The 57,671-nt window shown below is 44.4% G+C and carries 51 protein-coding genes and 1 pseudogene (1 of these 52 running past the window's edge); 16 read left to right on the top strand and 36 right to left on the bottom strand.

Going from position 1 to position 57,671, the window contains the following annotated elements; all coding sequences use genetic code 11:
- From R7127_RS13415 to R7127_RS13385, 7 genes are all read right to left on the bottom strand, one after another.
- Positions 1 to 151, bottom strand: the beginning of a protein-coding gene (locus R7127_RS13415; RefSeq protein ID WP_005376917.1) for an HD domain-containing protein. Its footprint begins 437 nt before the window's first position; only the first 151 of its 588 coding nucleotides appear in the window; the start codon lies at positions 149 to 151; its stop codon lies off the left edge, out of view.
- A gap of 1 nt (position 152) precedes the next feature.
- Positions 153 to 737 (bottom strand): ribosomal protein S5-alanine N-acetyltransferase, encoded by a 585-nt coding sequence (gene rimJ / locus R7127_RS13410; RefSeq protein ID WP_005376916.1) that lies wholly within the window; start codon positions 735 to 737, stop codon positions 153 to 155.
- 36 nt (positions 738 to 773) lie between these two features.
- Positions 774 to 2,318: a transcriptional regulator TyrR gene (gene tyrR, locus R7127_RS13405; protein WP_017820442.1), complete on the bottom strand. Its 1,545-nt coding sequence runs from the start codon at positions 2,316 to 2,318 to the stop codon at positions 774 to 776.
- A 100-nt stretch (positions 2,319 to 2,418) separates the two neighbouring features.
- Positions 2,419 to 3,459: a YcjF family protein gene (locus tag R7127_RS13400; protein WP_005388274.1), complete on the bottom strand. Its 1,041-nt coding sequence runs from the start codon at positions 3,457 to 3,459 to the stop codon at positions 2,419 to 2,421.
- On the bottom strand, positions 3,456 to 4,832 hold the full coding sequence (locus R7127_RS13395) for a YcjX family protein (protein WP_033905625.1): 1,377 nt from the start codon (positions 4,830 to 4,832) through the stop codon (positions 3,456 to 3,458). The genes R7127_RS13400 and R7127_RS13395 overlap by 4 nt, the downstream gene beginning before the upstream one ends.
- A gap of 255 nt (positions 4,833 to 5,087) precedes the next feature.
- The gene (locus tag R7127_RS13390; RefSeq protein ID WP_005376906.1) at positions 5,088 to 5,273 is read right to left on the bottom strand and encodes a hypothetical protein; all 186 of its coding nucleotides are present in this window, start codon (positions 5,271 to 5,273) and stop codon (positions 5,088 to 5,090) included.
- Between the two features lie 174 nt (positions 5,274 to 5,447).
- Positions 5,448 to 6,965 carry a fumarate hydratase gene (locus R7127_RS13385; protein ID WP_005376905.1) on the bottom strand — a complete coding sequence of 506 codons (1,518 nt, stop codon included), beginning with the start codon at positions 6,963 to 6,965 and terminating at the stop codon, positions 5,448 to 5,450.
- 270 nt (positions 6,966 to 7,235) lie between these two features.
- On the opposite strand from R7127_RS13385, the gene pabB reads away from it, so the two are divergent.
- Positions 7,236 to 8,600, top strand: coding sequence for an aminodeoxychorismate synthase component 1 (pabB, locus tag R7127_RS13380; RefSeq protein WP_033905626.1), 1,365 nt, complete (start codon positions 7,236 to 7,238; stop codon positions 8,598 to 8,600).
- Positions 8,601 to 8,964: 364 nt separating this feature from the next.
- Here pabB and R7127_RS13375 read toward each other — a convergent pair whose 3' ends face one another.
- Together R7127_RS13375 and R7127_RS13370 are read right to left on the bottom strand one after the other, a co-directional pair.
- On the bottom strand, positions 8,965 to 10,665 hold the full coding sequence (locus R7127_RS13375) for an ATP-binding protein (RefSeq protein WP_017820446.1): 1,701 nt from the start codon (positions 10,663 to 10,665) through the stop codon (positions 8,965 to 8,967).
- 7 nt (positions 10,666 to 10,672) lie between these two features.
- On the bottom strand, positions 10,673 to 11,212 hold the full coding sequence (locus tag R7127_RS13370) for a heme NO-binding domain-containing protein (RefSeq protein ID WP_005388282.1): 540 nt from the start codon (positions 11,210 to 11,212) through the stop codon (positions 10,673 to 10,675).
- A 231-nt stretch (positions 11,213 to 11,443) separates the two neighbouring features.
- Here R7127_RS13370 and R7127_RS13365 point away from each other — a divergent pair, with 231 nt between their 5' ends.
- From R7127_RS13365 to R7127_RS13345, 5 genes are all read left to right on the top strand, one after another.
- On the top strand, positions 11,444 to 12,043 hold the full coding sequence (locus tag R7127_RS13365; RefSeq protein WP_005376901.1) for a CoA pyrophosphatase: 600 nt from the start codon (positions 11,444 to 11,446) through the stop codon (positions 12,041 to 12,043).
- Between the two features lie 345 nt (positions 12,044 to 12,388).
- On the top strand, positions 12,389 to 13,642 hold the full coding sequence (locus R7127_RS13360) for an aromatic amino acid transport family protein (RefSeq protein WP_005388284.1): 1,254 nt from the start codon (positions 12,389 to 12,391) through the stop codon (positions 13,640 to 13,642).
- A gap of 97 nt (positions 13,643 to 13,739) precedes the next feature.
- Positions 13,740 to 15,101 carry an L-serine ammonia-lyase gene (locus R7127_RS13355; protein WP_005376899.1) on the top strand — a complete coding sequence of 454 codons (1,362 nt, stop codon included), beginning with the start codon at positions 13,740 to 13,742 and terminating at the stop codon, positions 15,099 to 15,101.
- A gap of 211 nt (positions 15,102 to 15,312) precedes the next feature.
- Entirely contained in the window at positions 15,313 to 17,028 is a 1,716-nt protein-coding gene (locus R7127_RS13350) for an EAL domain-containing protein (protein ID WP_031778938.1), read from the top strand.
- Between the two features lie 94 nt (positions 17,029 to 17,122).
- Positions 17,123 to 17,590, top strand: coding sequence for a GNAT family N-acetyltransferase (locus tag R7127_RS13345; protein ID WP_025767296.1), 468 nt, complete (start codon positions 17,123 to 17,125; stop codon positions 17,588 to 17,590).
- An 89-nt stretch (positions 17,591 to 17,679) separates the two neighbouring features.
- Here R7127_RS13345 and queD read toward each other — a convergent pair whose 3' ends face one another.
- Entirely contained in the window at positions 17,680 to 18,042 is a 363-nt protein-coding gene (queD, locus tag R7127_RS13340; RefSeq protein ID WP_005376896.1) for a 6-carboxytetrahydropterin synthase QueD, read from the bottom strand.
- 293 nt (positions 18,043 to 18,335) lie between these two features.
- On the opposite strand from queD, the gene R7127_RS13335 reads away from it, so the two are divergent.
- Positions 18,336 to 19,940: a methyl-accepting chemotaxis protein gene (locus R7127_RS13335; protein ID WP_318142052.1), complete on the top strand. Its 1,605-nt coding sequence runs from the start codon at positions 18,336 to 18,338 to the stop codon at positions 19,938 to 19,940.
- Between the two features lie 210 nt (positions 19,941 to 20,150).
- Complete coding sequence (asnS, locus tag R7127_RS13330) at positions 20,151 to 21,551, top strand: asparagine--tRNA ligase (protein ID WP_017636101.1); 1,401 nt, start codon at positions 20,151 to 20,153, stop codon at positions 21,549 to 21,551.
- A gap of 91 nt (positions 21,552 to 21,642) precedes the next feature.
- Here asnS and R7127_RS13325 read toward each other — a convergent pair whose 3' ends face one another.
- Both R7127_RS13325 and R7127_RS13320 read right to left on the bottom strand, forming a co-directional pair.
- A complete protein-coding gene (locus tag R7127_RS13325; protein ID WP_033905633.1) occupies positions 21,643 to 21,867 on the bottom strand; it encodes a hypothetical protein in 225 nt (74 codons plus the stop codon).
- 98 nt (positions 21,868 to 21,965) lie between these two features.
- A complete protein-coding gene (locus R7127_RS13320) occupies positions 21,966 to 23,357 on the bottom strand; it encodes a PLP-dependent aminotransferase family protein (protein WP_033905636.1) in 1,392 nt (463 codons plus the stop codon).
- 258 nt (positions 23,358 to 23,615) lie between these two features.
- On the opposite strand from R7127_RS13320, the pseudogene R7127_RS13315 reads away from it, so the two are divergent.
- From R7127_RS13315 to R7127_RS13305, 3 genes and pseudogenes are all read left to right on the top strand, one after another.
- A pseudogene (locus R7127_RS13315) lies at positions 23,616 to 23,846 on the top strand (hypothetical protein).
- Positions 23,847 to 24,091: 245 nt separating this feature from the next.
- A complete protein-coding gene (locus R7127_RS13310; RefSeq protein ID WP_005376885.1) occupies positions 24,092 to 24,391 on the top strand; it encodes a hypothetical protein in 300 nt (99 codons plus the stop codon).
- A gap of 332 nt (positions 24,392 to 24,723) precedes the next feature.
- Positions 24,724 to 25,914, top strand: a complete 1,191-nt coding sequence (locus tag R7127_RS13305; RefSeq protein ID WP_042522780.1) for an amino acid aminotransferase — start codon at positions 24,724 to 24,726, stop codon at positions 25,912 to 25,914.
- Between the two features lie 89 nt (positions 25,915 to 26,003).
- On the opposite strand, the gene R7127_RS13300 is transcribed toward R7127_RS13305, so the two are convergent.
- Positions 26,004 to 26,645 (bottom strand): outer membrane beta-barrel protein, encoded by a 642-nt coding sequence (locus R7127_RS13300; RefSeq protein WP_172563566.1) that lies wholly within the window; start codon positions 26,643 to 26,645, stop codon positions 26,004 to 26,006.
- A 314-nt stretch (positions 26,646 to 26,959) separates the two neighbouring features.
- Between R7127_RS13300 and R7127_RS13295 the strand changes: the two genes are divergently transcribed.
- Together R7127_RS13295 and R7127_RS13290 are read left to right on the top strand one after the other, a co-directional pair.
- Positions 26,960 to 28,849, top strand: a complete 1,890-nt coding sequence (locus R7127_RS13295) for a DUF294 nucleotidyltransferase-like domain-containing protein (RefSeq protein ID WP_033905640.1) — start codon at positions 26,960 to 26,962, stop codon at positions 28,847 to 28,849.
- A gap of 8 nt (positions 28,850 to 28,857) precedes the next feature.
- Complete coding sequence (locus R7127_RS13290; protein WP_081107483.1) at positions 28,858 to 29,577, top strand: 3'-5' exonuclease; 720 nt, start codon at positions 28,858 to 28,860, stop codon at positions 29,575 to 29,577.
- A gap of 72 nt (positions 29,578 to 29,649) precedes the next feature.
- Here the strand turns inward: R7127_RS13290 and R7127_RS13285 are convergent, their stop codons facing one another.
- Positions 29,650 to 31,533 (bottom strand): methyl-accepting chemotaxis protein, encoded by a 1,884-nt coding sequence (locus R7127_RS13285; protein ID WP_005376880.1) that lies wholly within the window; start codon positions 31,531 to 31,533, stop codon positions 29,650 to 29,652.
- Positions 31,534 to 31,764: 231 nt separating this feature from the next.
- Complete coding sequence (locus R7127_RS13280; RefSeq protein WP_005376879.1) at positions 31,765 to 33,336, bottom strand: BCCT family transporter; 1,572 nt, start codon at positions 33,334 to 33,336, stop codon at positions 31,765 to 31,767.
- Positions 33,337 to 33,723: 387 nt separating this feature from the next.
- On the opposite strand from R7127_RS13280, the gene R7127_RS13275 reads away from it, so the two are divergent.
- Positions 33,724 to 34,200, top strand: a complete 477-nt coding sequence (locus R7127_RS13275) for a MarR family winged helix-turn-helix transcriptional regulator (RefSeq protein WP_005376877.1) — start codon at positions 33,724 to 33,726, stop codon at positions 34,198 to 34,200.
- 40 nt (positions 34,201 to 34,240) lie between these two features.
- Here the strand turns inward: R7127_RS13275 and R7127_RS13270 are convergent, their stop codons facing one another.
- The 6 genes from R7127_RS13270 to R7127_RS13245 all read right to left on the bottom strand — a co-directional run bounded on the left by R7127_RS13270 (position 34,241) and on the right by R7127_RS13245 (position 40,243).
- Positions 34,241 to 34,879, bottom strand: a complete 639-nt coding sequence (locus R7127_RS13270) for a response regulator (protein ID WP_005376875.1) — start codon at positions 34,877 to 34,879, stop codon at positions 34,241 to 34,243.
- Positions 34,872 to 36,227: a cache domain-containing protein gene (locus R7127_RS13265; RefSeq protein ID WP_005386831.1), complete on the bottom strand. Its 1,356-nt coding sequence runs from the start codon at positions 36,225 to 36,227 to the stop codon at positions 34,872 to 34,874. The genes R7127_RS13270 and R7127_RS13265 overlap by 8 nt, the downstream gene beginning before the upstream one ends.
- 151 nt (positions 36,228 to 36,378) lie before the next feature.
- Positions 36,379 to 37,665, bottom strand: coding sequence for a TRAP transporter large permease (locus R7127_RS13260; RefSeq protein WP_005376871.1), 1,287 nt, complete (start codon positions 37,663 to 37,665; stop codon positions 36,379 to 36,381).
- 12 nt (positions 37,666 to 37,677) lie between these two features.
- Complete coding sequence (locus R7127_RS13255; RefSeq protein WP_005376869.1) at positions 37,678 to 38,217, bottom strand: TRAP transporter small permease subunit; 540 nt, start codon at positions 38,215 to 38,217, stop codon at positions 37,678 to 37,680.
- Positions 38,218 to 38,332: 115 nt separating this feature from the next.
- Positions 38,333 to 39,424, bottom strand: coding sequence for a TRAP transporter substrate-binding protein (locus R7127_RS13250; RefSeq protein ID WP_033905641.1), 1,092 nt, complete (start codon positions 39,422 to 39,424; stop codon positions 38,333 to 38,335).
- 414 nt (positions 39,425 to 39,838) lie between these two features.
- Complete coding sequence (locus tag R7127_RS13245; protein WP_005376863.1) at positions 39,839 to 40,243, bottom strand: hypothetical protein; 405 nt, start codon at positions 40,241 to 40,243, stop codon at positions 39,839 to 39,841.
- Between the two features lie 273 nt (positions 40,244 to 40,516).
- On the opposite strand from R7127_RS13245, the gene R7127_RS13240 reads away from it, so the two are divergent.
- Positions 40,517 to 41,182 carry a DUF2982 domain-containing protein gene (locus tag R7127_RS13240; RefSeq protein ID WP_005386825.1) on the top strand — a complete coding sequence of 222 codons (666 nt, stop codon included), beginning with the start codon at positions 40,517 to 40,519 and terminating at the stop codon, positions 41,180 to 41,182.
- Positions 41,183 to 41,200: 18 nt separating this feature from the next.
- On the opposite strand, the gene R7127_RS13235 is transcribed toward R7127_RS13240, so the two are convergent.
- From R7127_RS13235 to nrfB, 15 genes are all read right to left on the bottom strand, one after another.
- Positions 41,201 to 41,857: an MBL fold metallo-hydrolase gene (locus R7127_RS13235; RefSeq protein ID WP_005376855.1), complete on the bottom strand. Its 657-nt coding sequence runs from the start codon at positions 41,855 to 41,857 to the stop codon at positions 41,201 to 41,203.
- Positions 41,858 to 41,986: 129 nt separating this feature from the next.
- The gene (locus tag R7127_RS13230) at positions 41,987 to 42,535 is read right to left on the bottom strand and encodes a DUF882 domain-containing protein (protein ID WP_033905642.1); all 549 of its coding nucleotides are present in this window, start codon (positions 42,533 to 42,535) and stop codon (positions 41,987 to 41,989) included.
- Positions 42,536 to 42,701: 166 nt separating this feature from the next.
- Positions 42,702 to 44,243, bottom strand: a complete 1,542-nt coding sequence (locus tag R7127_RS13225) for a L,D-transpeptidase family protein (RefSeq protein WP_033905643.1) — start codon at positions 44,241 to 44,243, stop codon at positions 42,702 to 42,704.
- Positions 44,244 to 44,396: 153 nt separating this feature from the next.
- Positions 44,397 to 45,479 (bottom strand): DUF1513 domain-containing protein, encoded by a 1,083-nt coding sequence (locus tag R7127_RS13220; protein ID WP_033905646.1) that lies wholly within the window; start codon positions 45,477 to 45,479, stop codon positions 44,397 to 44,399.
- On the bottom strand, positions 45,460 to 46,497 hold the full coding sequence (locus tag R7127_RS13215) for an imelysin family protein (RefSeq protein ID WP_033905647.1): 1,038 nt from the start codon (positions 46,495 to 46,497) through the stop codon (positions 45,460 to 45,462). The genes R7127_RS13220 and R7127_RS13215 overlap by 20 nt, the downstream gene beginning before the upstream one ends.
- A 10-nt stretch (positions 46,498 to 46,507) precedes the next feature.
- Positions 46,508 to 47,890, bottom strand: a complete 1,383-nt coding sequence (locus tag R7127_RS13210) for a di-heme oxidoredictase family protein (RefSeq protein ID WP_033905648.1) — start codon at positions 47,888 to 47,890, stop codon at positions 46,508 to 46,510.
- 92 nt (positions 47,891 to 47,982) lie between these two features.
- A complete protein-coding gene (locus R7127_RS13205; protein ID WP_172563565.1) occupies positions 47,983 to 49,245 on the bottom strand; it encodes an imelysin family protein in 1,263 nt (420 codons plus the stop codon).
- 174 nt (positions 49,246 to 49,419) lie between these two features.
- On the bottom strand, positions 49,420 to 50,016 hold the full coding sequence (locus tag R7127_RS13200; protein ID WP_025767283.1) for a GTP cyclohydrolase II: 597 nt from the start codon (positions 50,014 to 50,016) through the stop codon (positions 49,420 to 49,422).
- A 271-nt stretch (positions 50,017 to 50,287) separates the two neighbouring features.
- A complete protein-coding gene (locus tag R7127_RS13195; RefSeq protein ID WP_020480909.1) occupies positions 50,288 to 50,464 on the bottom strand; it encodes a hypothetical protein in 177 nt (58 codons plus the stop codon).
- 146 nt (positions 50,465 to 50,610) lie between these two features.
- Positions 50,611 to 51,021 carry a heme lyase NrfEFG subunit NrfF gene (nrfF, locus tag R7127_RS13190; protein WP_025767282.1) on the bottom strand — a complete coding sequence of 137 codons (411 nt, stop codon included), beginning with the start codon at positions 51,019 to 51,021 and terminating at the stop codon, positions 50,611 to 50,613.
- Entirely contained in the window at positions 51,008 to 51,541 is a 534-nt protein-coding gene (locus tag R7127_RS13185; protein ID WP_172563564.1) for a DsbE family thiol:disulfide interchange protein, read from the bottom strand. Before R7127_RS13185 ends, nrfF begins: the two co-directional genes overlap by 14 nt.
- Entirely contained in the window at positions 51,519 to 53,426 is a 1,908-nt protein-coding gene (locus tag R7127_RS13180; protein WP_172563563.1) for a heme lyase CcmF/NrfE family subunit, read from the bottom strand. Before R7127_RS13180 ends, R7127_RS13185 begins: the two co-directional genes overlap by 23 nt.
- 9 nt (positions 53,427 to 53,435) lie before the next feature.
- The gene (nrfD, locus tag R7127_RS13175) at positions 53,436 to 54,407 is read right to left on the bottom strand and encodes a cytochrome c nitrite reductase subunit NrfD (RefSeq protein WP_203345913.1); all 972 of its coding nucleotides are present in this window, start codon (positions 54,405 to 54,407) and stop codon (positions 53,436 to 53,438) included.
- Positions 54,404 to 55,090: a cytochrome c nitrite reductase Fe-S protein gene (gene nrfC / locus R7127_RS13170; protein WP_033905654.1), complete on the bottom strand. Its 687-nt coding sequence runs from the start codon at positions 55,088 to 55,090 to the stop codon at positions 54,404 to 54,406. Before nrfC ends, nrfD begins: the two co-directional genes overlap by 4 nt.
- Position 55,091: 1 nt before the next feature.
- On the bottom strand, positions 55,092 to 55,694 hold the full coding sequence (gene nrfB, locus R7127_RS13165) for a cytochrome c nitrite reductase pentaheme subunit (protein ID WP_047103261.1): 603 nt from the start codon (positions 55,692 to 55,694) through the stop codon (positions 55,092 to 55,094).
- Between the two features lie 450 nt (positions 55,695 to 56,144).
- Here nrfB and nrfA point away from each other — a divergent pair, with 450 nt between their 5' ends.
- Positions 56,145 to 57,572: an ammonia-forming nitrite reductase cytochrome c552 subunit gene (gene nrfA / locus R7127_RS13160; protein WP_206971310.1), complete on the top strand. Its 1,428-nt coding sequence runs from the start codon at positions 56,145 to 56,147 to the stop codon at positions 57,570 to 57,572.
- Positions 57,573 to 57,671: the final 99 nt, after the last annotated feature.

The raw sequence follows: 57,671 nt of genomic DNA, 5'->3' as shown, positions 1-57,671 counted from the left end.
CCATCAATATTGCCATCAGTGCGACATGCCAACTATGCTCACCACTATTTTCGAGGCGCCCTTCAGCACTTTTAACTCGAGTTCGGCGCAAAATGCTTTTGAGTTTATCGAGCTCGATTACAAGTGCTAACTGCTTTTCCAATCGTTCCATACTATCGCCCTTCTGGCTGCCAATTCGGATTAATAAGCGACGTTAGAACGTGGTCTTGCCACTCACCATTAATCAAAAGGTAATCTTTTGCATACCCTTCTCGGTTGAAACCTACATGCTCTAGCACAGCTTCACTGCGTTTATTGTGAGGCATGTAGCCAGCTTGAATACGATGCAGTTTCTGAACGTTAAACATGTAGTCGCAAGCCATGGTTAATCCACGACGCATATAACCATGCCCTTGCGCTTTTTCAGCGAGAGAATATCCGACGTTACAAGAATAAAAAGGAAAACGACTCAAACTACTAAAGGATATCGTACCTAGCATTTCACCCGAAGAGGCTCTGACTAAAAGGCAATAATACCCCAATCCCATTCGATGCAGCTCATTGAGCTTGATAAGCTTTTGCAACCAACCGTTCACTGAGAAAAAAGCCTCTTCACGTTTCGGTTCAAACGGTTTCAGGTATTCTCGGTTGGCTTGAAAATATTCGGCAATCATATCTGCGTCACCGATTTCAGCGGTACGAAGAAGCAAGTCACCGTCCAACTTATGAACGGCGATAGATGAGCTGTTATCTTCCATTACAAATGATTAATTCCGTCTTTTCGTTCAATTCGATTAATTCTTACGTATACCGTAATCACGCAGTTTATTAGCGATTGAGGTATGCGATACATTCAAGCGCTTAGCAAGCTTGCGGCTTGATGGGAATGACTGATACAAACGTTCCAGAACTTGAGATTCATAATCACGCATGATCTCATCCAAAGAACCGTCGATGTTAAGCGTTGCACTACCAGCGCCGACTGACTGAGGCTGAGGTAAATTGAAGTGATCCGCGTTTAGTATATCACCATCCATTTCCGTGAGCGCTCGAAGAACCATGTTATCCAGCTGGCGCATGTTTCCTGGCCACTGATAATTTGCAAGGGCATCAACTAGACCATCATCAAACTCTGGCTTATCAATCCCAAGCTGTTGAGCATGTTTCGCCACAAACAACTCAAGCAATGGTGCAACGTCGTTTGAGCGCTTACGTAACGGAGGAATGCTGAGCGTAAGTACGTTGAGACGATAATACAAATCTTCACGGAACATTCCTGCTTCAGAAAGCTCGGCAAGGTTATGTTTTGTTGAAGCGATGATACGAACATCGACATGCATCTCATCTTCTGCACCGACACGACGGAAATTACCATCCTGTAGAAAACGTAACAGCTTGATTTGAAGGTGCGAACTCATTTCACCGATTTCATCAAGAAATACCGTGCCGCCATTTGCTTGCTCAAAGATGCCTTTGTGGCCTTGTTCATGATTGAATGAACCCGGCGCATGACCAAAAAGTTCGGTTTCTGCTACATCGTCAGGCATAGAAGCACAACTCAAAACTAGGAATGGCTTGCTCGCGCGGCTAGAACGGCTGTGGCAAGCTTTAGCAAGCATTTCTTTACCAGTCCCCGTTTCGCCCTCAATCAACAATGGTTGGTCAAGCACAGACAGCTTCTTAGCTTGGTTCATTAGTGCTTTATGACGGTTCGATATACCAACAAAGTGCTCAAAACCCAGAGGATTATGCAGCGGTAGTGCTTCTTCAATTCTGGCAACTTGCTGACTAGAGCGAATCGTCATTAGAGTACTCGCTAGAGTCGAGTTTTGCGCTTCGTCTCGGATATAAACGGGCATCAACTCTAGAACATAGTCCAAGCCATCAATCACAAGGTTTTCCCGCGTTCGACCATTAACACCTTCAGACCAACGAGAGAAACGAACACTTGGTAACAAAGCACCGATTTGAGTACCAATCACTTCTTGCTTGTGAAGGCCAAGCAATGAAAGTGCAGACATGTTTGCCATGTCTACGGCACCTTTAAGATCAATGGCAAAAACCGGATCGGGCAAGTTATCAACTAACGAGAGCAGCTCCGTATTGTGGCGCTCCATCGGCATAAACTGGATTTTACGTACGTCTTTCACCCCCGGAATACGGCGGATTTCAGCCATCAGCTCACTAAACGTATCAAAATCAATATCCGGGCAATTCAAATAGATAATACCGCTAATATCGATTTCGATACCACGCAAGTCGATGCTTTTAGACGCTAAAATATCGAGCAGTTCTCGGGTCAAGCCGAGTCGATCTTCACATAAGACTTCAAGACGCACTTAAAATATCCCAATTCACAACTGTCAGGAAAAGTTGACAGTAGTTTCTATCATGCTTGGAATGGCGTCAAGCAATCCTATCCATCAAAGTTGATATTCGTTACGGTTTCATCGTAATTGATGCAACTTTCGCCGCCACTGCCTTGCGTATGGTGCCCAACTTAACCTGACGGTCAGGATACCAGGGTAGTGGACGCAATAAGGTCATCGCTTTCAAGCCCAAACGTGCCGTTAGAATACCAACACCTAGTCCCTGCCCTGCACGAGCAGAAACTTTGCCAGCAAGATCCATCGACATCAAATCCATACTGGCATCAATAGCGAGCTCACTGGCTCCAGCCGCCGCCATATTGACAAATACCGCTCTTAGTAACTTGATGCGAGAGGCATAACCTAGCTCTACCCCATATACTTTGGAGAGGTTGTCGATCATTTTGAAATTTCGCCAAGCCACCAGCAACATATCAGCGGCAGCCAGAGGGCTCACGGCGACTAGGGCCGCACACTCGGTTGCGTGCTGTGATACGATTTTCGTTGCCAACTTGTCTTGTTGGCTCACCACCATCGAGTCATACATATCAAGAATTTCAGCGTCACTATGAGCAGGGTTAATACTGTTCTGCCAACGATCAAAGCCCGGATTCTCTGCCATCACACCACTTTGTTCTGCTACGGTTTCGCAAAAGGCTTTCCCTTTCCCAACGCTCTCACTATTAACAAGTGCTTCTGCTTCTTCTTGAACACTAAAATGATTTCGTAGTTTTCGCAGTTTCCAAAGCTCTTTACCCATAGCTCCTAAACCAAGCGAAGCGATCGCAGCAATAAACCCCGTCCAGCTTAAGGCTAGCCAATCAGAAGCCTGAATTGCGGTTATAACCGAGTCCACCGCTTGCCAGCCAACCAGACCAGCAAAAGTTGCAAATGCGCCAGTCGCGAGCCATTTTCTGCCCGATTTTGGACGAATGACATGCTCGAGTTGCAATTCCTGTTCGGTCTCCTGGTGCGCTTCTTTAACTTCAACAGGTACAAATGTTTCTTTTTCGCCGAATGTTTGCTGCGCCGTCAATTCCGGTTGATTCGATTGCTGCTCTTTTTCCATTACCTTTTCAGAGAAAACTTGTTTTTGCTTCAACTCACTCATTTCAATTTATCTCCAATCAGGTAATCCAATGCTTTGTCTAAGCGTATGTGCTTCACTGGCTCATCATTCGGTAAGGGCATCGGACGAAACGACGTAAAATCAAACCCGTTGTTTTGCCAATACGCTGCATTTGGTAGCTTTTTCGGCACCTCTCCGGGAAACATAGTCATCGGCTCACCACCCAATGTTGTTCCTTGTAACGCCGGGATGGTCTTATCTCCAGAGGAAATAAACCCCGTCGTGGTTGCTTGGATGGAAGCGATACTCATGCAGCTCATCTCAATATTCTCGTAGGCTGCCGTTTGCCATGCTGGATGCACCATTTGTTGGAGCAGAGACACCAAATTTGGGTGCTGATCGGGCGTGATATGATCCGCTTTTGTAGCAGCAAACAACACTTTGTCGATTTTTGGTGAGAACAAACGACGCAAAAAGCTACTACGACCATAGCGGAAGCTATGCATGATCTGTTCTAGCGCTTGGCGCATGTCGTAAAACGCTTCATCACCGGCATTGAGAGGCTGCAAACAATCCACCAGTACAATCTGGCGATCGAAGGTCGCAAAATGATGCTTATAAAACGCTTTCACGACTTTCTGTTGGTATTCCTGAAAACGGGCTTCTAACATCGCTAAGTTACTGCCCTTGGACGCTTTGCTTTCCGAATCAACACGACACGGAAAAAACTGTAGCACCGGCGCGCCTGCTAGCTCACCAGGTAATACAAAGCGGCCAGGCTGAACCCAATGAAGGCCAGCGTCTTTACAGGCATGAAGGTACTCGGTGTATGTGTGTGCAACTTTCTCAAGTAGTTTCTCATTCACTTCTGCAAAGAGATCCACTTTCTCCAGTTCAGAAAGCCAAGCTTTGGCTAAATCGCCACGCTGGCCTTTAAGTGCATCAAACTGAGTTTGCGACCACGTTGCAAAGTCCATGTCCAATAAAGGCAGGTCGAGCAACCACTCTCCTGGATAGTCGATAATATCAACATTTAAAATTGCGGTTTTACTCAACAGCTTTTTCGTAGTTTTATTTGGTTTGTACTTGAGCGCTAAGCGAATCTCACTCACATCACGTGTCGGTACTGGCCACTGAGGTGGAGTGGCATGAATTTGGCTCATCGCCTCATCGTAAGCAAAGCGTGGCACCATCATATTCGATTGAGGCTCACGCTTCGCCCCAATAAGGCGCTTATCTCTAGCCGCAGTCAAAAGAGGCAAATTGTCATGGGTTGCAGTATGAAGAAGCTGATTCACTAATGACGTGATGAATGCCGTCTTACCGGCACGAGAAAGTCCGGTGACAGCAATTCGAACATTAGAGTCCATACCTCTGTTGATAAAGTCATTAACTTCTTTCTTTATTCTCTTCATTACGCTTCTTTATCTTACTCCACTTTAAAACAACGTTGTCAGCGACTTCGAATTTCGATCTATGAATACTGTTCTATCCCGAATTCTATGAGTTTAACTTTATATACCTTAATAAAAGATGAACAAAACATCCGGCTTAATGCTGTGTTAAAAAAGAAAAGCCCCTGAGTGGTTCAGAGGCTTACTTAATCTACAGCATTAGTAACTCTATATGCGCTGATTACTATGTTAAACAGGAACCCGCTTTCTTTAAGCCTAGTCGTCTTCGATTAACTTATAGATAACAAATAGAGCGATTTCCAAAATCAACCACAACACACATGTGATGGTCACGTACTTTTCATCAAAGATGCTGATACCGTGAAGAATCAAGTCATAGCCAACAAAGCCACCTATCACTACAGCAAGAATAATTTGTAGAATCTGAATAAAACGAGGCATGCCGTCTCCTAATTATTGTTCGCATAACGTTTGATTGCTATGCCTAAAGGTTTATATCCTTAATTATATAGACAAAAAGTGCAGGTTTCGCTGCACTTTTGTCAATTGTTTGCTAGGTAAATCAGCACCTTGTCACATTCTCTCTACTGAGACGCAGCAAGATTGCCCTTTGCCTTATGCTTCCATCTCTTGAATTTTCACTTTCCAAGTGTCTGGACCAATTTGGTGCGCGTTAACACCATTTGAGTCGACGGCCACTGTTACTGGCATATCTTCAACTTCAAATTCGTAAATCGCTTCCATACCTAAATCTTCAAATGCGACAACGCGAGCTTTCTTGATTGCTTTCGCCACCAAGTACGCAGCGCCACCTACAGCCATTAGGTAAACCGCTTTGTGATTCTTGATAGATTCAACCGTTGCAGGGCCACGCTCAGCTTTACCGATCATGCCCATGATGCCGGTCTTTTCTAGCATCATGTCGGTGAATTTATCCATACGCGTTGATGTTGTTGGGCCAGCAGGACCAACGACTTCATCACCAACTGCATCGACAGGGCCTACGTAGTAAATGAACTTACCGTTTAGATCTACGCCTTCAGGTAGACCTTCACCGTTATCTAGCATGCCTTGAATACGTTTATGCGCAGCATCACGACCAGTCAGAATTTTACCTGATAAAAGAACCGTTTCGCCTGTCTTCCACTCTTGTACTTCTTCTTTAGTAATTGTGTCTAAGTTTACGCGACGCGTATTTTCGCCCGCTTCCCAAGTGATATCTGGCCAATCTTCTAGTTTAGGTGGTGTTAGCTCTGCTGGGCCGCTACCATCAAGCGTGAAGTGTACGTGACGAGTCGCCGCACAGTTCGGGATCAAACAAACAGGCTTAGAAGCCGCGTGCGTTGGCGCAGTTTTGATTTTAACGTCGACAACAGTCGTCAAACCGCCAAGACCTTGCGCACCGATACCAAGTTTGTTCACGCGATTGAAGATATCCAAACGAAGCTCTTCTTCTGCGTTTTGTGGGCCACGGTCAATAAGCTCTTGAATATCGATGTGTTCCATTAGAGATTCTTTTGCCAATACCGCTGCTTTTTCAGCCGTACCGCCGATACCAATGCCAAGCATGCCAGGAGGACACCAGCCCGCCCCCATTGTTGGTAGCGTTTTTTCTACCCACTCAGCAATATCGTCAGATGGGTTTAGCATCACCATCTTAGTTTTGTTTTCGCTACCGCCGCCCTTCGCAGCGATCTGAATTTCAACTTTATCGCCCGGAACCATGTTGATATGTACGACGGCAGGCGTGTTGTCTTTGGTATTAATACGTTTACCAGCAGGGTCCATAAGTACTGACGCACGCAACGGGTTATCAGGGTTCGTGTACGCTTGTCGAACACCTTCATCTACCATCTGCTGAACCGTCATGTCGGTCGAATCCCATTGCACGCCCATACCGATGTTGACGAAACACGTCACAATACCAGTATCCTGACAAATTGGACGGTGACCTTCTGCGGACATTCGGGAGTTAATTAGGATCTGAGCAATCGCGTCTTTCGCGGCTTGACTCTCTTCGCGGTGATAGGCTTTTTCAAGAGCTTGAACAAAGTCTAGCGGGTGGTAGTAAGAAATATACTGTAGCGCATCAGCGACACTGCTGATCACATCCTGCTTGCGTATTACCGTCATTACATGCCTCGTTATAGTTATGCTTCCATTATTGGCTTGGCTTCAATCGTGTTTGTTGAGCTTATTGCTCTTTTGAGCTTCGTTTTTTATAAACAATTGTCGAACGGCTGATATCGACACACGAAACGCTGAAGTTGCCTACTTGTAAACCATCTCAAAACCCTATGAATAGAGGGAGTTTGGCTATACAGAGGAATATGATACTCTTGCTGCCCATGACATGCCATGCAGTGAACGATCTCTTTGTCACAAATTACACAAATGAACAACATGGACAATCAATTCATTGATTTTAAAGCGCTGGAATACGCACCAGAGTTTGCTCTTCACCTTTTTTCTCGCATTCAACACCTACCTTGGGCGATGTTGCTGCGTTCTGCATCAAAAACGCATATCGATAGCCGCTTCGATGTATTGGTTGCCAACCCAATTGCAACGTTAGAAACCACTGCCGACAACACACAAGTTGAAACACCATCGAATGCCTATTCAACTCAAGATGACCCATTTGCGCTGCTTCATCAGTTGCAAGAACAGTGGCTTCCTCACGTAGAGTTAAATAAAGAATTGGATTTGCCTTTTGTCGGCGGTGCGCTCGGTTACTTCAGTTACGATTTAGGTCGCCGCGTAGAAACGATGCCAGAAGTGGCAGAAAAGGACCTCAACACGCCGGATATGGCGGTAGGTCTGTATGAATGGGCCGTTGTTGTTGACCACCAGCTAAAAAAAGCATGCTTAGTCGGTCAGAACATCGAGCAAGCTTGGCAATGGTTAAACGAGCAAAAAGCAGAACAAACCGTTGACTTCGCTTTGTCTGGTGATTGGCAGTCAAACATGACGAAAGAGAGCTACGCCACTCGCTTTGACCAGGTGCAAGAATACTTGTTGAGCGGTGACTGTTATCAGATCAATTTGGCGCAGCGCTTTAACGCACCGTATCAAGGCAGTGAGTGGCAAGCGTATCTGAAATTGGAGTCCGCAAACCAAGCGCCATTCTCAGCGTTTATCCGTATGCCTGAGTCTTCGATTTTGAGTATCTCTCCAGAGCGCTTTTTAGAGCTCAAAGATCGCGTCATTGAAACGAAACCAATCAAAGGTACTCGACCACGCAGCGAAGATCCAACGAAAGATAACGCTAATGCCTATGACTTGCAGACAGCGGAAAAAGATCAGGCAGAAAACCTGATGATTGTCGATTTGCTGCGTAATGATATTGGTCGAGTTGCATCACCGGGTAGCGTTCACGTTCCAAAGCTGTTCGATATTGAAAGCTTCCCTGCCGTGCATCATTTGGTGAGCACCATTCGTGCAAATTTGGATGAACAATACGCTCCTGCGGATTTGCTGCGAGCGTGTTTTCCAGGCGGTTCAATTACGGGCGCACCTAAAGTTCGCGCAATGCAGATCATTGAAGAACTGGAGCCGCATCGACGCAGCGCGTATTGCGGCAGTATTGGCTACATTTCACGCCATGGTCGTATGGACACCAGCATTACTATCCGAACTCTTGTAGCGGAACAAAACAAACTTTACGCTTGGGCTGGCGGCGGCGTCGTGGCAGATAGCGATTGCGCCTCTGAGTATCAAGAAACGTTGGACAAGCTTTCAAAGATTTTACCAGCGCTGCAATCGTAGATTTCAACCGTGGACAACGTCGCTTTAATGCTATTGACGAAAACAATCTAAAACGCCTCCAGAACGGTAATGCCGCTCATTTAACAGCGAGTGGCATATTTCTGTATCTCATCACCCTGCACAGCGACGAAGGAGCGTGATACAGGTTCTTCTATTCAAGCACTTTGTGGTCAAATTTGTTTCATTACCCGCTCGGCGTGCTGCTACTAGATTCTTAGTCTCGCCAAGGCTCGATAGAATGACCCAAAAAACATCGTTAAATGATCGGCATTATCCAGTGTGGTGCGTTTTTTTGTGTATTTTATTTGCATGTACTTTAGCTTTTAGCCGTTGGCCAACAAACATACTTTTTAAGAGGCAGCGTCTACTGCTCAAGCCACTTACACATAATCTGTTCAATATCGGTTGCGGTGTACGGCTTAGTGAGGATGTCGTCCATGCCTGAATCAATACACTTTTGACGCTCTTCGATGGTAGTGCCAGCGGTTAATGCAATAATAGGATGAGTAAAGCCACGCTCTCTCAGATACATCGTCGCCTCATAACCATCCATTTCAGGCATTCGGCAGTCCATGAATATCAGTTCGTAGTCTTTACTTTTCACCGCTTCTAATGCTTCTTTGCCGTTGGCTTTTAAATCAGGTGTAATGTCGAGTTTTTTCAGCATTTGAGTAACAATGACTTGATTCATTCTGATGTCATCAACCACTAATATTGAGCGTCCTGCTAAATCGCTTCGCTCTATGGTGACCAATTCCCCCTCTGCTGTGCCTTGTGCTTGCCCTTCCTCAAGAGGAATAGCAACTTTAAAAGTTGTCCCTTTGCGCTCTTCACTCTCAAAGCTAATTTGACCTTGCATCAAATCCACGAGGTTTTTACAAATCGCGAGACCTAAACCTGAGCCTTCAAAGCTGCGTTTCGCCGAGCGATCAACTTGGACAAATGGATCAAAGAGTGACGGCTGTGCTTTTATTGGGATGCCAATACCAGTGTCTTCAACCTCAAAATAAGCCGTGCCGTTAAGCCATTCCACCCGTAACACGACGCCACCCAAGTGAGTAAACTTAATCGCGTTTCCCACTAAGTTAACCAAAATTTGTGTAATGCGCTCTAAGTCACCGACTAAAAATTCTGGAATCCCCAGCTTTTTGTCGATAGAGAAATGGATGCGCTTTTCCGCAGCCTTAGCTGCAAATACACCCATGATGGCTTTTTCAAGCTCCTCCCAGGCAAAAACTTTATGTATGATTTCCATCATACCGGCATTCATCTTACTGAAATCAAGAAGATCATTAATGATAACTCTCAATAAGTCCCCTGATTGAGTCAGATTGCTCAAGTATTGACGCTGCTCTTCTTCTAATTGGGTTCGACTCAATAACTCCGCACTACCCAATACGCCATTGAGAGGAGTTCGCAGCTCATGGTTAATCATGGCGACAAACTCCTTCGTCGCTTTCTCTGATTCCTCAGCCCGCTTTCTCAGCTCGACCTCTCGCTCTAAACTTAAGTGTCGACCAATAACACCATGAACTAAGTCAGACACGAGCTCCATCTGTTTGGAAATAAAAGACTGATCGATTTGATCTTGCAACACAGAGAAAATCAACTCCCCAACCGTTTCCCCATCAATGATAACTGGCAAATGCAAATTCTCTCCCTGCCAATTAGGAGTGGTGAAAATCTCGTTGTTATGACGAAGCTGTATGTGACCAAAGTGATGACGACGCAATGAGCTCAGCTTTGTAGCGTCAAGAAACAAGTAAGCCGCAGAAATGATCGAGTTAGAAGTGAGCTGCTCAATAAAGCTCGCTATCATTGCTTCATCGAACGTGCTCGATAAAAAAGTACGACCGAACTTAATCAACGTCGCATCAATTTGCTCTTCAAACTCAAACTTACGAAGATCCTTTTTAGATTTCAGCTCCAGCTTTTTCAATGCAACACTGAGTTGCTGGTTGGATTCATATAACTCTAAGCTTTTCTGTTCCAACAGCTGCTCAGCTGCTTTTCTTGATGCAACTTCTCGTTTGAGTTTCCTTTCTAATGAGGAACTTCCCGTCATATCGTTCTTATTGAGCCTCTAACCAAAAACGTACTTTGCTGCCATCCTCTGACTGGTTTTGATGTTTGATATGAACTACCTCACCAAAATGCGCAGCACAGCCTTTTATCAATCCTAAGCATACGTGAGACATACATCTTGCGCTGTGGTAGTCAAATACCAATTGGGATTGGTTTTCACTAATGAAATCAAATTGCGGAGGGTTAGCATCAGGATAGAGCTTCTTAACTTCGACATGAATAAAGTCTTCAACATGGCGAACAAATTGAAACGTCGTTTCACACTGTTGCAAACTGGCGTGACTAGGAATGGAGCGAAGTAAATTCAAAAAGACGCACTCTCCAAACACTTCTTGCAGTTGCTCGGGGGGAACACCAGATACTTTACTGAGATTCACGATCAACTTAACCAAGTCTTTGTGATCGTAACTACCAACAGCGGTGTAAACACCTTCATCGTTAGAAAGATCGAGAACTTGGTCTAACACATCAAGACCGAATTTCTCTTCTACTAACTCCATGAACTCGGTGAAAATAATCCCTTTCATTGGCCAATACTTGTCCTATAGTGACGTCCTAAAATAAAGAATGGTGTATAACCTTATAAGTTTCAAATTAATATGTTCAAGCAGAGTGAGACACACAACACAAAGAGGGAAAGTGCTGGCGAGTGCTTTAATGCGAATGTTTTATTTGGTAACCAGTAACGATAACGCCATACGCTTTGCCGTCTTTGAGTATAATAAATAATGGTTAGGCACGATAAATAAGGACTCAGTTTGGTTATCGACAAAACTCATTTACTACAGAACTTTCAATTTCGGCTTCCAACGGGCTACCACAAAGAGTCCCTTGCACGACTGAAATGGATGAAAGAAAAGTCCCTGAGAGATGCGGCAGTCTTAATCGGTTTTGTGGAACGCGATGACGGGTTACAAGTCATTCTGACTAAGCGTGCAGCCCACTTACGCCATCATCCGGGACAAATCAGCTTTCCCGGTGGCAAATATGAGCAGGAAGATATTCAGCTCGTGAATACCGCTTTAAGGGAAACCAAAGAAGAAGTTGGGATAGAAGATGAGCATATTCATGTGTTTGGTCAACTGCCTACACTACCAACGATTAGTCAATTTAATGTGACACCTTTTTTGGCTTTTGTTTCTCCGGAATATAAAACGCATATTGACCCAAATGAAGTAGAGTCAGTTTTTGAGGTTCCTGCCAACCATATTCTGAACCCCAAAAAATTGTATAGCACCAAATTTGACCTAAAAAGAAGCAGTCATCGTGTATTTGCTATCCCATATAGACAGCATTTCATCTGGGGCATGACGGCACAAATTATCGAATCAATGCAAAAACATATTATTTCACATTAAACAGTTGTTGATATCGGTGCTTTTATAGGCGCGATCATTATGCGCATCAATATTAATAAAACGTTGCTTCATAAACATTCATTCACATTAGATTAATTTTCCATTTTCACCGCAAACGCTTGCGGTGAAATAAATTTATACAAACAGCCCTATTGATAAGTTTTTCTAATTTTACTCATTAGCAGAAATCACGAGTAGCACATCATTTTCGTGATAAAAAGCAGGTTTTTGACATATCATTCAATAAGCGTAAGCAATAAATGATTTAGATCTAATTTTCCTAGTGTAAAATCTTGCAAAATTACTCCCGACTTATTTCCTGTTCCCAAAATGAGTAACTAAAAAATGAATACAACTACTTCTGCGGTTTCTACCGCACAATCGTCTAGTAAGTTTTCTTACAAAGACTTTACCTGGTGTCTGTCCCTTTTTGGTACGGCAGTAGGTGCAGGTGTACTGTTCCTTCCTATTAAAGCAGGTGCAGGTGGCTTCTGGCCATTAGTAATCCTAGCCCTAATTGCAGCACCAATGACTTGGTTCGCACACAAATCTTTAGCTCGTTTCGTTCTTTCTGCGAAAAACCCTGAAGCGGACATCACCGACACAGTAGAAGAGCACTTTGGTAAGACTGGCGCAAACCTTATTACGTTCGCTTACTTCTTCGCTATCTACCCAATCGTACTTATCTACGGTGTTGGTATCACAAACACAGTTGACTCTTTCCTAGTTAACCAAATGGGCATGGAATCTATTCCTCGCTGGCTACTTTCTGGTGCACTTATTGCTGCAATGACAGCAGGCGTAGTATTCGGTAAAGAGCTTATGCTGAAAGCAACTTCAGCAATGGTTTACCCTCTCGTGTTCATCCTACTAGCACTGTCTGTATACCTAATTCCTGGTTGGAACACTTCAATGATGGAAGTGTCACCTGACTGGGGTGCAATGCCAGCTATCGTTTGGCTAGCAATCCCTGTTATTGTGTTCTCTTTCAACCACAGCCCAATCATTTCTCAGTTCTCTAAAGAGCAACGTCGTGTATATGGTGATGACGCAGTTAAGAAAACTGACGCTATCACTGGTGGCGCAGCAATGATGCTGATGGGCTTTGTTATGTTCTTCGTTTTCTCTGTTGTACTTTCTCTGTCTCCAGAGCAACTAGCAACAGCGCAAGAGCAAAACATCTCTGTTCTTTCTTACCTAGCAAACGTGCATGAATCTCCACTGATCTCTTACATGGGTCCATTGGTTGCTTTCGCAGCGATCACCTCTAGCTACTTTGGCCACTTCTTAGGTGCGCACGAAGGTCTAGTTGGTCTAGTGAAATCTCGTTCAAAATCACCAGTAAGCAAGATCGAGAAGATGTCTCTAATCTTCATTGTAATCACAACTTGGATCGTTGCTATCGTTAACCCAAGCATCCTAGGTATGATTGAAACAATGGGTGCACCGATGATTGCGGCAATCCTATTCTTGATGCCAATCTTCGCAATGCAAAAAGTTCCTGCGATGGCTAAGTACAAAACTTCAGCACCTGTGCAAATTTTCACAGCAATCTGTGGTCTTGCTGCAATTAGTTCTGTAATCTACGGCGCTCTTTAATCATCTCTGCCCAGTGCAGTATGATTAATCCAAAAATATAACGATAAAATTAAGCCTCCCAACTCCCCTTGGGAGGCTTTCTTCTGAGGTAATCGATATGATTAGTGTTTTTGATATCTATAAAATCGGTGTTGGACCTTCAAGCTCACACACTGTAGGCCCAATGAAAGCGGGTAAAGAGTTTATTGATGATCTTCGTGCAATGGGAAAACTGCGCGACATCACTAAAATCACCGTTGACGTTTATGGATCACTATCACTGACAGGGAAAGGTCACCACACAGATATTGCTATCATCATGGGTCTTGCAGGCAACACTCCTGAGAAAGTTGATATCGATTCTATCCCGGGCTTTATTGCTCGTGTAGAAGAAACTGAACGCCTTCCCGTTGGCATGCACTGTCACACAGTATCGTTCCCACGTGAAGGTGGAATGAACTTCCACAAAACAAACCTAGAGCTACACGAAAACGGCATGCAGATCCACGCTTGGATTGATGACGAAAAAGCGTACTCAAAAACTTACTACTCTATCGGCGGTGGTTTCATCGTTGATGAAGAAAATTTCGGTAAAGAAGCTGAGAACCCAGTAAAAGTACCTTACCCGTTTACAACGGCAGAGGAACTGGTTAACCAATGCCACGAAAGTGGATTGTCCATCAGCGCACTAACCATGAAGAATGAGCATGCGCTTCATTCAGATGAAGAAACTCGTACTTATTTCGCGAACATCTGGCGCACAATGCGCGAGTGTATGGATCGCGGTATGAATGAAGAAGGTATTTTGCCTGGTCCACTGCGTGTGCCTCGCCGTGCAGCAGCACTTCGCCAGCAGCTACTTACTTCAGAAAAGACAACAAACGACCCAATGTCTGTTGTTGATTGGGTAAACATGTTTGCTTTCGCAGTAAACGAAGAGAACGCAGCAGGTGGCCGCGTTGTTACAGCACCAACTAACGGTGCGTGTGGCATCATCCCTGCGGTACTGGCTTACTACGATAAGTTCATCCAAACTGTGACTGAAAAAGATTACATCCGTTACTTTGCAGCTTCTGGCGCAATCGGAGGTCTTTACAAGCGTAACGCGTCTATCTCTGGTGCAGAGGTTGGCTGTCAGGGTGAAGTTGGCGTGGCATGTTCTATGGCAGCAGCAGGCCTTGCTGAGCTTATGGGTGGTAGCCCAGAGCAAGTATGTATGGCAGCAGAAATCGCGATGGAGCACAACTTAGGTCTAACGTGTGACCCAGTTGCAGGTCAGGTTCAGGTTCCATGTATTGAGCGTAACGGTATTGCGGCAGTAAAAGCAATCAACTCTACTCGCATGGCACTACGTCGCTCTTCAGCTCCAACTGTTTCTCTAGATAAGGTTATCGAAACCATGCTAGAAACAGGTAAAGACATGAACGCGAAATACCGCGAAACATCTCAAGGTGGTCTAGCAATCAAAGTGATTTGCTAACACGCCTTTCTGAATACCAATCAAAACCCGAGTTTATGCTCGGGTTTTTTTATACCTAAAAAACCCAGGAAAATGCGTTATCAGGACAAGTAAAAAAAAACTAAAACGTTGAATATATCCAAATATTATGGATATCTCAGTAAAAAATCACATCTCTTCCCTAGCTTTATTGATAACGTAGCCAAAAATTAAACTTGGAGCACATCAACACATGATTAGGTTTGAAATTGGAAACCAAATCTGCGTTTGCTTGTCCGAAAACGAAATATCTCTAGAGCTCAATCAGTCACTCCACCACTCCATTCCTGTCAACCCAAATGAGTACGCCATTCTGTCAACTATCGCCACATACGGCAGTTTAAATACGCCGATTAGTCAGCGGTTAATAGAAAGCAAAATCACTCAACAATACAAAATGACACTGCCTGAAAATGGCTTTAAAAACGCGGTGGCCGCTCTAAGAAAGAAATTTCGCAAGCTCACGGAAGAACACTTAACCACTAACAAAAACATTATCGAAAACATTCACCGGACCGGATACTTCATCCCTTTTACTATGCAAAACAACCACCAGAATGGCATCGAACATCAACAGAAGATCAATCAATACACAACCAATAGTCTTCGAAAAGCACTTCGTATTTGCCTGCGTAACAAAAAGATCTATTCAGAAGCGATGTGGGTTGTGTTGATCACTGCGATCATTTTCTTTGCTATCTGTTACTACGCGATAAACAGCATCGTTAAACATAATTATCTGGATAACGCCTTCGAAATTGCAGAGAGCCTTTCCCGCAGGAGTTGCTTTGCTAATGAAAGCGAACTGAAGTCGCTATTTGATAATGTGAAGTTGGTGGAATCGAGCATGATGCTAGATCGTTTCAATATTCGATGCTTAGTCACTCCAGAAACCGTTGTCCCTGTCAGCAAAAAAGCCTTTGAAGAGTGGAGTAACAATAACAATTACACGACCCAATCATTTGACTTAAATAACGCAACTGTTTTGGTTCGTGTTAAAAACATTAACTTATCCGACAATGTTGAAAATCATATTTCACGTTTTTTTCTTTCCGGTATGAAGCTATCAACGAATACCGGAACGTCGTTAGAGATTGGTAACACCAATGAACGCTTTTTCAATTATCACGTAAAGAATAGTGGCTATAAAGAGGTGTATTACATCTCTGGACCGTTTCAAAGTATCATTCTACTGAGCTTACTTTTTCTCATTATACTGCGTCACCGCTCCCTACAAGCCTTTATGGCTTACTTGTGCGCAATTCGACAATTCAAAATAAAACTGGAACCGATTTATAACACTTCGGCACAAAAGATTGTGCACTACGAAGCCCTCTCCCGGTTTAAGGTAAAAAATACGCAACGGTTTATTGAAACACTGATCCGCAATGGATTGCTGCTAACTCATACCTTACTGGTGATTGATTCCATCTACACCAAACAAAAAGCGTTGCCCATCCCTATCAGCATTAACGTTTGTCCTTCTTTGCTGCGAGGGCGTAACTTTTCAATCCTATATAGAGAGCTATCTAATCGGGATTGCCGTTTGCTGACAATCGAAATCACAGAAAATGCATCGATGTATTATACCTCTGAGATTTATGGCAATGTCGCGAAACTAAAAGCACTGGATTGTAAAATCAGTATTGATGACTTTGGCACCGGCAATAATAATGTGGCGCTTATCAGCAAGCTGAATCCTGACTACCTCAAAATCGACCGAGAATTTGTTATTGGCCTAAAATCTGATGATAAAAAGATAGAAACCTTGCGTCAGTTAATTGCTATGGGCAATACGTATCGCTGCACGGTCATTGTTGAAGGCGTAGAAACGGCAGACAGTGCTCACTTACTCACAACATTGGGCGCCTATATTCACCAAGGTTATTATTACCCTCTTCATTGCTAGCTTTTCTTCACTCGGTTAGTTACTTAAAATAGATTTAATACTCTATAAAAACTCGTGGTGGCATAACGGTATGCCGCCAATTTGTGATTGAGCGATGATTGCGATTAAACCCACCAAACTGAAAGATTTTTCAAGTTTGATGCAATTGGATGTGCAAGAAGAGCAAAAAGGATTTTTTACACCGTTTGAAATGGCTTACCAAAAACGCAGTAAGTCAGAGGCGTTCTTTACGATTTATTCTGATGACCTATTAGTAGGCTATCTTGTTATCGATAAAGGTTTCTCCCAACATGCGCCGTTTGCTAAACGATACGAACTGGAGCTTAAATACTTGATGATTGATCAACGTTTCCAACGTCAAAGGGTTGGGAGTGAGGCATTGCGTAAACTGTTCCTTTATGCGTATACCATTAACCCTAAAAGCACCTCTCTTTGCGCCACTGTCCCACAAAGTCAGCAATACGCTATCAGTTTTCTTGATGCGTGCGGATTCATTAATACAGAGGAAACAACATTGGGTGATAATGAAAAAGAATGGATTCTACGACACCCATTAAGCTAGCTGGTGAAGCATAATCAAAATTGGGCCATTCAGACACAACAAAGGCAAGCTTCTCGCTTGCCTTTGTTTAATGCTCAATAGAAAGTGACTTATTCGCCTTTGTAAATACAACCCGCTGTGCACGTTTCTTTGATTTCGACTTTACTTAGCAGTGGTAAGCTTGGCTTAAGCTGCTGCCAAATCCATTTTGCTAACACTTCGCTAGTCGGGTTCTCTAACCCTTCAATGTCGTTTAGGTAGTAATGGTCTAAGCGATTGTAAATTGGTTTAAATGCAGCTTTGATCTCTGCAAAATCCACTACCCAACCTGTATGTGGATCAACTTCACCTTCTACATAAAGACGAACAAGGAAAGAGTGTCCGTGCAAACGACCACACTTGTGACCTTCTGGTACGTGTGGCAAATGGTGTGCTGCTTCGAACATAAACTCTTTGTATAATTCTGTTTTCATCTTGATTCTCAGGCTTTAAAAAGACAGGCAATACTAAGGAATTCGCTGCCAAGAGACAAGCGTTACCCCATACAAGCGTAGCAAAAACTTCCGCTGGTTCCTGGCCTCTTTGCTATCACTCACACCAAAGCGCCGTATTTCTGTCACGCGCCAAACATTTGATTACACAGCACTCACATCACAATTACATATCCCCAACATGTGTGGGGTCACAATCATTCATTTCGTTGTTCGCAGTGCGCATTTGTGCACATTAATATTGTGCAGTTCGTTCCAATTACACTTATAAATTTATGCGCTCAACTATCACTTTTAAGCTCTTACTGGCGTTAATTGCTGTCTTCAGCTGCGTTCTAGCTGCCTCTACGGCTTACCAATACCATCAACAAAAAACCTTAATCAATGATGTTCTTAGTGAACAACTCCATGATAAGGCTAGTAATTATTTCGATAGCCTAAATATGATGATGCTTACGGGCACCATGTCGCAAAAAGAAACCTTACGTCAAAAGGCCCTGGCCCAAGAAGGCATTGAAGCAGTTCGCGTGTTGCGAGCTGATACTGTGACCAAACTTTACGGACCTGGGCAACAAAACCAGCAGCCTGTCGATGATATTGATCAACGAGCGTTGAATGGTGAACTGGTGATTGAACCAATCTCAGCCGATTGGGGCAAAGGGTTAGTAGTCGCACTACCAATGAAATCGAGCGAAAATTACCGTGGCACCAACTGCGTTTCTTGCCACGTTGCACCAGCAGGAGAAGTGTTGGGCGCGATTCGCTTGGAATACAACATGAATCATGTCAATTCAATGATCAGTAAACAGGCAATGTTTGCGATGGGAATAATGGCCGTAATCGCATTTGTGGGCTTCATCATAACGATGAGTTTGATTCAGAAAGTCATTGTACGACCAATTCAAAGAACGTCGAAATTCATGTCGAATGTGAGCCATAGTAAAGATCTATCTCAACGACTGATGCATCACCAACAGGATGAAGTGGGCCAACTTTCTACAGCCATCAATTCATTCATGGACACGGTCTCCGAAAGCTTAGAACGTGTGCAAGACACCTCTCACTCACTTGCCGACTCCGCGAGTAAACTAACTGCTGTCGCGCAGTCCACAGATAAAGCGGCCAATAACCAACAGCTAGAGACCAACGAAGTACAAAGTAATATCACCGATATGTTGCAGCAACAAACTGCGGTTGAGGACTCGACTAACAACGCTACTGTTTTGGTCAATCACACCGTTGATGTCGCCACTCATAGTGCAAGCCAAGCACACAACGTCAGTGAAGACATCAAACAACTAGTAAGTAACATTGATACCGTACGGGAAAAAATCAGCTCTCTAAATCAAAGAACCGAAGAAGTGTCGTCCATTCTTGTGGTTATTAAGGGTATTGCAGAACAAACCAATCTGCTCGCGTTGAATGCTGCTATCGAAGCCGCCCGTGCCGGAGAGCAAGGACGCGGTTTTGCGGTCGTCGCGGAAGAAGTGCGTAACCTGGCTTCTAGGACGGCTGAAGCCACTGGTAATATTGAACATATCATTTCTCAATTCCAGCAAGGAAGTGAAGAGTCATTAACTTCTGTTGATACCGTCTGCCAGTTTGCTCATCAACGCTCTGTCGATGTCGAGGCACTATCAGCCACAATGCATAACGTTATTGACGAAATGCGCCAAGTGCTCAGACATGCAGAAGATATCCAAAACCAGACGCAAACCACATCTGATGTAAGTCAGCATATTCAATCTAAAATAGATGTGATCACACTGCATGCTAACGACACATCGCAATCGGCATCGCACACGCGTGATATTAGTGTTGATTTAGAGCATCTATCCGAACGTTTAGAGCAATTACTAAACCAATTCACACTTTCATAGCACAAAAGAGTGAATAAATAGAGAGATTCTCCCCATCAAAACGAATATAAAGGTTGATGCGAGCGAATTGACAGGTAATATGTCTCGTTGAATCTGTAAAATACTACCCAACTCAGCGCTTAGCTTGTTTTTTGAACAAAAATGTTATCAGACAAGTAGTTTAAGTAAGCGTTGAGTTGAATTTTTACCTCAATGGAGAATATTGAAAACATGACTTACGCGCCTGTATCAGACGTATTGAAAGGTCAGCTAGCAGTAGACAGCGAAGTGACTGTTCGTGGCTGGATCCGTTCACGTCGTGATTCCAAAGCTGGAATCTCTTTCCTTGCCATATATGACGGCTCTTGTTTCGACCCGATTCAGGCCGTGGTCCCAAATAATCTTAATAATTACGAAGACGAAGTATTAAAGCTAACGACTGGCTGCTCTGTTGAAGTAACTGGTAAGATTGTTGAATCTCCTGCAAAGGGTCAAGACTTCGAACTTGCTGCCACTGACGTTAAAGTGGTTGGTTGGGTTGAAGATGCTGAAACTTACCCAATGGCAAAAACTCGTCACTCAATCGAGTACCTACGTGAAGTTGCGCACCTACGTCCGCGCACAAACGTAATCGGTGCAGTAGCACGTGTACGTAACTGCCTATCTCAAGCAATCCACCGCTTCTACCACGAGCAAGGTTACTTCTGGGTATCTGCGCCGTTGATCACGGCTTCAGATGCTGAAGGCGCTGGTGAAATGTTCCGCGTATCTACGCTAGACATGGAAAACCTTCCTCGCACTGACGCTGGTAAAGTGGACTACAACGAAGACTTCTTCGGTAAAGAGACGTTCCTAACCGTATCTGGTCAGCTAAACGCAGAAGCTTACGCTTGTGCGCTAAGCAAAGTTTACACTTTCGGCCCTACTTTCCGAGCTGAAAACTCAAACACAAGCCGCCACCTAGCAGAATTCTGGATGGTTGAGCCTGAAGTTGCGTTCGCAGAACTGGATGATGTAGCGAAACTGGCTGAAGACATGCTCAAGTACGTGTTTAAAGCAGTGCTTGCAGAGTGTCGCGATGACCTTGAGTTCTTCGCTCAACGCATCGACAAAGAAGCAATCACTCGTCTAGAGCAGTTCGTTTCTTCTGACTTCGCGCAGGTTGACTACACTGACGCAATCCAGATCCTTCTTGATTCAGGCCGTGAGTTCGAATTCCCAGTTGAATGGGGTATCGATATGTCTTCTGAGCACGAGCGTTTCCTTGCTGAAGAACACTTCAAAGCACCTGTAATCGTTAAGAACTACCCGAAAGACATCAAAGCATTCTACATGCGTGCTAACGATGACGGTAAAACAGTTGCAGCGATGGACGTTCTAGCACCGGGCATCGGCGAAATCATCGGTGGTTCTCAGCGTGAAGAGCGCCTAGACATTCTAGATGCACGTATGCGTGAAGTGGGTATCGATCCTGAACACATGAGCTGGTATCGCGACCTACGTAAATACGGTACAGTGCCACACGCAGGCTTCGGTCTAGGCTTCGAGCGCCTAGTATCTTACGTAACTGGTATGGGCAACGTTCGTGACGTGATCCCATTCCCACGTACTCCTCGCTCTGCGAACTTCTAATCACTTTTTAGTGATATTGAATTAAAAAGACCTCCCATGTGGAGGTCTTTTCTTTTGTACGAATGATTTTCTAGCAACCGGTGTATGCACTCTAGTTGTTATCTTCGTCGTCATCCTCATCTGCTCGCGCTGCGTATTTTACTCCAACCACACACAAGCCAAACATCACAAATGGGATAACGGCAGCAGTGTATTCCGTCCAAACCATATGAGAGAAAGATTTCGCCAATATCAAGTGTGCAAACACCAACAAAAATGCGCTAAAAATAGCAACACCCATCAACCTAAGTTCATGCTTTACCAACTGCTTTTTCATTACGGCTCCTAACCTAAATGGTTGTCTGCCCATGATTGAAACACAGCTTCGGTATCGTCCACTGATACAGTTTGAGCAAAAAACAGGTAAACAGTTGGCTAATGAAGTAATTCTCCGACCGTCTTCACGGCTTGTTCTAATTCATCATTTACAGGTAACGATGTATTAAGCCTCAGGTAGTTCTCATAATTTGGAGCGACAGAAAACAACTGACCAAATGCTACAGTGATGTTCGCTTCCAATAACTTTTGATAAATCGCTTTTCCGCACTTTGTTTTCGGCAGTTCTATCCAAAGAAAATAGCCGCCTTCCGGTTGCGTGTAACGAATCGATTGGGGAAAGTACTTATCAACCAGTTCAATAAACGCCAATTGCCGCTGCTCAAGATTCTTTCGCAGTTTTCTAAGATGGCTATCATAACTATCGTTTTGTAAGTAATGCGCGATACCCTGCTGGATTGGTGCACTGCCTGACAACGTCGAGATAAGTTGCAGCTTTTGAAGTTGCTCATTGAAGCGTTTGTTTACCACCCAGCCCAGCCTATAGCCAGGGCAAAGGCTTTTTGAAAATGATCCACAATGCAACACGCGTTCTTGTGTATCAAAAGCTTTAAGTGAGCTTGGCTTTTTTTCAGAAAAATAAAGCTCTGAATACACATCATCTTCGATCAAGTACACATCGTATTTATCAGCCAGTTCGACGATACGTTGCTTCTGCCCGTCACTTAATAAGGTTCCTGTTGGATTGTGAAAGTTAGTCATTAACCAACATGCGCGAACATCATTGTCGGCAAAAGTCGCTTCAATTTGATCCACTGAATGTCCAGTTAACGGATCCACCGTTATTTCTATCGCCTTTAGACCTAAACGTTCAATCGCTTGAAGTGCGCCATAAAACGTCGGTGATTCAACTACAACAGTATCTCCAGGCTGGGTCACGGCCTGAAGGCTCAAATTCAACGCTTCTAATGCGCCAGAAGTAACGACAACATCATCATGGGTAAACACCATACCTTGTTGGATGTACCGTTGAGCAATCAAACGGCGTAGAGACTCACAGCCCGGCGGCAAGTTATCCAATAACGTCTCTGCCCCCATCTTCCTGCCTGAGCTGGCTAGGTTGCGGTTTAGCGCTTCTAATGGGAACAATGCTGGGTCTGGAAACGCGGAGCCAAACTTCACCGCATTCGATGAGGCCTGATTTTTGAGGTAGTCGTAAAGTTCATCGTTGATGCTGGAGCGATAAACGGAAGTGGCTGGAGAACTCGGTTCGAAGCGGTCCAACTCCGCAGTCACAAAGTATCCAGACTGAGGTTTCGCTGCGACCCAACCTTGTGCTTCGAGCAGCTGATAAGCTTGTAATACCGTACCTGCGCTGACAGAATGGTTTCGGCTTGTTACACGCACTGATGGCAGCTTTTCCCCTGCTCTCCAAGTATTTTGCTGAATCTGCGTTTTGAACAGCTCAGCCAGTTGACGGTATCGGTTCATGTTTCCCTCATTTCACTTACAGCCGCACCATAGCATACTTCGCGCCAGCATTCTGATATGGGAGTATTCAATTTAGCAACGTAATTTATCAAGCTTATAATAGATATTTCAGCCACGAAGTGAGCGTTTATATCCCATACTTTGACTGTTACACACATATTGCCTCACATCTTTGCAATACCTAAAAGCCAAGGTTTTACGTTGGACTGAGTTCGTTAAACTCACTTCGAGCTACGGTCTTTAAATCAGGAGGAAGCGATGAAAGTTTTTACAATGGACGATCTCTCGTATCGCGGAAAACATAAAGGTGTACATAGTTGAGACCATCCTGGCAGTACCACCCCTTATTATTGGCATCCTGATTGGCTGCATATCGCTGAAGATGCTTTGGGTGAACACAAAAAGGCTGACCTTGAACTCCCTGATGGAGAAACAGCGACAGAAGAGCATGCAAAAGCGGCGATTCTCAAACACTTGAATGACGAGTAGTTTAGGCTCTATCACCGTTCAAGAATAGCATTAGGTAGGCGAATCCATCGTTGTATGCTTTAAACACAAATAAAGCTAAAACCTGCCAAATAGTAAATTCTTCTGAATGAGAAGTACGCATCTTCTATAGCGTTCAAAGGGCAAAATAAGTCGATTGTTATCACATTAATTTTCATTACATCTGTTACATTTAAATAGTAATGGTGATGCACACCTCAACTCATGGATTATGAGAGAAAACAATAATGGCGAAATACAACGAAGAAGATATTAAATACAAAGGTGAATCCAACGGCGTACATTCTTGGAGCTCTCCTTCCGGCCAACCTTATTACTGGCACCCAGATTGGTTACACGTTGCGGAAGATGCGACGGGTACGCATCCGAAGCAAAAACTTGAAGTTGAAAAGACAGAAGTACCAACCGAAAAGCACGCGTTAAAAGCGATCTTAAAGCATATGAATGACTGGGCGACTGAAAAGCTTTCTTCTAACCCTGACATCGAAACCAATGCGGTTGAGTCGGAAATCAATCTGAAGAAATAACCCCAACCGATATCCATACTTCTAACAGTAAACGCTCCACCTTTGGTGGGGCGTTTTTGTCTCAACAAATCCTCACTAGACAACTATAAACGCGTTAACGCAAAGCACTGAATTGAAACGATTGGGATGTGTACAAAACTTCTCCAATCATGGCATAAATGCCCTTCAAACTCTGTGCCTACCAAACGTTTTCATGGCAAAAACTTTAGTTATGTTAGAATTCTGTTTCAAATCGCAACTTTTTTAGGTTTTCTTTTCAGTAACGGTTGTAACCAATTTTGCTGAAAGGTATAAATGTTAGCACACCCCTTCGATTAACATGGATGAAGATTATGTTTGAAAAAGTAGTTGCCGCTCCGGCTGACCCTATTCTTGGCCTTACTGAAGAGTTTAAAAAAGATGCTCGCGCAGACAAAATTAACCTTGGAGTAGGTATTTACAAAAACGAGCAAGGCGAAACTCCCGTTCTTGCGACAGTAAAGAAAGCTGAAGCAGCACTTGTTGAAACTGAAAAAACCAAATCTTACCTAACCATCGAAGGCACAGCAGAGTACGGCATTGCAGTGCAAAAATTGCTTTTCGGCTCTGATGCAGAAATTGTAAACGAAAAACGTGCTAAAACAGCTCAAGCTCCGGGTGGTACTGGTGCACTACGTGTTGCCGGCGAGTTCATTAAACGTCAACTAGGCGATGTAAAGATCTGGATCAGCAACCCAACATGGGCGAACCACAACGGTGTATTTACTGCTGCTGGTATCGAAACGGCACAATACAGCTACTACAATGCTGAAACAAAAGACAAAGACTTTGATGCGATGCTAAATGATCTGCAATCTGCATCTGAAGGCGACATCGTGCTTCTACACGGCTGCTGTCACAACCCTACAGGGATCGATCCTACGGCTGAAGAGTGGGAAACATTGGCGAAACTTATCGCAGAGAAGAAATTGCTTCCTCTGTTCGACTTCGCCTACCAAGGCTTTGCTAAAGGTGTGGAAGAAGATGCTGCAGGTCTTCGTACTTTTGCTAAGTACAACAAAGAAATCCTAGTCGCGAGCTCTTTCTCGAAAAACTTTGGCCTATACAATGAACGCGTAGGTGCCTTCACGTTAGTAGCTGAGTCAGAAGAAGTCGCAACAACCGCATTTTCTCAAGTTAAAGCCATTATTCGCTCTATCTACTCTAACCCACCTGCACACGGCAGCGCTGTCGTGACTCACATTCTTGGCAACGCCGAAATGCGTGCGGAATGGGAAGCTGAAGTAGCAGAAATGCGTGACCGTATTCAAGAAATGCGTGAACTATTTGTAGCGACACTAAAAGCAGAGGGTGTGGACGCAGACTTTAGTTTCATCGAACGTCAAAATGGTATGTTCTCTTTCTCTGGTCTTTCTAAAGAGCAAGTTAACCGCCTTAAAGAAGAGTTCGGTATTTACATTGTCGGTTCTGGCCGAATCAGTGTTGCTGGTATGACGAAGTCAAATATGGGCCCTCTGTGTAAAGGCATTGCAGCGGTTTTATAATCGACTGTCGCATACTTTGTTAAAAGGAAAGGTCAGCATAAGCTGACCTTTTTTGTTTTAACTTAACGCCAAAAACGACCCCGTCCGATCTAGTAGACAAACTTCAAACTCAGCCCTACTTCATTGACGTAATCTGAGCTTTCACCGCTGTAATCAGTATCTCTAAACTGATAAAAAAGACCAGTGCCGATGACTTTATGCCATTGGTAGTTAAGACCGATCTTAAAATTGTTCTCATCAACGATATCACTACGGTTCAACTCCACTTCAGCTGTCGCAATAAGCTTTTCACTGAGCAAGTAATTCACCCCAACAGTTACAGCTTGAATCAATTCGCTATCGGAAGACAACGTATTATCCGTTTTGTCGTCCGTCGCTTTCGCTTTGATTGCGCCTATTCCATATATCCCGTAGATATCGAATTGCTCTGTAACTCCGTAACGGTAACCACCACCAAACAAAAGGCGGTCAATACGAAGAGTAAAATCATCCGGATGGAAAAACTGCGCTGAGTAATCAACATTAAACAACCAGTTCTCAGTAAACAAATAGTTACCACCGAGTCCAACTGTGGTCGCATTAGAGTTATCTAACCATTCTTCGTTTGTCGTTCCGGCACCAACATCCAAATTAATGTGTTCGTACCCAAATTTTTCTGCTTGGTCCATGACCGCTGCGCTTGATATCGCCGGCAAAGCAGCTAAAGAAACAAGCAATAAATTTCTCATCATTCGACTTCCTTTCATGAGAATTATCTAAACACTGTATTCCATCGCCTGAGCTACTTGGCTCAAGAAGAATAGCTTAATCTAAAGACGTGATAACGATCTGAAACAGCCAAAGATCTAATCAGTCATCACGAAGAAAACATATCGACGACGTCTTTTTCAATTGAGGTGACCATATAGTAGTAAAAATGAAGCTCCCTTATCGTGCGATATGTCAGAATCTTATGACTGAGCACGAAAATCGCGGTTCAGATAAGACTCTGTTTTAAAACTAAGTTAAGATTACTTTATTATTTGCGAACTAAAAGGCGCCTTCGATGGATGCAGAACTTCTCGAGATTTACAACTTTCTCGCCAAGTATCCCCCGTTCAATGAACTCCCTGAAGAAACACTAAACAAGGTGACAGAGAGTGTCGAAATCTCGTACTACCGAGAAGATACCCCCATCATCCATTTTGGAGACTATATCCAAGATTTATACGTGGTGCGAAGCGGTGTTGTTGAAGTTTATCGACGCAAAGGTGAGCTGTATAATCGCCTTGACGAAGGTGACCTATTTGGCCAGATGGGCATGCTCACCAATAACAAAGTCCGCTTTCCGGTAAAAGCCATTGAGGATACCCTGCTCTACTGTATTCCTGGTGACATTTTCCAAGAAATTTACGATAACTTTGACTCCTTTGCGGATTTTGTTGAAGTTGAAAATAGCGCTCGTTTACGCCAAGCCATTTCAGAAAACAAAGACGCCAATGACCTGACGACGTCGAAAGTGAAAACCTTGCTGACTGGCGATGCTCATACGATTGATCGTGGTCAGACAATCCAGCAAGCCGCGCAGCAAATGGCGAATGACAACGTATCGGCTTTACTTATCGTCGACCCAGACTTCGTTCGTGACGAAGACGATCCACAGTCCCCAGTACTTGGTATCATTACTGACCGTGACTTGTGTACCCGTGTGTTAGCTGAAGGTTTGTCCCCACAGGACGATGTGTCTAGTGTGATGACCACGGAGGTCATGTCTCTTGACCACAACGCTTACATCTATGAAGCAATGTTAACGATGCTGCGTTACAACGTACATCACCTACCAGTGGTAAAAAACCAATTACCAATCGGTATTATCGAAACCACCGACATTGTTCGTTATGAATCTCAGAATTCGTTGTTGTTGGTGAGTAGTATTTTCCAACAACAGACTATCGAAGATTTAGCCGTTGTTGCCGAAGAAGTAAAAAGCAGCTTCGTGCGTTTGGTCAATGAAGATGCCAACTCTCACATGGTGGGTAGCGCGATGTCGGTCATTGGCCGAAGCTTCAAACAGCGTCTGCTAGAAATGGCAGAAGAAGAGCTTGGCCCACCGCCAATTCCTTATTGTTTCCTTGCACTTGGCTCAATGGGGCGAGATGAGCAACTGTTGGTAACTGACCAAGATAACGCCATCATTCTAGATGAGACTTATCAAGAAGAGAAACATGGTAAATACTTCGAAGCCCTAGCAAAATACGTCAGCGATGGGTTAGATGCCTGTGGCTACAAATATTGCACAGGCGATATTATGGCAACCAACCCACTATGGCGCATGACTCGTTCAGAGTGGGAAGAGTGTTTTGCTGACTGGATTGATAACCCGAACCCGAAAGCACTACTCAACGCCTCCATCTTTTTCGACTTGGATGGCGTCTATGGCCGCTTAAAATGGGCAGAACAGTTAACTAGCTTTATTGTTCGTCGCGCTCGAAAGAACAACCGCTTCTTAGCGTGTTTGGCTCGTAACGCACTAAACAGAACACCACCTCTGGGCTTCTTTAAAGACTTCGTGATGGAAAAAGATGGCAGACACAACAACTCCATCAACCTCAAACGTCGCGGTACTGCTCCTCTGGTCGACTTAATTCGCGTTCACTCTCTGGCGGTTGGTTCACGTGCACAGAACTCGTTTGAGCGTCTTGACGACATTATTGATGCTGGCATTTTGCCAAAAGGTCGAGCACAAGACTTAAAAGACGCGTTAGAATTTATTTCCATGGTACGTATTCGTCACCAAGCGACGGATGTGGAACTAGGCATTGAGCCTGATAACAATATCGAACCGGAAAACCTCTCTGAGTTTGAACGTCGCAACCTAAAGGATGCATTCCAGATCCTAAGCAATGGTCAAAATTTCCTTAAGTTCCGCTACCAAGCGAACAAGAGCTTTAAGTGAGGTTTAGCATGATTAAAAAGCTCTTTCAGAAGCCAACCATTCAGTGGCCAACGAAGTTTGAACAAAAGCTGGAGATGGCGAAGGATGAGAATTTAATTGCGTTTTATAGCAACAAGCCGCCTGCTCCAGAAACACCGTTATCTGAGGTGGAGTTCGTGGCGTTAGATTTCGAAACGACGGGTTTGAATCCTGAAAAACATGACATCATTACTATTGGTTTGGTGCCGTTTAACCTGAAGCGAATTTTCCTACGTAACTCGCGTCATTGGAAGGTACGTCCACAGCGTGCACTCGATGAAGATTCAGTCATTATACACGGTATTACTCACAGCGAATTGATCGATGCACCTGACTTAGGCGATATCTTAAGCGAGCTGCTACCATCCTTAAGCGGGAAAATCATTGTTGTTCATTACCGTCGTATCGAGAGAGAGTTTCTGGATAAAGCGCTCAAAAGCCGTTTAGGGGAAGGTATTGAGTTTCCTGTTTTAGATACGCTGCACCTTGAAGAAACGATTCAACAGAAACGTTCAGGCTCTCTCTGGGAGCGTTTAAAAGGGAAAAAACCAGAATCGGTTCGGCTAGCGCAATCTCGACGCCGTTATGGGCTGCCAGACTATACGCCTCACCATGCATTAACCGATGCAATTGCTACCGCAGAGCTACTGCAAGCGCAAATCGCCCATCATTACAGTGAAGAGCAACCCATCAGTGAGTTCTGGCTGTAATATACTTCACGCTTAATAGCGATCAAAAAAGGAGCCAGATGGCTCCTTTTTTTTGCTTAGCTTGAGACAAGATTACAGCTTAAAGCGTTGAATCTCTTGTTCAAGTTCGTGTGATAGCTCAGACAGGTGAGCAGCTTGTTCTGCTGCTTGATGAGCTTCGACTGACAACTCGTTAGACACGTCACGAATACCTTCAGTGTTACGAGTGATCTCAGTGGTTACCGATGCTTGCTCTTCTGCTGCTGAAGCAATCTGCGTTGCCATATCACTGATACGCTCAACAGCAGTGTGGATTTGCGTCAAGCTCGCTGCAGCCGCATTGGCATCATCAACACTGGTATCAGCTAGACGACGACTGTCACCCATAATACCGACCGCTTTGGCTGTTGTGCCTTGTAGCATCTCGATAGTTTCTTGAATCTCTTGCGTTGAAGCATGAGTACGTTGGCTCAATACGCGGACTTCATCTGCAACCACAGCAAAACCACGGCCTTGCTCACCTGCACGTGCCGCTTCGATCGCCGCGTTAAGTGCAAGTAGGTTCGTTTGCTCTGCAATGCCTTGAATCGTTGATAGAATCGTATTGATGCTATTTCCGTGTGCTTCTAGCTCTTGAATCACATCAGTAGCAACTTGAACTTCTTGCGCTAAGTTCTGAATAGAACCTTGCGTTTGAGTTACTTGGCTTGAACCGTGTGAACAAGCTTGAACCGCTTCTTCTGAGTTACTTGCCGTGCTATCAGCATTACCTGCAATTTCTTGTGTCGCTGCTGCCATTTCATTCACAGCCGTCGCCACCATGTTGATTTCATCTTGCTGGTAAGAGATACGCTGACTACGCTCCTCAGCTTGCTGTGCTGTCGTGCGTGCTTGCTCTGAAAGCGCAGAAGATACGTGGCTAAGCTTAGTAACCATTGTGTGCATGTTGCCAACAAAACGGTTGAAGTTTTCCGCCAGTTTACCTACTTCATCATCACTGCGTGGTTCTAGGCGTTGCGTTAAATCACCTTCGCCAGATGCAATTTCTTCCAGTGCATTTGATACGCGGTTCAAGTCACGGAACAAGAAACCAACTAGCCAAGAAACTGCAAGAATAACCACAATCGTGATCGCCACAGCAGTGAACAATAGATCTCGTAGCAATACCGCATGACCTGCTTCTTCTGTTGCGCGATCCATTTCAATCGCAAACATCCAATGCGTACCAGGAACTTTATTGAAGTAGTAAAGCTTCTCTTTTCCTTTGATTACCGTATCTTCGATACGACCTTCATCGGCGGCGCGCTCAATTGCCTCTTCTGAAAAATCTTTTAGAACACTGGTGATAGGCTTAAGCGTCAAGCTTTTATCTGGATGCGCTAAGAAGGTGCCTTCATTCATGTCGATTAGCATCGCATGCGCGTTTTCACCTGCATCTAAGTTAATCACATCGCTGATAAGCTGATCGATCAGTACGTCCGCACCAACAACACCAACAAACTGACCATTTTTCATTACTGGCTCAGCAATGGTCACAAGTAGTGCATTCGTGATTGCGTCTTGATATGCGGCGGTGATGATTTGCTTACCCGCTGCATCAGCATCCTTGTACCAAGGACGTGTGCGAGGGTCGTAATCAGCACGGTTACGCTCCGGATGAGAGCGGTACATATCACCGTTTGGTGTACCAAGGAAGATGTCATCGAAGCCACCAGCCTTGCGAGCTTGTTGTAGGAAAGGAACAACGTCTTGCTCGGTCGAGTAATCGTTGAACGCAGTGGCAATATCTTTACGGATATTGACCCAATCAGAAATTCCCTCTGACGCAGTAGTACTAAGACTTTGCGCACGTGAATAGACACCTGAACGAGTCTGATCAAATAATTGACCAGCCGACAACCAAGTAAGTGCTGTTGCCATCACAACAACAGCAGAAAGGCTTGCGCCTATAAGCTTTTGTTTTAATGATAATTTCATATTTATAGTTTTTTGAGTTGGGAGAACAGTTAAGGTGCATGAATATTACACACTTTTTTACGACTATTCACTAATTTTTAAAAAACAAAATAGCACATTAACTCTTTGTAAAATATGAACTTTCATGTGTCATTTTTTTGTCTCGAGCGTCATAAAAACCGCACAAAAAAAGCCAGCAAATTGCTGGCCTTTTGATTAATTGTTAGTCAGACGGTTTTATAAAATGCCGAATTACTGACGCTCAGTTCGCATACCCATCAATAAGCTCACACACATTGCAAGCAGAATGAAGGTAAATGGCAGTGCTGTAGAAATGGCACCGGCCTGAAGAGCTTGAACCGCCTCGGAGCCACCAATCCATAGCAGAGCAACCGCAATTGCACCTTCCATGAATGCCCAGAAGACACGTTGAAGTACAGGTGCATCGACTTTACCACCTGCCGTGATACTGTCGATAACAAGTGAACCAGAGTCAGAAGACGTAATGAAGAACACAAGTACCAGCACAACAGCGATGATAGAAAGCATGCTACCAAATGGAAGAACATCAAACATTTGGAACATAGCAAGTGATACGTCAGTCAAGCCATTTGTGCCCAGCTCACCTACTTTATCAACAACTTGCTCGATCGCCAGGCCACCAAATACAGACATCCAAACAACGGTAACCGCAGTTGGAACCAGTAGAACTGCTGTGATGAACTCGCGAACGGTACGACCACGAGAAACACGCGCGATGAACATGCCTACGAATGGCGACCATGAAATCCACCAAGCCCAGTAGAACACTGTCCAGCCTTGGAACCAAGCTTCGTCCGTACGACCAAACGGGTTACTTAGTGGGATGATATTCTCTACATATGCCATAAGTGTGGTTGGAATCGAACCTAGGCTCGCCGCCCAACCGATAAGACCAACAAGGAGAAGTAGCAAGAACGCCACAACCATGTTGATGTTACTAATGACTTTAACACCACCATCGATGCCGCGTACGACTGAAACAACAGCAAGTAAAGTCACCACGGTAATAACGACGATTTGCAGACCTAGGCCTGGCTCAACACCAAATACGTGATGAATACCACTTGCTGCTTGCTGCGCACCTAGACCTAGGGATGTAGCAAGACCAAATAAAGTCGCAAGCACAGCCAGAATGTCCACAATGTGGCCAGCCCAACCCCATGCACGATCACCCAGAAGTGGGTAGAAGATCGAACGCATAGATAGCGGTAAACCTTTGTTGTAGGCAAAGAATGCTAAAGAAAGTGCTACAACACCGTAAATTGCCCATGGGTGAAGGCCCCAGTGGAACATAGTTGCACCCAGTGCCAATCTCGCGGCTTCTGGTGTATTTGCCTCAACACCAAGTGGCGTTTCATACCAACCGGTGAAGTAAGCGACAGGTTCTGCAACACTCCAGAACATTAAACCGATACCCATACCAGCTGCAAATAGCATTGCAAGCCATGACATAAACGAGTAATCGGCAACAGCGTCTTTACCACCTAGTCGGATCTTACCCATTGGTGAGACGATAAGCGCCAAACAGAAAATAACGAAAATGTTACCTGCAATAATGAACAACCAATCGAATGAACCAATAATTTTCCACTTCAGCCCATCAAGTGCCGTCTTTGCGGTATGTGCATCTAGAACTAATGCAGCGACAAGAAACAGCGCAATTAAACCTGCACTAATACCAAAAACTGGGTTATGAACATCAAAACCCCATTTTTGAACGTTGTCCTGACCTACCGTATAGTCGGTACTATCGATACTGTACTTATCTATACCCTTTGTCATCGTTCCTCTCTATTTTTGTAGTGTTTTTACGTACCAAACAAAAAAATCTTTCGAACACGATACGTTTTGCATTCCGTGAAGGCGCAAGATCCTATCATTTGACACGTTTTTGTCTATCTTTTTGCTATTAAAAAATCCAATAACTTACTTTTCACTGTGTGATTACGGCCTTTGATAGAACAAATCACTACTACAATAGTTAGACCACAAACATTTATTGCTATAATAATTTTAGCTCTTCTTATTTTGTCGAAAAGGCGCGACAAAATGGTATTGAGGACACGGCGTAAAATTGTAGAGGTAATTTTTGATTTCCCCCCTTTAAATAAGGGCGCATTTAAGTTAGTGTCGCCTCGATAAATGTTCCCTACAGACTGGATGAATAAATTGGAAAAGTACGAAGAAGTATTGGTCTCGATTCGTCAGATCATCCGCGCTATTGATTTACATTCTAAAAAGCTGAGCAAAGAGTCTGGATTGACTGCTCCACAGTTGATTTTGATGCGCGCTATCAATGACTTAGATAACGTGACGATTAAACAGTTGTCTAGCCACACTAACATGAGCCAAGCGACCGCAACGACCATTCTAGATAGACTAGAACGAGGCCAGTTTGTTGAGCGTCAGCGCAGTGTTCAAGACAAGCGTAAAGTGCATGCTGTACTTACGAGCAAGGGTCAAGAAGCCTTAAAACAAGCACCAACGCCGCTGCAAGAGCACTTCATTAATCGATTCCAAAAATTGGAAGAATGGGAGCAATCCCTTCTACTATCTTCCGTTCAACGCATCTCGACGATGATGAATGCAGAGGACATCGATGTTGCTCCAATGCTAGAGCTTGGTAGCATTACCAAAGCCGATTAGTTTCGCTCCCACGTGCTCGCTTTTTGCGGGCACTACTCTCCTACTCAGTCAACCCAGTTTCAAACGCATATTTTGCTAACTCTGCCGTCGAATGTAAGTCTAACTTGTGCTTAATGTTATGGCGATGCGTCTCTACCGTTCGATAACTAATATTGAGTAAAGTGGCGATTTTCTTGCTGCTGTTTCCTTGAGCAACTAATTTAAGTACCGCTTCTTCCCTGCGGCTGAGAGGATTCGTTTTTTGCGTGGCAGGCACCACTTCTTGGGTAAAGAGTGTTTGTGTGACTGATTCACAGAAATACGTCGAGCCTTGGTTCACCGTTTTTATTGCTTGCACCATTTTCTCGGCCGAGATTTCCTTGAGCATATATCCTACGGCACCAGCTTGCATGACCTTCATGATGTATTCGCGATTATCGTGCATGGTCAACATAAGTATTTTGCTCTCTGGGCGCGCTTCTTTAATTACACCAGTCGCTTCAATACCGTTCATTATAGGCATGCTGATATCCATCAATATGACATCCGGTTGCAAGTGCTTTGCGACCTCTATCGCTTCCAAACCATTACTTGCTGTACCCACCACTTCGATGTCAGGCTCTAACTCCAAACGAGCCATGAAGCCATCCAACACCACTTGATGATCATCGACAATCACTACACTAATCGGTTTATCCATAAACTATTTCATCCAAATTAAGCAGCACGGTAATCTCTGTTCCCAAGCCAAGCTCACTCATTAGCTCAAATTCACCACCGATGAACTCTACACGCTCTTGCATGTTCCTTAACCCAATCCCTTGTTGGTGCACTGCTTGGTTAACCACAAATCCAACCCCATCGTCACGTATGAGTAATTGCAGCATATTGCCCATTTTTTGCAAAGTAACCGTTACTTTTTTCGCTCGCGCATGTTTTTCAATGTTATTCAAAGACTCCTGAGCGACGCGATATAGCGTCGTTGCGACTTCCGAAGTCAGTTTGTGCTGCTGAGTATCGAAATTGCTCTCGATATCAATCCCAGAATGGGAATGAAAATCCTGTAGCAAGGTCGTCAGTGCTGCTTCTAAACCGATATCATCGAGGGCGCTTGGACGGAGCTGATGAGAAATATGCCGCACCTCATTTATCGCGGTGACGAGCGATCGTTGTGATTTATCTAAGTGGGATTTGAGTTTTTCGTCTTCAAGTCTATGACTCATTAAGTCTAAATGACATTTACTGGAGACTAACAACTGATTGATTCCATCGTGCAGTTCTCGCGCTAAATGCTTTTTCTCATCTTCTTGGAACATCACGGTTTTATGTGCCAATTCTTTCAGGTTCTTATCAGCGAGGCGATGCTCGTGCAGATTGATCGCCAAAGTGAGAACAATGATTACAGCAACGGTCACCGCTAAGATCACGACGACTGAGAAAAATGTCGTTTCGATATTTTTGTTCACTGCCGCGCGCATATTGGCGACTTCTCGGCTGACATCCTCAATATACAGCCCAGTCCCTATCATCCATTCCCACTTATCGAGCCATGCAGCGTAACTAAGCTTAGGGACAACTTCACCTGTAGATGGCTTTTGCCACAGGTACTGATGAAATCCACCACCTGATTGCGCTTGATACAATAAAGCTTCGATTAAGCGATCGCCATTTTCGTCTTCAAGATAGAGTAAGTTTTCCCCGACAAGCTCCGGAAGAACTGGGTGTACAAGGTTGGTACCATATTTATCATAAGCAAAAAAATAGCCGTCCGACCCATAACTCAAACGATTTAAAATCGCTTTCACACGCGTTTTGGCAACACTCTCTTCTAAAGTCGGATCGTTGTAGATGTAAGAAATGGAGTCAAAAGCGACGTCGACCGTATCTTTCAGCGCCGCTTCTTTTGATTGGATCAAGTTTTGATGAAAGATCTCCACCTCCCTTTTGCCAAGGGTCTTGGTTTGATAGATAGAGATCCAGCTGATACTCGCTGACACCAATACCACGGGTATCAGTGTCAGCAGAATTAACTTTGCTTTGAGAGGCATCCCTTCCCTCCATGAAACGCTGCCTTTACAGCTTACTATCTTAGCAGTACAAACGAATCGATTGTGTCTGCATAGACATAATTAACAGCTTAACAACTTGTCTCAAAAGGTAAAAACTCTCAGTTCACAAAATCTCTTTATTATCGAGTGATTAACTCATACCGTAAAAACCTGGGAAAAACAGCAAAGACGCCAACACAACAATCTGAATCGCGATGAATGGCATCACACCTTTGTAGATATCTCGCGTAGTAACCCCTGCTGGAGCGACACCTTTTAGATAGAACAAACTAAAGCCAAATGGCGGTGTGAGGAACGACGTCTGTAAGTTCATCGCAATAAGAATCGCAAACCACGTCATATTAATGCCCATCAATTCAGCGACTGGCGCAATAATTGGCACGATGATAAAACAGATTTCAACGAAGTCGATAAAGAAACCTAAAATCAGAATCACCACCATGGTAATAATAAGGAATCCCCACTTTTCACCCGGCAGTTCTAACATCCACTCTTCAACTAAATAATCACCACCAGTGTAGGTAAATGCCATTGAAAAGGCGGTCGCACCAAGTAAGATCGCAAAGACCATTGCGGTTACTTTAACTGTCTCTTTTGATGCATCATAAATCATCGACCAACTAAACTGTTTATACAATAGTGATAAAATTATCGCACCTGCACCGCCCAGTGCCGCTGACTCTGTTGGTGTTGCAATCCCTGCAAAGATGGAGCCCAATACCACGATGATCAATGCTAAAGGTGGCAATACAGCTTTCAGTGCGGTGAGCACTTCTTGTTTACGACTGATCGACTCATCGCGCTCTATCGCCTGTGCGGCTTGAGGGTTCAACTTCGCGTAGATGAGAATATAGATCACATAGGCGCCAACAAGTGTAATACCGGGCCAGATCGCAGCTTGAAATAGGTCCCCTACCGGTACGCCAAGTACATCACCCAACAAGATCAACACGATAGAAGGTGGGATAATTTGGCCCAACGTGCCAGACGCACAAATAGTCCCACACGCTAAACCTTTGTCGTAATTGTACTTGAGCATCACAGGAAGAGATATTAAGCCCATCGCAACAACTGATGCGCCTACCACACCCGTTGAAGCCGCAAGCAATGCGCCAACTAACACGGTAGAAATAGCGATACCACCGCGAACGCCACCGAACAAACGCCCCATTGATTCTAGTAGCTGTTCAGCAAGCTTCGTTTTCTGTAGCACTAGCCCCATAAAAACGAACAGCGGTACGGCCATTAGCACCGTATTTTCCATAATGGACTGAATTCGATATGGCATAAAAGCAAACATCTCGATGCCTTCAGCCCAAACACCAAAAATCAGCGCGATACCACCAAAAGTAAAGGCAACGGGAAATCCCAATAGAAGCGCAAAGAGCGCAACAAAAAACATCACTATACCGATCATAATGACTTCCTTTTACGACTTACCGTTATTACCGGCATAGATGAGATGAGGGTTGACAATTTTGTTGATTGAATGAAGTAACAATCCAATACCACTCACCGCCATAAAGAAAAATGACAGCGGAATCATCGCTTTGATAATCCAACGATATGGTAAGCCACCTGGGTCACCAGACGTCTCGCCTAACGCGTAACTTTCCTTGGCGAAATCAATACCAAACCAAGCTACCAGTAGGCAAAAAGGGAATAAGAAAAATAGTGTGCCTATGATGTCGATGATGGATTGTGCTTTGTAAGATAAGCGTTCATAAAAAATGTCGACGCGAACATGGCCACCGGACTTAATTGCGTAAGGCACACCAAGCAAGAACACGGCAGAGAATAGATGCCATTCCATTTCTTGGAATGCGATAGACACATCATTAAACACGTAACGCATGACAACGTCGTACACAACGTTTGCTAACAACAAAATAAACAGGATGCTGGATAACCATCCGAGAAAATCGCTAAAGCGGTTAAATAATCGCTCAATATAAATAAGACTTCTCATTCCGAACTCCGTGGAACGTTTAGATGCGCTCCGCTATGGTGCGGAGCATTCATTATGAAGTTTTCTTGGGCTTCGATAGCAGGCTAAACCTCTCGGCATCGCCTGCTTCATAACGTTATTGTTGAGCTTGACTGTTTAAGTACGCTCGGTGCGAAATATCTGACCATGGTCGAACTTGATTCATATAGTTCGCTTGCGACTCTTGAATCTCTTTCGCCAAAGCATCTTTTTCTGCATGTTCTTTCAACAAACGATCGTTTGCTTCTCGCAACGCAACTACGACTTCAGGTGGGAAATCTTTTACTTCAACATTTGGGTATTCAGACTTAATAGATGCCCAGTTTTTGCCGCTTTCGTGTTTCGATTGCGTGTACATATCGTAAGCCGCCGTTTTCATGGCTACTTGCAAAATCGCTTTTAGATCATCAGGTAGACGATTCCAGGTACGCTTGTTAACGAGGAACTGAAGCTCAGTCGCTGGCTCATGCCAACCTGTGTAGTAGTAAGGCGCGATTTTGTGGAAGCCCATACGTAGATCCAGCGATGGACCAACCCATTCCAAGGCATCAATTGTGCGACGCTCTAGAGAAGTATATAGCTCACCAGGGGCGATATTCGTTGGCTTGGCACCTAACTCAGCCAAAATCTCACCAGCAAACCCTGGGATACGCATTTTCAAACCCTGTAAGTCCTCGACGGACTTGATCTCTTTTTGGAACCACCCGCCCATCTGAGTATCGGTATTACCGCCAGGGAAAGACATCAAGTTATGTGGAGAGTACACTTTTTCCATCAGCTCCATACCACCGCCGTAGTAAAACCATGCATACTGCTCAGTTGGCAACATACCGAAGGGCATAGAAGTGAAGTAAAGTGTGTTTGGAACCTTACCCTTCCAGTAATAAGACGCTGAGTGACCCATGTCATACTGACCCGACTTAACCATATCAAACACCCCAAAAGGCGCTTTATGCTTGTTTGCGGAATCAATGCGGATTTGCAAACGTCCGTTGGACATCTCTTCCGCCATTTTGGCCATGTTTTTTGTGGTATCACCAAAAATTGGGAAATTAGGCCCCCAAGTTTCAGCAAGCTTTAAACGATAGACTTTTTCAGCAGCGTTTACAGAAGTCGCTGCGAGTGCCATCGCGGCAGCGACAGCGGTTGTTTTGAGCACTCGTTTTAAAGATTTTTGGATTAGACTCATCGTTCACGTCCTTTATCACCAAGGTTATTGTTGTCATCCATTTCATTAGGATTGGCTGTATTCGGTATAAAAGATGTAACAATGTTGTCTAATGCGAAATGGGCATGAACACGGAAGCGAGTAATTCATCAATAAGGCATTAGCCTAAGGTATTACGTACAAGTACGTAGGACAACCGTCATGACAAAAGACTGTTAATAGCAAAATCAATAAATTATATTTTTATCTATGAATAAAAATAAAAGACAATACGTACGTATTTTTCTGCCAAAAAATTTACATAGTATTTAAGAAAATGTGACAAACCACTTATTGGCAGTGTTAAAGTCAGTACTTAATGCATTATTTCCAATACCAAGATAAAAAAATACCTCGGCATCGGCCGAGGTATTCAATCTAGAACGGTAGCGGTAATTAAACTGCTTTGTAGATAACTTTGTTACCTGCTAACTGCTCTTTTTGAACTAGGTTTTCTTCAAGAAGCTTCTTTAGTGCGCCAGTAGCCCATGATGCCGCTTTAGTATCTTCTTGACCTGCAGCTAGACCGATGCCTTTAGGGTTAATACCTTCAGCATTCGCCATAACGATGTCTAATACTTGTTGTTGCTTAGGAGTAAGGGCAACATCAACTGTTTTCACTGCAGCTACTTTTTTATCAGCTACTACTTTCTCCGCAACAGCTTTTTCAGCAACAGAAGGTGCTACTGCTTTTTCCGCAACAGGCTTCACTGCTTTAGGTGCTGCAGCTAAGTTTGCTACTGTCGCTTTAATGCGTTTTTGCAGTTTCATCTGCACTTTACGCTTATGAGCAAGTCTCATTGAATATTTCTCCAGTTCACTGCATCTCAGCAGGGATGAAAATTTGAAGCGCGTTTTATACCAAAATTCACAAGCAATTTGTAGGTTTTAGCGGCGAAACGCGATGAAAAATGCGCTCAAAGCATAGAACGTCTACTATTTAATCAGATATTTTATGAACGGATTTATTGAATACTGGGTATAAAAACAGAGGTTTGTTTTATTTTAAATGCAAATCAATGCACATAAAGCTACCCACTTATTTTTGGACAAGTATTCGATGAGGTTATAAGCATGGAAACGCTGCACCTAACAAATTCACATTTCAAACCCGACTCCCCTATCAACAGAATACTTTTGTTGCTTGTTGCACTCATCACTTTGTTTTTGGTTGCCATTTCTCCGGGATGGAAGCAAGCCATGTTGTCGGTCATTTTGATGTCTGCAATCGTTGGTTTCGCCATCTTGATGATTAAGAAAAGCCAAGTCACTTTTACGCTGACAGCTTCTCACTTTCAGCAACACCTTTTTAAAGGAGGTTGGGTCGTCCGATGGCGAAATATTGAGTCAATCGGTATTTGTAGCTACCAACAGGAAGGGTGGCACCAACCGCTACCTTGGATCGGTATTCGTCTAAAACACTACTCGCCCTACTTAAATTCAATCTGCCCTCGTATAGCGACAGAAATTCTCCTCAGCCAGCGAGCACTGCTTTACTTAGGCGCGAAACAAAATCAGTGTGAAGATAAGTTTGAGGATATAGTGCTTGACCCTAAACCGTATATAAACAGAGATGGGATTGAGTACAAAGGTTTGTTAGCGATGCTCGCCAACCGGATGAAGTATCAGAGAGGCTTTTATGGCTACGATCTATTTATATCAGCAAGTGATCTAGATCGTGAGGCTGAGGATTTTGTGGGACTGACTCGGCGATACTTAGCTGCCGCCGAGCCAGAATAATGCTTAGTACACGCACTTTTAGTAAAGCGGCATCTCGTCAGCAACGAACGGGTTAGTTTTACGCTCATGACCGAAAGTCGATTGAGGGCCGTGACCAGGGACAAACGTGACATCATTGCCTAAAGGCCACAATTTCTCTTTGATAGAACTAATCAACGTATTGAAATCACCTTGTGGGAAGTCAGTTCGACCAATGCTACCGTTAAACAAAACGTCACCCACAAACGCTAAACGCGCTTCTTCACTGTAAAGCACAACGTGACCTGGTGTATGACCAGGTGTGTGGAATACGTTCAGCACTTGATTACCAAAAGTGACAGTGTCACCCTCATTTAGCCATTGGTGCGGTTCAAACGCTTCTGTCAGCGGGAAACCAAACATTTGGCTCTGACCTTCCAAACCTTGCAACCAGAAGTTATCTGCCTTGTGAGGACCAACAATCTCTGTACCGCCAAGCAGTGCAGACAGCGGTTCCGTGCCACCTACGTGGTCCAAGTGACCGTGTGTTAGCACTAGGTTTACCACGTCAACACCCAGCTCTTTGATAAGCATAGCGAGCTGCTTTTCATCGCCGCCTGGGTCAACCACAATGCCTTTCATGGTTTCGTCACACCAGACAATAGAACAGTTTTGAGAGAAAGATGTTACTGGAACAACTTGGTATTTCAGAGCCATAGATAACCTATACCGAATAAATTTGCGTGAAAACTGCCGCAACTATGACACTAAGGCCTATCGACTTCAAGCTTTGAACTGTGGGTAATCGACGACGTTCTGAGACTAGAAACCTTGTCTCAACTGGCACTACCAGGAACGAACAGCACCCGTATCGATATGAACAAAGTTACTGCCTGGATAATAACCCACGCCACCGGCTTTTAGGCTTAAGGCAGCATCACGAACTGTTGAAAGCTTCACACCGTCTAAACGGAAATCAATGGCCTTTCCTTCCATGTGCATGCTCTTTTTCGCTACACGAGAAGACCCGTTGCGCAGCGAGGCATTAGTGGCAGGAGAACGGTAACCTGAAATGACGATCACCTCTGCTTCTGTACCAATTAACTTTTGAATTTGACTTATTTGATCGAACAAGCGTCTATCCATGGGATGAACCTCATTTCGTCGATGGTCTCGACAAAACTCATTCAGCCTTTGCAGTTCATCATTAATGTATCGTTTTCCATCGAAATAGCATGTTTCGAGGATCTCTCCAGTATTAAGGTTGTTCATCGCCAGCGCACGTGGCTCGTCAAGGAGTGAAGCCCAAGAAAATGATGGCAGGGCAGACGCCAACACCACACCACCAGCGGTCATTTTAAGGAAATCTCGGCGGGAAAAGTTACGACTTACCATTTCAAAATACAGTGCTCAACAACTAGACAAGTCGTGGACATTAACCAAACACATTTGTCACGTCAAATGCATAAAATGCTCCATCTTGATTTTCAGATGCGGTAATTATTGATTAATTATTGAACGAAAAGAGAATTCTTCGTTTTGTAAATTTTCCTTAAAGATTTCAACTGCGGTGATCGTACTTATAGATATCATCACGGTAGTAAAGCGTTCCCTCTTCCAACCATGCTGTTTGATAAATGATGTGTACTTGAATGCGCTCTCCCAAAGGAACTGACGTGTTAGACCGACGAGAACTTTCTCGCTTTTTCGCTAAACGTTCTTCCAGCCCCTGAGTTTTGAACAGAAGTTCTGCTAACTGGTCTGCATGTTCTACACGAACACATCCTGAGCTGAATGCGCGTCTGTCCTGTTCAAACAAGTTCTTACTTGGCGTGTCATGCAAATAAATAGCTTGTGGGTTAGGCATATTGAACTTGTACAATCCCAGTGCATTTTGTAAGCCCGACGCCTGTCGCATACGATAAGGAAATGTTCTCGGATTCACCGTTGCCCAATTGATGGTTGTAGGGTCAATAATTTCGTTCGAAGTCCAAGACCGAATGATTTGAATGTTATGGTTAATCAAATACATCGGATTAAGTTTTACTTTAGGAATAATGTCTTTAACCATGATAGTCCAAGGCACGTTCCAAGTTGGGTTGAGAATAACTGAATCCAATGCCACCGACATGATGGGTGTTTTTCTTGATGCTCTCCCTACCACAACTTTAGACTCAAACAAGGGTTGACCGTCATGCCAATACGTGACTTCGTATCCAGGCACGTTAACAAAGACAACATTATCCCTTTCTTTCGACCAAATTCTTGAACGCTCAGAATTCAACGCCAGCAGATGCAATCGCTCTTGAGGAGAAAAGTTGATCCATCGAATGGTATTCGGGCCGATAACGCCATCTTCTTTCAAACCATGAATACGCTGGAACTCTTTTATCGCAAGCTCTAATTGTTCGTCATATTCTTCAGTGACTAAATCCAAGTAAGAAACATCTACGCCTACGATCTCCATTCGCTCAATCAATAGGGGTCTGTTTTCTAATATATCGCCAACACGTGCTAGCCCAGTTTGTTGATAGGCAGGATATTGGTACTGAGAATGTTCCGATAGCGAAGAATAGGCGGAGTAGAAAGCATCATCTGTTTGTAATGGAGACCGGAGACTTGCCAAAAACTGACCAAGTTTGCCAACCGTAATCTCATTACTCAGAACCGATAAAGTATCGATGCTAGGAGCGGGTAACGTAACATGGGCTTTGTCTGTAAATAGCCAATTAATCCCTTCTTCGGGGAGTTGCTCAAGATAACTAAGGTACATCAAGAGTGAATCTGTCATCACTAAATCGAAGTCGAGATTATCTCCCTGCCACCTTACTTGGTTTATCCGGTGAAGTTGATTTTCGAATTCATCGGTGACATCCGCAAGTGCAACCAGGTTTACTTGAAAAAGAAACTGCTCAATATCACTTTCATTTTCCCAGTTCAAACGGTAATTGGTGCTTTGATACAGTTGATCAATCACCTCTGGATAATGGATCATTTTTTCTACAGACAGCTTTTGTACCGCTCCCTCTTGCTCGACTTGCGCTGAAGCTTCGAGAGAAACGACGGTGGAAAAGCTGCAAAACGGCACCAGAAGTGCCGTCATGATTAAAACCCTAGCAAACACTGAAATGATCCTTGCGCTACTTGCCATAATAAAAAGTATGGCAAATATCTCACAGCTTGCAGGTTTAAAATTAAGAATCTGATGCCGAAAACGACAACAAAACTCTCTATAAGTAATTACTCAATGATCTTTCTAGATAATTCTCGACCAATGGTTATCCCATTGCACACCGCTTGCGAAGGTATTTTTTGACTCTTCAGGCCTTTGCTCTACCACTTTTCCCGCCCCAGAGCTGACTCGGAACTCATCGCCATAGACCACAACACCAGAGGCATCTGGTAACGCACTTAGCTCGACCAATTTGCCCGTAGATTTAGACCATATACCATAACAACTGCCCGGAGGCGAAGTGGCTAAGATCCATTCATCGGTTGCTGCAATACTCGCAACGTAGTGATTGAAACGCGCCCACTCTTCAGGCTCAGCTTGAAGATCTTGCATTTCACCACCACGCGTGTGCATGGCGATCAAGGCTGGATACTCGTCCGGCTCACCACGATATTGCTGACCACAAAGCACGGTTTCCGCACCATCATGAGCTAAATGGCGAATACTCAACTTATGTTCCGGTAAAGACACTTGATCCAGTAGCTCACCCTTCTGTGAAAGGTAACTCAGGCTGGGTTTCATGCTATCAAGATTGAGAGGTTCACGACCGTTAGTGTTTACGCCACCGACGCCAATCGCTAGTGCGCCATCAGGCATCATGATCACTTCATGAGGACCAAGGCCAAAACCCGTTAACTCATCAATCTTTTGATATTGCTTCTGCACATCATAAACACCAATGATCCCGCGGCTTGTCCCCCTCTCCCCTTCTGTGGCAAATAGCAACGTGCCGTCATGGGAGTAAACACCATGTCCGTAAAAATGACGATTTGGCGTTGCTAGTTGCAGTTTGATCATCTGCTCTGAGCGATAATCAAACACCATGAAGAAAGTACCAGGTCGACGACCAAAAACTACGGCGTGGCCTTGTTGGTTGGTTGCTACACCGTGACCACGCTCAGGAATCGGCAATGAAGATAGCGGCATACCATGCTCATCCGCCACCACCGCTGCGAATTTATCTCGACCAATGATAGAACAGCCGATCAACGCAGGTTCACGTGAGCTTGTTGAAGCACAACCAAATGGCATCATAGGTATAGCCGCCCCGAATAGAGCGGCTTTCAGCAAGGTTCGGCGGGTTTGATCAGTCACCATCGGTTGCATTAAATCCTATAACTACGCCAAGCTCGATCGCCACTTCTTCGTGAATCAGGTACTTCAATTGCTCTAGCTTGTTGTATTGAGCGAGCACCATGCGATAACCTTCTTTTGTTTGTAGTGCAGCAAACAAGCTCTTATCCTCTGGCCAAGTTTCTAACGCCATTTCAAACTGATGAACGACACGGTCTGCGAGATCTGCATGGCCTTGCTCTCTAAGTAGCGCATCTAGACCATTCCCGTTAGCAAAGTACAACGCTTCCATCCCTTGAAGGTTGGCTTTTAAGTTTGAAAGCGAGGTCTCTGAACGCCACGATTCTGAGAAATACGGGCGAGGCTTACCAATCTTCGCTAGCGGTCGGCTCAACTTCTTCATGCTGTATTCAAGCTGATTCGAGAGCAGTGAAATGTACTCAGACTCCCATTCCGTCATCTCTAGCGATTTCCAAGGGTTCTCTGCCCAAGAATCCGCGATGATCTGCGCTTTGTTATCGAGGTTTTCTGCAATCGCTACGCCTGTCACACAAGTATTGCTGTTGCTAGATAAGGTCGACGCTTTATCGTAAAGCAGCCATTCCAGAGCCCCTAAACCTTGCACGGTGACACTTTGGGTGGAGATATCTTCTGCACTCCAAGCTTGATCAGATTTCGTCAATACAGACATTTTACGACCAGTAGTGTTCTTTTTATCTGGCCAAAACTGAACATTCCAGCTTTGCTCCAGCGCCGTAGCAGGGCCACGTTCTTGACCTTGTAATGCCATCCACGCAAGCATAGTTTGATGCCATTGCTGTTTTACTTGTGCATCATCTTTCGACTCTGATGCGCAGTAATCTGCGAAGCGTTGTTCAAGTTCTGTGGTTTGCGCTAAAAACGTCTGAGCTGATTGAAACTCCACCTCGTACACGCTTTGAGAAATATGACTTGTACTCTCAGGCTTGGCAGAGCTCGAACCGATAGTCGATTGGCAACCAACCAAACTTAACGTTGCGGCAATCGCACTCACTAACAGTGTCTTTTTCATGGTTAGGTCCTTATAGAGAGTTCAGAAACGCAATGAGAGCATCACGTTCTTTTTTGTTCAGAGCTAAAACATTTTGTTTCGCCGTTTCAGCTTCGCCGCCGTGCCACAACACCGCTTCCATCAGGTTACGAGCTCGACCATCATGTAAGAAGTAAGTATGTCCGTTTACTTCTTCGGTATAACCAATACCCCATAGAGGTGCCGTTCGCCATTCACGGCCGTTTGCTAAGTATTCCGGACGGTTATCGGCTAAGCCTTCACCCATGTCATGCAAAAGCATGTCGGTGTATGGGTGGATAAGCTGCTCAGAAAGCGCTGGTAACTCTGGTCGTTTCGCCGTTTTGACACTGGTTTTATGGCAGCTTTCACAACCAGACGTAGCAAAGATTTGCTGACCAAGTTTCACGTTAGGGTCATTGACATTACGGCGAATAGGTACAGCTAAGTGCTGGCTGTAAAACTCAACGAAATCGAGAATATTTTCACTCACTTCTGGTTTGCCGCCATTTGGCATGTCGTCACAAATGCTTTGTTTCGAGGTACAGTTTTCATATGGGAATAAATGGCTCGTAAGACCCACATCACCATTAAATGCTGCTGCATTTTGCTGCATTAGCGTCGGTTGTCCTGCTTTCCAGCCAAAACGACCAATCGAGAAATTGTCCCTCTCAATATCCCACACTTTATTTACTTTGCCTGAGATACCGTCTTTGTCGGCATCTTGTTCATCAGCCCAAGCAAGTAGCGTTTCGTCGGGAATACTCTCTAACAAACCAAGGCCGATCATTGGCGGTGCCACGCGTGCTGAGAACTCGGTATCAGGGTGCATATCGCCGTAACCCAGATCGGTAATGTTCAAATGAGGTTTTCTTAGCGTCACCGTCGTACCGTCTTTAAATTTCACTGGGACATCGGTGTAAGTGATTTCGATTTTGCCTTCTGGCGTTTGATCTTGCAGAGCGAAATCTTGAAGCTGACCACCATAAGTCGGCTCAGGTATGCCACCGTCTTTGATGTAGGCTTTCTTTTGTTCTGGCGTCATCGCAGGAATGCTTAAGCGCACTAACATAGACACGGCATGTAAATCATCTTTCTCTGGCGGATGACCACGACCGTCTTTGATGTGACAGTTCTGACAACCATTGGTGTTAAAAAGCGGACCTAGGCCATCACGAGCGTCTGTTGACGCTGGCGCTTGTACCCAAGGGTTGCGGAAAAAGCTGTTACCCACACTAAAATCTAGGCGTTTGCTCATCGGCAGGTTGGCAGCAGGAAGAGAATAGGCATTCGCGCCATCTTTTTTAACACTGGTTTTGCCACCAGACTTAACATCGTAAGCCATGGCAGAAGAAGAAAGGATCGCGGCTAGCGCAGAAATTAGGTATGGCTTCATATCATTGCTCTACATAGACAACAAGGGTGATAACAACGAGCTCAAACGTCAAAAGGGCTCACAAAGAGCCCTTATTTATTATGGTTTTCTTATTAAAACTCGTGGTCAGCAGTATCAGGGCTTAGGCTGTCGATGCCGACAATGCTTGCCGCGCGCTCAATCGCACCGGTTTGTGCTACCAACGACATGATGGTGTCGTTTACTAGCGCGTTGCCTTGTGCGTTACCCGCTGCAATAAGTTGGTCAAAGTGCTGGTTGTTCTTCTCTGCAGAAGTCACTAGCTCACCAACTTGGCTACGTGTTGTATCAAACTGCTTTTGAATGTCGGTCGCGGCTTTCTTATCTTTTTGAGCAACAAGGTCAGCGATACTTGGACCAGATAGCTCTTTGCCGTTTACACCTTTGTATGTGCCTGTGTAAACGTTGTAGATGCCTTGCTCATTGTAGTAGTGAGAGTTGTGCGTGTTGTCTGAGAAACAATCGTGCTCGTCTTCAGTTGAGTTCGCTTCTAGTGCCACCTTCATGCGCTCACCCGCTAGCTCACCTAGAGAAAGAGAGCCCATGCCGAATAGCATCTTGCGTAGACCATTGTCAGCAGATTCGTTTAGTAGCTCTTCACGGTAGTTGCCTTTCACTTCAGCAGACCACTGCTTTTCCATCCACTCAAGGTCTTGAACCAGTAGATCAGCGGCCGCTTTTAGGTACTCACCACGACGGTCACAATGGCCATTCGTACACTCAGAACCCACAACGAAATCAGTGTAAGCGCGTTGACCTGCACCCGCGTTAGTACCGTTTAGGTCTTGACCCCAAAGTAAGAATTCAATCGCGTGGTAACCTGATGCAACGTTTGCCTCAGAACCACCTACTTCGTTTAAATCTGCTAGTAATTCTGGCGTAATTTTTGAAACGTCCAGTTTAGAAGCACCGATCTGTAGGCTAGTGTTCGCGATGATGTTGGCAGCCGCACCTTCGTTACCCAATTCGTATTGGTAATCAGCTGCTACGTAGTCAATCAGACCTTCATCAAGTGGCCATGCGTTCAGCTGACCTTCCCAATCATCAACAATCGCGTTACCAAAACGGAAAACTTCAGACTGTTGGTAAGGCACGCGAGAATCTAGCCAAGCTTGTTTTACTTCTTCAAGCTTTTTCGCTGATGGTGATTTTAGAAATTCGTCGATTTTTACGTCAAGCGCCTTCGCTGTTGTTACTGAATCAGCAAACACAGCATGGGCAACGTCCGCGTAATGTTCGACTACTTGTTGTTTAGTTACTGTGGCAGCAACGGTAGAACCACAGGCAATGAGGAGTGATGCAGCAATAGATTGGACTAAAACTTTTTTTGCATTCATCTGAAGCATCCTTGTTGAGCTTTTCAATTATCGTATTGGTAGTGCTAATTATTCTTATTTGCACTTTAGTCTCGAGATAATACAAATTTACAATTTATTTGCAACTCCAGATACAAAAAAACCTCATAAAAATGAGGTTTTTCACAGGCTTTATTGTCAGTTTTATCTTTAGGATTAAACCTTTAGGTCATGTTTTCCGTGAGAGACTTTTGCCTTCAGATAATTTTCGTTGCCATCTTTGATATGTGCAGAGGTATTGACAACCTCGCCAATTTCAATTCCGTACTCAGATAACTCACGAATTTTCTTAGGGTTGTTCGTCACGAGGCGGATCTTATTCACGCCTAAAGCTTCTAGCATTTGTGCTGCTTCTGTGAAATCACGCAGGTCATCATCAAAGCCCAAATGGTTGTTAGCTTCGTACGTGTTCATGCCCTGGCTTTGTAAGCGGTATGCATCGATCTTATTGTACAAACCAATACCACGACCTTCCTGACGGAGATACAGGATGATACCACCGGACTCGCCCATGCGATTGATCGTCTCTTCTAGTTGCTCACCACAGTCACAGCGTGAAGAGTGGAACACATCGCCTGTCAAACACTCAGAGTGCATACGAACTAAAGGCATGTCCTGAGTTTGGTCCGCTTGTTTAAAGATAATAGCAACATGCTCTTTGTCTGTCTTCAGACCATGGAAAGACAGAATTTCGGCATCAATGTTACTTTTTGCCCCGACTTTAAAATCTACTCTGGCACGTACTTCCGCCATATCTATACTCACTCGATTTATTGCTTGATGCGCTTGATGCGTTTTCGTTATTGCATTCATGGGATTTACTCGTTGCTCTTCAACTATGGGGACTGATACCGCATTTTGCAATATAGAGATCACAATTGAGGGCAGTTATCCACTCAAGACAGCAAAAGAGAACCACTCTCCAACTGAACAATTGTTATATTATAACAATTTAAAAAAACTACAATAAAAAACCCCAGACAAATTTTGTCTGGGGTTTCAAGAAGGTCGTTTGGTCTATCTTTTAATGGGTCTGACTGCGCTTCCAAACGGCGAGTTCAATCCAAACTGCTTCGAGTTCTTGGATTTCCTCGTCGGTCAACACGGCGAGCGTTGAAGTAACTTGAGGCAGGTTCGGTGATTGCAATGCACGAATCTGCGAATAGAAGTCTTTTTTAAGTTGTAATATAACTGAATCCACTGCGTGCACCTATTTCGTTCTTTTATTACTTATCCAGCTCAAAATTTTTATTTTCTTTATACTGGAAACTTCATAAATTCGGAAAAATGATAACATTCTGCTTGTTAAGTGCACAATTTATTTTTAATAGTGGAATAACGGTCACATTAATTACGCTTCACCATTCGGATCGAATATAAGACAAAAAAGATCAAAAATAGCACAGGAAAGATCCACAACAGCGCCGTGGAATAATTTAATGGTGGTTGATACAGAACAATATTCCCATAACGAGCAACTAGATAGTCCTTTATTTCTTGATCTGAGCTGCCTTCATTGGCCATCGTATACACTTTCAACCTCAGGTCTTTAGCCGCTTGTGCATTAGACTCGACAAGGTTTTGGTTTTGACACTGCGGGCAGCGTAAGGTCTTGGCTAACGAGGTTGCACGCTGTTGCACTTCAACAGAATGAAATTCAAACAGATCAACATTCTGTTCTATATCCGCACTTCTCGTGAAAGGAGAAAATAGTATAAATAGGATTAAAGTGAGGAGAAGATTATTAAATCGAAACATTCAAGTATCCTGAAAATATATCGTTCCATTTATCTGCCGTTAGCTCCCCACGATATTTGATCAATATACGACCATTTTGATCAATCAAGTAAGTTTCCGGCGTTCCGATAACACCTAGCTCCACAGCAAGCTTTCCATTAGGGTCACTAATTACTTCAATATATGGATTTCGTTTAGAGCTCAAATATTCACGAGCGGCTTGTTTTTGATCTCTATAATTCAGCCCAATAATAGGCACACCGAGTTCTGCTAACTGCAATAACTCTTCATGCTCTCGTTTGCATACTCCGCACCAAGATGCCCAAACATTCAATAATTTATATCCGTCGCTTTTGAACAACTGCTCAGAAACCATGTCATCAGAGATCAGAGAAGTAGAGCGAAAATTAGGTGTCTCTAAATTTCGTTGTGGGGACAATTCAACATGTGGTCGCTCAGACAAAGCCACCGCAGTTACTACAGCAAACACGGCAACAGCCACAAACAGACCTGCGAGTTTAAGCGTATTTCTCGATCGCATTGATAGCCTCTCTCCTTTTCTTTAGGCCGGTTAATAGCGCACCAAACACAGCTAGTAGCCCGCCAGACCATATCCACCAAATACCTGCGCGGTACTGAACTTTAATCGCATAAGCATGAGTATCGACTTTGTCACCCAATGTCACGTAATAATCGCCATGCCATAGTGAACGAATCGCAGGCTCGGTCATATTCATCACTCGCACAGGGTAATGACGCTTTTGCGGGTTGAAATTGAGCATGCGGCCATCTTCCAAGTGCAAGGTGATCTGTCCTTGTTCCGCGGTGTAGTTTGGCCCCACCAGCCATTCGATACCATGATAATCGATAGTGATCCCCGCCCTTTGTTGAGAACTGCCGGGTTCGACACGTAAATTGTGTTCATATGAGTAGTGACTGTTGAATACAGCTCCACTCACCGCCAGCGCAAAACCGATATGTGCCATCACGATTGGCATGAGTTTGCGCTTATTGGAACAACGAAACAGCATAACGAGATGCGCCACAATCACCCAAGTAGCCAATATTATGGTTAGCAATACTTCGAAATGCAGTACGTTCACTGAGAACATAAACCCGATCCCAGAGACTATAGATAACGCAATACTAATCGCGATATCAGTGCTTCCACTCGGAACTGCGCCTTTTGTCCATTTCAGCACTGGCATGAATGCTAAGGCAATCAGAGCCAGTATGCTTAATGGAAAGGTCAGACTATTAAAGTAAGGTGCGCCAACCGAAATGTTCCCTAAGCCGAGCAGTTGATAAACCATCGGATAAAAAGTGCCAAGAAAAACGATGGCAGTCGCAATAACCAGCAGCCCTTTGGCGATATAAGCAGTGTAAGCTTGGCTCGCTAGAGATTGAAGTTTGAAACGAGGGAGTTGTTCTCCTCGCAAAATCAGTACGCCAAAAGTGATAATGACAAGCAAGCTCAATACACCAATCAGCACCAAACCTTTAGTTGGGTCCACCGCAAAAGCGTGCACTGAAGTCAGCACGCCAGAGCGCACCACGAATGTCCCTAAAGTGCTTAGGCTGAACGTAGCAAACGCCAGTGCATAGGTGCTCCAAATTGCGCCTCTGTTACGTGTTGCGACAACACCGCTGTGCAACAAAGCAGTACCAGTAAGCCAAGGGAGTAGAGAAGCGTTCTCCACAGGGTCCCAAAACCACCAGCCGCCCCACCCTAGCTCATTGTACGCCCACCATGATCCCACCAAGATACCCAACGTGAGCGTTCCCCATGCAAAAAACGCTGCGCTTCGAGCAACCACATACCAATCGCTCATCGGTTGTTTACCCAATAGCGCTGCTAATGCAAAAGCTAATATTGCTGCGTAACCGACATAACCGAGATAAAGCAATGGTGGATGAATGATAAGCCCAACATCTTGCAACATTGGGTTTAGATCTCGTCCTTCCGACGCCAATACTTGGGCATACTCGAACGGGTTAGAGGTCATTAACGTGAACCAAGCAAATGTCGCAATAAGAAGGTTCATGATTCCTAAACAGTCACAAGTATATTGGGCGTTGAGCGGTGACTTAAATGCAATAAACGACGCCCATAAACTCAAGGTGACGACCCAAAACAACATGGAGCCTTGGTGCCCGCCCCAAGCGGCAGCAATCTTGAATGCTACGGGAAGTTGACTGTTGGAATGCGTAACAACATATTCCAACGCGAAGTTGTCTTGCACGAAGCAGACGATCAGAAGTGCTAAACAAATGAAGGAAGCTAAGCTAATGATGTGGGACATCGCGACTTGATGCGGCAATGTCGCCTTCTTACTCATAGCACGACGTAGCCAATGCAGCAACGATGCACAAGTCGATGTTACAGCCACCAATATCAGTAAGAAGAACCCTAGCTCAGCTTCCATTTATCCCCCTTACACTACGGTCATTTGACCGGCATAGAGAATGAAAGTACGCAGCATAAGTACGCCAACCAAGCTCAACGTCGTGACCACAAAAACGTAACTGCCTTTGTGGCGCACTTCAGAAGGCGTCAACCAATTGAGAGTCAAAGGCGTAATCATGCCGATGAACACTACCCCAACCCAGAACCATTGAGCCCAGAATCCACTCGAAATTGCATTCCAAGCCGCGACTTCGTTCTGACCACCGCTGAAGATCAATCCAGTAAAGAAGGTCACTAAGACAAACAACTCAAACAACACTACTGGGCGTTCAAATCCGTGCACCCAAGATACACTTGGGCTGCTGGTCGACTCTTTAAACACCAAGATGCCGAACATCAAGCATGCCGCTGCGCCCGAGGACAAACTAGAGAACAGGAACAAGATTGGCAGTACTGGATTGTTTAGCATTGGATAAGTCTTCAACGCAGACAATAGAAAGCCAGTGTACGCTGCAAGTACGATGGCTAAGAAGCCCAAGAACAATTCAATGGCGTTGTTGGCTTTCCCCGCCTTAATCAAAATGCCATCGGCAAAATCCAGCAGTTTGCTTGGTAACTTCCCTTCACAGAAGCTGATGATTTGATGGCGGAAGATAACGCCAATCCAAACAAACAACACGATCATGTACACTTGGAACAAGATCACGCCCATCGACATCACAGACGTTGGGTTGTAGTAGATCATGATCTTCCAAAACTCTAAAGGCTTGGTTAAATGGAAAATCAAAATTACCAACCCAGCAATGATGCCAAATGGTGCGAGCCAAGCCATCGCTTTCATGATGCCGTTTTTTGCGGGATCACCTTCAATCACTTTGCGTTTTAAATAGATTGAAATCATCACCGTACCCGCTGACATCCCAGCAAGGAATAAGTAAATCGCGATGATCCAATCCCAGACTAACGAGTCAAAGTGGAATGCACTTTCGAAGCCGTTCATGATGACACCTCCCCTTTGCTATGCGGAATTTTGTACAGTTTAGGTTGCGTACCTAAATGCGATTTATCGCGATAGACAACATGGCTTTCGATAGCTTTGCTCACCTCGCTAGTTGGGTCATTCAAATCACCAAAGATGAGTGCTTTTGTTGGGCAAGATTCCACGCAAGCTGGCTGCTTACCTTGCGCTAGGTTGGTATCACGGCAGAAGTTACATTTATCCGCAGAGTGATCGGCTGGATTAAAGAAGCGCACTTGGTAAGGGCAAGCAGCAAGGCAATAACCACATCCGACACATTTCTCTTTGTGTACATCCACGATGCCTGTCGCTTCATCTTTGTATGCAGCGCCTGTTGGACAAACGTACACACATGGTGGGTTATCACAGTGCTGACAGGATTCGCGAGTAAACTGGTATTCCACATCTGGAAATTCGCCAATCGGTTCACTGCGATGAATTTTAAGTCGCGTTACGCCTTCAGGGACTTTATTTACTTCGCGACAAGCATCGGTACAAGCGGTACAGCCAATACAGGCATTTTCATCGTGAACCATACCCATGCGTTTCGCTTGTTCACTGTTGCTGGCATAAAGAGAGGAGCTAACAACGGAAGTGCCTGCAACGCCTGTAGTTAAAATCAACGCGCCGCTGCCGGCTAAAAAGTTTCTTCTCGAACATTTCATGCTATCTATCCTCTTCTTTGGCAAGTTCAGGTTCGACGGCAAATTCAGAGTGACAATCCACACACTGCTTGATCAGTTGTTTTCTGTCGTACGACAACGCTTTGGTTTTCGCTGCGTGTACATCGTGGCAATTTGAACAAGTGAGGTTTTTGGCGTGCACATCGTGCGTCCAGTGGCTCTCTCTCAGTTGTGTCGGTGCATGGCAATCCACACATTGGCTGTTGGCTTTAAGAATCATACTTGGATCAAGGAACACTTTGTCGTGTACCTCTTTCGATTGCGCGGCAGAAAACTTAATCACATCAGGTGCACCTTCACGATGGTCGGGACCAATGTTGCTATGGCAGTTAGTGCAATTAAGTTGCTTCCCTTGGCTGAGTAGAGCTTGCGAATCATGCGATAAGTTCAGAGTCTCTTTTGCATCCTTATGACATTGCAGGCACTTGTAGTCACGGTCACGGATCAACTCGACTTGATGACGCTCAGCTTGAGCACCTTCAATCGGCTCTGAAGAAGTCGCATGGGCGGCGATGGAGAAACCATAGATGGCAAAGACGAAGAGAAGTTTCAGCATTGTCTCTATGGTCAATTTTATATTGCCCATATTGTTCTTTCCTTAGCTCGATAATAATTGATAACTATTCTCAATTATTTATTTGAGCGACAATTAATTTCCTCTGAAGATATTTTTTAGATCTTCAAATGACATCAATTCTTATTTCGGAAAGCCACAACGCTAAACCTATATTTATAATACCTCTATTATTCATAAGGGGTAGAAACGCCTGCTCAAAAAGCGAACTAAATCACCCTATATTTAAAAAGGTTAAAAACTCAAAGCATTGCACAACAATGACTTAACAGCTACCACTTTAGAGGTATATAAATTCAAATATGACTGAGATCACTGGTGTAAATTGATCTAAAACAAGACAAGATTCACTCTCTATTTCATCTATCCAATTAAGCAATATTATTAATCGTAGATCTCCAGTTCTTATTTGGAATAGCTCCTCACAACGCTGCTAATAAAAACGAATATGGAGATAACACTGTGAGCATAAAACACTGGATGAGCGCACCTATTGCGGTTGCGACCTTATTCGCCAGCCAATTATTTTTGGTTGGCGCTCCGTTAGCGGCAGAAGAGAAGGATTTTATCGATCCTCGTAACGATGTCTTTGAACAGAACCACCCTGATCAATACCATTCTTGGAAAGCAACATCCGAAAGTGAGCACATAGAAGATGCTCTAAGTGAAGACCCAAACATGGTGATCTTATGGGCTGGCTACGGCTTCGCGAAAGACTACAACAAAGCGCGCGGTCACTTTTACGCACTTGATGATGTTCGCCAAACCTTACGTACCGGTTCACCAACCGACGAGAAGTCCGGGCCTATGCCAATGGCCTGTTGGAGCTGTAAAAGCCCAGACGTTGCTCGCGTGATTGATGAACGTGGTGAAGACGGTTATTTCGAAGGTAAATGGGCACGCTTAGGCTCAGAAATCGTCAACCCTATCGGTTGTTCCGATTGCCACAACACAGGCTCTGAAGCCTTCAAGAAAGGCGAACCTGCGCTAGCACTGACTCGCCCATACGTCGAGCGTGCTTTTGATACTATTGGTAAAAACTTTGATGAACAGTCTCGCCTAGATAAGCAAGCATCGGTCTGCGCTCAATGTCACGTTGAATACTACTTCACCGGCCCAACTAAAGCGGTTAAATTCCCATGGGATATGGGCACCACCGTTAATGACATGGAGAAATACTACGACGCGTTGAATTTCAAAGATTGGACGCATGCCGTATCTAAAGCGCCGATGCTAAAAGCGCAACATCCAGGTTTCGAAACTTGGAGAGCGGGTATTCATGGTAAAAACAAAGTGGTGTGTGTGGACTGCCACATGCCTAAAGTGACCAAAGAAGACGGTACGGTGTACACAGACCACAAAGTGGGTAACCCATTTGATCGTTTTGAAGACACCTGTGCGCAATGCCATACCCAAACTAAAGAGCAGCTACAAGGCATCGTTTCGACTCGCAAAGCGCAAGTATTGAACATGAAGCTAACCGCTGAGAAGCAAATCGTAGCGGCACACTTTGAAGCAGGCGCAGCGTGGAAAGCAGGTGCAACAGAAGCAGAGATGGAACCTATCCTACAAGATATTCGCCACGCACAATGGCGTTGGGACTACGCGATTGCTTCTCACGGTGTCCACATGCATGCTCCTGAGGTAGCACTAGAAGTACTTGGTACTGCAGTTGACCGCGCTGCTGACGCCCGTACCAAGTTGGTTCGCTTACTGGCAACCAAAGGCATTACTGACCCTGTTCAAATTCCAGATATCTCGACCAAAGCGAAAGCACAGCAAGCACTGGGCATGGATATGGATAAGATGAACGCAGACAAGAAACACTTCCTAGAAACGGTGGCACCAGAATGGGATAAAGCAGCAGCTGAACGCGAAGCCACATATTAGTCTAACTTGCAGAGGTTAGTTTATGACCCGTCCTGATATGGGTTGACACTTTTTAACTAAAACGCTCGATGTACTTCATCGGGCGTTTTGTATTTTAAA

Origin of the sequence: Vibrio sp. 1159 (genome assembly GCF_033340395.1) — a bacterium.
GTDB lineage: Bacteria > Pseudomonadota > Gammaproteobacteria > Enterobacterales > Vibrionaceae > Vibrio > Vibrio alginolyticus.
Note: the sequence above shows the minus strand (reverse complement) of the source record. Positions and strands in the feature narration are given on the sequence as shown.

What these genes read in the sequence shown, in the direction of transcription:
- rimJ (WP_005376916.1), bottom strand. Translation starts at nt 737, where the DNA reads ATGGAAGATAACAGCTCATCTATCGCCGTTCATAAGTTGGACGGTGAC.
- R7127_RS13400 (WP_005388274.1), bottom strand. Translation starts at nt 3,459, where the DNA reads ATGAGTGAGTTGAAGCAAAAACAAGTTTTCTCTGAAAAGGTAATGGAA.
- R7127_RS13395 (WP_033905625.1), bottom strand. Translation starts at nt 4,832, where the DNA reads ATGAAGAGAATAAAGAAAGAAGTTAATGACTTTATCAACAGAGGTATG.
- R7127_RS13390 (WP_005376906.1), bottom strand. Translation starts at nt 5,273, where the DNA reads ATGCCTCGTTTTATTCAGATTCTACAAATTATTCTTGCTGTAGTGATA.
- R7127_RS13385 (WP_005376905.1), bottom strand. Translation starts at nt 6,965, where the DNA reads ATGACGGTAATACGCAAGCAGGATGTGATCAGCAGTGTCGCTGATGCG.
- pabB (WP_033905626.1), top strand. Translation starts at nt 7,236, where the DNA reads ATGGACAATCAATTCATTGATTTTAAAGCGCTGGAATACGCACCAGAG.
- R7127_RS13375 (WP_017820446.1), bottom strand. Translation starts at nt 10,665, where the DNA reads ATGACGGGAAGTTCCTCATTAGAAAGGAAACTCAAACGAGAAGTTGCA.
- R7127_RS13370 (WP_005388282.1), bottom strand. Translation starts at nt 11,212, where the DNA reads ATGAAAGGGATTATTTTCACCGAGTTCATGGAGTTAGTAGAAGAGAAA.
- R7127_RS13360 (WP_005388284.1), top strand. Translation starts at nt 12,389, where the DNA reads ATGAATACAACTACTTCTGCGGTTTCTACCGCACAATCGTCTAGTAAG.
- R7127_RS13355 (WP_005376899.1), top strand. Translation starts at nt 13,740, where the DNA reads ATGATTAGTGTTTTTGATATCTATAAAATCGGTGTTGGACCTTCAAGC.
- R7127_RS13350 (WP_031778938.1), top strand. Translation starts at nt 15,313, where the DNA reads ATGATTAGGTTTGAAATTGGAAACCAAATCTGCGTTTGCTTGTCCGAA.
- R7127_RS13345 (WP_025767296.1), top strand. Translation starts at nt 17,123, where the DNA reads ATGATTGCGATTAAACCCACCAAACTGAAAGATTTTTCAAGTTTGATG.
- queD (WP_005376896.1), bottom strand. Translation starts at nt 18,042, where the DNA reads ATGAAAACAGAATTATACAAAGAGTTTATGTTCGAAGCAGCACACCAT.
- R7127_RS13335 (WP_318142052.1), top strand. Translation starts at nt 18,336, where the DNA reads ATGCGCTCAACTATCACTTTTAAGCTCTTACTGGCGTTAATTGCTGTC.
- asnS (WP_017636101.1), top strand. Translation starts at nt 20,151, where the DNA reads ATGACTTACGCGCCTGTATCAGACGTATTGAAAGGTCAGCTAGCAGTA.
- R7127_RS13325 (WP_033905633.1), bottom strand. Translation starts at nt 21,867, where the DNA reads ATGAAAAAGCAGTTGGTAAAGCATGAACTTAGGTTGATGGGTGTTGCT.
- R7127_RS13320 (WP_033905636.1), bottom strand. Translation starts at nt 23,357, where the DNA reads ATGAACCGATACCGTCAACTGGCTGAGCTGTTCAAAACGCAGATTCAG.
- R7127_RS13310 (WP_005376885.1), top strand. Translation starts at nt 24,092, where the DNA reads ATGGCGAAATACAACGAAGAAGATATTAAATACAAAGGTGAATCCAAC.
- R7127_RS13305 (WP_042522780.1), top strand. Translation starts at nt 24,724, where the DNA reads ATGTTTGAAAAAGTAGTTGCCGCTCCGGCTGACCCTATTCTTGGCCTT.
- R7127_RS13300 (WP_172563566.1), bottom strand. Translation starts at nt 26,645, where the DNA reads ATGATGAGAAATTTATTGCTTGTTTCTTTAGCTGCTTTGCCGGCGATA.
- R7127_RS13295 (WP_033905640.1), top strand. Translation starts at nt 26,960, where the DNA reads ATGGATGCAGAACTTCTCGAGATTTACAACTTTCTCGCCAAGTATCCC.
- R7127_RS13290 (WP_081107483.1), top strand. Translation starts at nt 28,858, where the DNA reads ATGATTAAAAAGCTCTTTCAGAAGCCAACCATTCAGTGGCCAACGAAG.
- R7127_RS13285 (WP_005376880.1), bottom strand. Translation starts at nt 31,533, where the DNA reads ATGAAATTATCATTAAAACAAAAGCTTATAGGCGCAAGCCTTTCTGCT.
- R7127_RS13280 (WP_005376879.1), bottom strand. Translation starts at nt 33,336, where the DNA reads ATGACAAAGGGTATAGATAAGTACAGTATCGATAGTACCGACTATACG.
- R7127_RS13270 (WP_005376875.1), bottom strand. Translation starts at nt 34,879, where the DNA reads ATGGATAAACCGATTAGTGTAGTGATTGTCGATGATCATCAAGTGGTG.
- R7127_RS13265 (WP_005386831.1), bottom strand. Translation starts at nt 36,227, where the DNA reads ATGCCTCTCAAAGCAAAGTTAATTCTGCTGACACTGATACCCGTGGTA.
- R7127_RS13260 (WP_005376871.1), bottom strand. Translation starts at nt 37,665, where the DNA reads ATGATCGGTATAGTGATGTTTTTTGTTGCGCTCTTTGCGCTTCTATTG.
- R7127_RS13255 (WP_005376869.1), bottom strand. Translation starts at nt 38,217, where the DNA reads ATGAGAAGTCTTATTTATATTGAGCGATTATTTAACCGCTTTAGCGAT.
- R7127_RS13250 (WP_033905641.1), bottom strand. Translation starts at nt 39,424, where the DNA reads ATGAGTCTAATCCAAAAATCTTTAAAACGAGTGCTCAAAACAACCGCT.
- R7127_RS13245 (WP_005376863.1), bottom strand. Translation starts at nt 40,243, where the DNA reads ATGAGACTTGCTCATAAGCGTAAAGTGCAGATGAAACTGCAAAAACGC.
- R7127_RS13240 (WP_005386825.1), top strand. Translation starts at nt 40,517, where the DNA reads ATGGAAACGCTGCACCTAACAAATTCACATTTCAAACCCGACTCCCCT.
- R7127_RS13235 (WP_005376855.1), bottom strand. Translation starts at nt 41,857, where the DNA reads ATGGCTCTGAAATACCAAGTTGTTCCAGTAACATCTTTCTCTCAAAAC.
- R7127_RS13230 (WP_033905642.1), bottom strand. Translation starts at nt 42,535, where the DNA reads ATGGTAAGTCGTAACTTTTCCCGCCGAGATTTCCTTAAAATGACCGCT.
- R7127_RS13225 (WP_033905643.1), bottom strand. Translation starts at nt 44,243, where the DNA reads ATGACGGCACTTCTGGTGCCGTTTTGCAGCTTTTCCACCGTCGTTTCT.
- R7127_RS13220 (WP_033905646.1), bottom strand. Translation starts at nt 45,479, where the DNA reads ATGCAACCGATGGTGACTGATCAAACCCGCCGAACCTTGCTGAAAGCC.
- R7127_RS13215 (WP_033905647.1), bottom strand. Translation starts at nt 46,497, where the DNA reads ATGAAAAAGACACTGTTAGTGAGTGCGATTGCCGCAACGTTAAGTTTG.
- R7127_RS13210 (WP_033905648.1), bottom strand. Translation starts at nt 47,890, where the DNA reads ATGAAGCCATACCTAATTTCTGCGCTAGCCGCGATCCTTTCTTCTTCT.
- R7127_RS13205 (WP_172563565.1), bottom strand. Translation starts at nt 49,245, where the DNA reads ATGAATGCAAAAAAAGTTTTAGTCCAATCTATTGCTGCATCACTCCTC.
- R7127_RS13200 (WP_025767283.1), bottom strand. Translation starts at nt 50,016, where the DNA reads ATGGCGGAAGTACGTGCCAGAGTAGATTTTAAAGTCGGGGCAAAAAGT.
- nrfF (WP_025767282.1), bottom strand. Translation starts at nt 51,021, where the DNA reads ATGTTTCGATTTAATAATCTTCTCCTCACTTTAATCCTATTTATACTA.
- R7127_RS13185 (WP_172563564.1), bottom strand. Translation starts at nt 51,541, where the DNA reads ATGCGATCGAGAAATACGCTTAAACTCGCAGGTCTGTTTGTGGCTGTT.
- R7127_RS13180 (WP_172563563.1), bottom strand. Translation starts at nt 53,426, where the DNA reads ATGGAAGCTGAGCTAGGGTTCTTCTTACTGATATTGGTGGCTGTAACA.
- nrfD (WP_203345913.1), bottom strand. Translation starts at nt 54,407, where the DNA reads ATGAACGGCTTCGAAAGTGCATTCCACTTTGACTCGTTAGTCTGGGAT.
- nrfC (WP_033905654.1), bottom strand. Translation starts at nt 55,090, where the DNA reads ATGAAATGTTCGAGAAGAAACTTTTTAGCCGGCAGCGGCGCGTTGATT.
- nrfB (WP_047103261.1), bottom strand. Translation starts at nt 55,694, where the DNA reads ATGGGCAATATAAAATTGACCATAGAGACAATGCTGAAACTTCTCTTC.